The organism is [Clostridium] scindens (assembly GCF_019597925.1).
In the GTDB taxonomy this organism is placed as follows: Bacteria; Bacillota; Clostridia; order Lachnospirales; family Lachnospiraceae; genus Clostridium_AP.
Genome location: NZ_CP080442.1, coordinates 3234792 through 3290381 on the forward strand (window position 1 = coordinate 3234792; position 55590 = coordinate 3290381).

Here is a 55590-nt window from a genome sequence, read left to right on the forward strand (position 1 = left end):
CACAGTAATCTCTCCCTTCGTCTCACTATCTTGCAAGCGTCAATCCCCCGTCTACGGCAATAATCTGTCCATTCACATAACTGGATGCAGGGGAAAGCAAGAACATGATCACTGCTGCTTCCTCTTCCGGCCTTCCTGGTCTTCCCATCGGATTGATGCTAACCAGATGCTGCATGAATTCGCCTTCTACTGCACTGTGATTACGCGGCGTATGGATCGGTCCTCCCGGACACACGCAGTTCATACGATATTTGCCCCGAGAATTCATGTTAAGTTCGACTGCCTGATGCTTGGTGTATCCGCAGATGCCTGCTTTTGCCGTCGCATACCACGGATCTCCGCCGCCTGATTCAAATACGCCTGCTACTGCCGCAACATTACAGATCGCTGCACCGTCATCTGGATCAGTCGCTTCGAATGCGAGGCAGAGCCTGTGAATCATGCCAACCGCGATCGCTGTAACTTCCTCATAATTCCAATGACTATTCAGCATCTTGGGGCCTGCGACATTTGCAAGATACTGCGGCTTGCAGAATTCCAGAGTCTCTTTCATCGCTTGATCCACTGCTTCATCAGAAGAAAGGTCCGCCTGAATTGGCTTAATATTTTTTCCGGCTTCCTCCGCTCTTTCAATCGTCTCCTGTATACCTTCCGCAAACATGTCCCAAGCCGCTACCTTATATCCGCCTTTTGCCGCAAGGATTGCAGTCGCCGCTCCAATCCCGCTGGCTGCTCCTGTGACGATAATTCCCGTTCCTTCCGGTGCTGTCCACCCGCCAAAAATAATCTTAGGTTCCTGATAATTCTGTGCCATTTCCAAATCCTCCTGTCTTATTTTTTGTTACCTTAATGATAGCACTTTTTCTTACTGCCAATTTTAAACCGTCTAAAATGCACACATGTGCGTTTTGGAGCGACTTGATAATAGTCAAAATACTCAATTTATGATATTCTTATGGTTAAAAGGGAGAGGAGGCCATGCATGAACGCAAAAGAATTAAAAAAATATAGTCTTCTAGCAGAAGTAGCCTGTGATTATTATGAAAGAGGCTTAGATCAGAACTGCATTGCCGATCGGCTATGCCTCTCTCGTACCAGAGTATCCCGCTTGCTGAAGGAAGCGCAGGAAAAAGGGATCGTCAATGTAAAGGTAACCATCAACTATCCTTATGAACGACATTTTGAGTTGGAAGAACGCTTGAAAAACAGATTTTCATTAGATGATGTGCGGGTTTTGAATAACCGGAACCGGATCAAGGAGACGATCCCGAATGATGTTGGCAATCTCGCGGCCACATATATAACGGAGCATCTCAAGAAAGATATGGTCATCGGTACTTCCTGGGGCACGACTCTGGCTAACACCGTCGAACATCTGTCTGAGAGCGCGACTCCTCTACAGGTGGTACAGTTAATGGGATCTGTCCCTTGCAGTTCCCCTTCATATACGCCGCAGGGAGTAGTAGCCAATATGGCTTCTGCTTTAAAATGCCATGGAAGTTTTTTAAATATGCCGCTTTTTATAGAAGATGATTATGTTCGCGCTTCTATGCGTCAGGATAAAAACAATCAAAAAATATTGAATCAGGGAATGTTCGCCGACATGGTGCTTACCAGTATCAATGATCTGGAAAGCGTCAATAAGAAGAACTTCTGGCTGGGGTATATGACGCCTCAGATGTATCAGGAAATCTGCGACAAAGGTGCCGTTGGCGCTCTATTCGCAAGATTTTTTGACGAGGCTGGAAATGAAATCGACTGCACCTGGAATCATTGCTGCGTATCCATCTCCTTCAAGCATATCATCAATGTCCCCAATGTCGTCTGTATTGCCTCTGGAATCCAAAAAGCGAAGGCCGTATCAATCGCCATACAAAAGAAATATATCAATACATTAATCACGGACGGAACGACAGCGTCCGCTATCATGGGACTAATCTAAAAACTCCCATCCGGGTGACAAACTATTGCTTGTCTTCCCGGATGGGAATTTTTCATATAGGGCCAAAGCCCTTTCTTTATTCGTTTATACTCTTCTACAATATCTTGGACAGGAATTCCTGAAGCCTCGGATCCTTCGGGTTTCCAAAGAATTCTTCCGGGATTCCCTGCTCTTTGATCTGGCCTTCATCCATGAAGATCACTCTGGTAGCGACTTCTTTGGCAAATCCCATCTCATGCGTGACGACCACCATGGTCATCCCGTCTCTGGCAAGCTTCTTCATCAGTTCCAATACTTCCCCGACCATCTCCGGATCCAGCGCTGAGGTAGGCTCGTCAAAAAGCATTACATCCGGATCCATAGCCAATGAGCGGATAATGGCAATACGCTGCTTCTGGCCGCCTGAAAGTTGGGATGGATAAGCATTCGCCTTCTCCTCAAGCCCTACCAGCTCCAGTAGTTCCATTCCCCGCTTCTCAGCCTCTTCCCTGCTATTTCCTAAGAGTTTAATCGGAGCCAGGGTAATATTCTGAAGAATCGTCTTATGGGGAAACAGATTGAAATGCTGGAATACCATGCCCATCTTCTGACGGTGCTTGTTGATATCCACATTCTTATCCGTAATATCGGTTCCTTCAAAGTATACATGTCCTCTGGAAGGCGTCTCCAGCAGATTCAAGGAACGCAGGAAGGTGGATTTGCCAGAGCCTGAAGGCCCGACGATTACCACTACCTCCCCTTTCCTGATCTCCTCGGAAACTCCGTTAAGCGCATGCAGTTCCCCGAATATCTTATGAAGTTCTTCTACTTTGATCAATACATCTCCGTTATTAGTGGTCACTGCTCCTTAACCTCCTTTCCAGCATATTTACAAGTTTTGTAAATACAAGCACCATAGCAAGGTAGATCAGCGCAACCGCAATCAGAGGCATAAATGCGTCATATGTACGGCTTCTGATAATATCACCGCCCTTGGTAAGATCCTGCAGGGCAATGTATCCGGACACGGAAGTCTCCTTTAAGAGAACGATGAACTCATTTCCGAGAGCCGGCAGCACATTCTTGAATGCCTGGGGCATGATGATGTACATCATCGTCTGGACATAGTTAAATCCAAGGCTTCTTCCTGCCTCGAATTGCCCGTTATCCACGGACATGATCCCGGAACGGAAAATCTCTGCCACATACGCGCCGGAATTAAGGCCAAATGCCATCACTGCCACCAGAACCTTGCTGACATCAGAACTGCCGAATATAACAAAATAAATAATCAGCAGCTGTACGACTACAGGAGTTCCGCGGATAACCGTCAGGTACAGTTTGCAGATCGCATTCAAAATGCGAAGTTTTCCCGTCTTATCATAGGTAGAGCGTACGATTGCCACTAAAAATCCCAGCACGATACCGATGATAACCGCAAAGAATGTTACCTGAAGAGTGACTCCCAGGCCTTCTGCAATATATCTCCAGCGTTCGTCCGCTATAAAATTGTTATAAAACTTATCCTGTAATGTCGATAACATACCCTACATCCTTATCCTATGAATTATTCTGCCTTGTCAGCAGAAATGTATTTTGCAACAATCTCGTCGATCTTGCCGGATTCTTTCAGGCTGGCAAGCGCTTCGTTCATCTTCTTAAGCAGGTCGTCGTTGTCTTTTGCAACTGCGATCGCATACTCTTCTTCTGTAAATGCCTCATCCAGAATCTTAAGGCCATCGGCCTCTGCCACGAACTCTTTTGCAGGCTCTCCGTCGATCACGACTGCGTCGATCTTATCCTGCGTCAATGCCTGTACCGCTTCGAATCCTTTATTGTAACGCTCAACTTTTGCATCCTCGATGTCATCTGCATAGATGTCGCCTGTTGTTCCAAGCTGAACACCGATCTTCTTGCCTGTCAGATCATCTGGTCCTGCAATATCGCTGCCTTCTTTAACGATGATTACCTGTGTCGCGGTTGCGTATGTATCTGTAAAATCAACATTCTTCTTGCGGTCTTCTGTCACAGTCATTCCTGCTGCGCCAAAATCTGCCTTTCCGCTAGTAACAGCCGGGATAATAGAATCAAACGCCATATCCTCGATCTTTACTTCCATTCCCATCTCTTCCCCGATTGCTCTCGCGATATCCGCATCAATGCCGACTACATCGTCGCCTTCGTGGAACTCATATGGCGGGAACTCTGCATTTGTCGCCATAACAAGCGTGTCCTTGGAATCTTTCTTAGATTCTTTGGAATCCTTGGAATCATCCTTTGATCCGCATGCTGCCAAAGAGAACACGCATGCTGCAACTAATAATACGCTGACTAACTTTTTCAGTTTCATAACTTCTTTCCTCCAGTATATTTAATTTACTATTTGGCGCACTGCGCCTATGAATGCATAAAAATTCAAGCCTAGTACATATTCTATCATGTTTTTCACAAAAAACAAGTATCTTTCTTTATATTTTATGCAAGAAACGTCTGAACCAATGTGACTACTACGATGATGCCTCCCAGAATGATCCTGTAGTAGCCGAATATTTTAAAGTCATGCTTCTTGATATAGCCCATCAGGAACTTGATCGCTACGACAGACAAGCCAAAGGATACCAGGCATCCCAGTATCAGCAGGCCGAATTCTGCCCCTGTAAAATGAAATCCAAACTTCACCAGTTTCAGTAGACTGGCGCCAAACATGGCCGGAATTGCCAGGAAGAATGTAAATTCTGCCGCCACTTCCCTTGACACGCCGATAATCAGAGCGCCTACGATCGTCGCTCCTGATCTGGACGTACCTGGAATCAGCGCCAGCATCTGGAATACGCCAATCCAGATCAGCATAGAAACGGACAGTTCAGATATCCTCCTTACGGATGGCTTTCTTCCCGCATTACGGTTTTCTACTATTATAAACAGCACGCCATAGACGATCAGCATAACTGCCACTGGAAACGGCTTATAAAATAGTTCATCCAGAATGTCGTTAAACAGAATTCCCACGATGCCAGCCGGAACGGATGCGATCAGCACCTTGATCCACATCTGCCAGGTCAGCATCTTCTGCTTGCTGGTCTTTCTCGGCGAGAATGGATTCAGCTTGTGGAAATACAGAACCACAACCGCCATTATGGCCCCCAGCTGGATCACCACGTTAAACATCTCCATGAACGCATCGCTCATGCTTGGCTTAAGCACGTCTCCCACCAGGATCAGATGCCCGGTACTGCTGACTGGCAGCCATTCCGTAATTCCTTCAACGATTCCAAGAATGATTACTTTTAATACATCTAACATATCTCTCTCCTTTTCTTAATCCAGCACATATTCCTCTATGAATCTGGCAACCCCTTCCTCGTCATTGGATAGCGCCACATAGTCTGCTGCTTCTTTTACCTCTTCTGTTCCGTTTTCCATAGCTACTCCGGTTCCCACCTTCTGCATCATATACAGATCATTGGACCCATCCCCGAAAGCCAGGATATTTTCCCTTCTGATGCCAAGTCTTTTCCCCAGATCAATCAATGCATCGCCTTTATTCACGCCCTGCGCATTGACCTCGATATTCTTATCCAGGGCTCCTGTAACCACGATGCCTGGAATGCTTTTTAGTTCTTCTGCCGCCGCGTCCCGGTCTCCTAAGGATGCGAACAGTCCCTGCATCTTATCCACCGCACGGTTCTCTGCCTCGAACTTGGCACGTACATCCGGCACCGGCCTTCGGGTCGTCACAATATAGTTAGCCATAGGCGGAGACTCTATATAGCGCTCGACATTCTTAAGCGCCTCTTCCTGGGCATAGCCGATTCCATCATAGTATATCTCCCGAAGCGTATCATAATGTTCAAAGATTTCCAGAACCTTTCTGGCGATCGGCGCGGAAACCAGTTTTTCCTCTATGGTCCTGCCAGTCTGGGATTCTACCACTCTTGCTCCGTTGGCTGTAATGGCGTAGCGTATCCCCGGAAAATGGAGCAGTTCGCATGGTATGCCGCTCAGGGGCCTCCCGGTAGCCGGAAGAACTACGATTCCCTGGGCAATTGCTTTTCTTAGGATCTCCTTTGTATAAGGGGTAAATTCTTTTTCGGTAGTTAATAGCGTTCCATCCAGATCCAGCCCGATCATTCTGGCCTTAATCTTCATATGCCGTTAATTCCTTTCTGTCTTTTGAAAACCGCATTAATGTCTTGCTGACCTTATCCTTGCTCTGCTCATAAGCATTTTCCCCATGCTCCACCATCTTTTCCACCACCATCTTCTGGCTTGCCGGAGCAAATAATATGGTATCCTTGGCCGGCACCATGATTACCAGGTCATCTTTCAGCTTATCTACGCACACCTGCCAGATATGCTTAAAGCACAGCGCGCTGGCCTCATGATGGCCATCTGCTATAATGCCGAATCCCCCATACCAGGTATTTGCGATCACGAATTCCACATCCCGGATCAGATTCTCGCAGGAAGCGTGATAGAGTTCCTCGATATCGCAATCCGGAGGCAGCATATTATCCTTGAGGACTTCAAATACATCTTCTCCCCTCTTGATCACAAATATAACCGACAGGTCTTCCATAAATGCTACCACCGGCGTATCTTTTTCTGAGATGCGCTTCCCATTCAGCGCCTGGCTGTCGGTCAGCTCGCTTTTGACCCAGGGATAGATCTTTTCCTTGATGTTTTCATATTTATAATGCTCTTCTTCGTATTTTCTCATTGTCTTTTCCTCTCAATCATACATTCTATGTTCTATTCTAACAAAATTTGCTTTATAAAGCAATTTGTTGTATAATAGATAAGCACTCGCTAGAAAAGGAAAGGATGTGTATATGATAAGTACGAAAAAGAAACGTATATTACGGTCAGCCCTGGCGCTGGTTCTAACCGCCGTAACAATTGCTTCTGTGAATACTTCGGTATATTCGGCACCTTCCGCAGAAGAACTGGAAGATACTACCTCCGGCCTGCAGGGTGAATTGGATGATTTGAACAGTCAATTATCGTCCTTAAGCGCTGAACTGGACTCAGCCTCTTCAAAGATTGAAGATTTATCCGCTGATGTAGAAAAAGCCAAGCTTGACCTGGCGGCAGCCCAGCTTAATGAGGACGCACAGTATGATGCCATGAAGGACAGGATTAAGTTCATGTATGAAGGCGGCAGCGCCTCCTTGATTCAGATCTTATTCTCTTCTCAAAATATGGCGGATTTTCTTAACAAAGCAGAATATGTAACAACGATAAGCGAATATGACAGATCCATGCTGGACGAGTTGCGCGATGTGCGTATCAGCGTCGAAGAAAAGCAGTCGGATCTGGTGAGCAAGCAGCAAGAACTTGCTTCATTGCAGGAAAACCTGGAGGCAAAAAAGAATGAGCTGAATTCCAAGATCTCATCTACCTCCGGACAGCTGGATGATTATAAATCGCAGCTGGAACGCGCAAAGGCCGCCGAGGAAGCCAGCAAAGTGGCACAGAACAATGATATTTCCGGCTCCGTTACGCCTCCTGCCAATAATGGTAACAGTAACAACAGCAGCAATTCGAATTCCAACTCTGGTCAGATAAATGCTAACACCAGTGATGTCGCATTATTTGCTGCTCTTCTCGAGTGCGAATCCGGCAGTTACGACGGCATGCTTGCCGTTGCAACGGTTATTATGAACAGGGTTGCAAGCCCCAGCTATCCCAATTCGATACGCGAAGTCATCTATCAGCCAGGCCAGTTCGGCCCAACCTGGAATGGCAGTCTGAACAGAGTTCTGGCAAGAGGGCCTTCCTCAACAGCCTATTCTGTCGCCCAGGCGGCTTTAGGCGGCGCACGCCACTCTGCCGTCATCAATTGCTATTCTTTTAATGGAGCGGCATGGACTGATGTACCGGGAGTCGTGATCGGTGGAAATGTATTCTATTAGAAATATAATAGTCATATAATGCAGGATTATATCAAAGGGCATTACTATCGGGAAATAGTAATGCCCTTTTTGTCTATTGATAATCCATCACATCAATCCATTTCATCAGGAAATCTTTTTCCAGCTCATTGTCTTTCTCCAGCTGCGAAGCTGCTACGATCGGAAGCCACTGCTGCACGTACTGTCTGGCGGTGTCGCTCTTCTTGCAGAATAGGTTCAGATACAGGTCTGCCGCTTCCTGATCCTTAAGCGCGAACAGAAGATAGGTCATTGCCGCATCGGCGCTTGCATTTCCCTGGGTGGCATGCGCCCAGTCAACAACCGTCATCTTCCCGTTCTTTCCTACGATCACATTGCTGGGATTGAAATCTCCGTGACATAGCTTCGTATGCTTTGGCATGCTTTCTAACCGGGTCAGAAGTTCATATCTCTGAGTAGCATCCAGTTCTTTCAAGCCATTGATCTGCCTTGCAAGCTTATCCTTCAGCTTGTTCAGCAGCGGCGCCTTCTTCTCATGTACCTTCAACTGCAGATCCACGAAATCAGACATGTATTTCTCCAGGTTGTCATGGTCGATCTTCATCATCTCTTCCAGCGTCTTGCCATCCTTGTATTCGATGACCAGCGACCACTTCCCGTCGATCTGGGTCACTTCCTTCAGCTTTGGTATATCTAAGCCAGTCTCTTCTACCCTTACCGTATTCAAAGCCTCATTAAAGACTGCTGACTTCGGATGGAAGGTCTCAAATACTTTGACAATGCTATTATCGCATTTATAAACCTCTTTGTAAGGACGTTTTAATATCAGATTACCATTCTCCAGTTTCATAAGCCATACCTCCTTGTAGTATTTGCCGTTCATTTATTTGTTGGCTTAATTATACACCCGTAGAAATCATTTGAAAAGCATTTTTTGATATTTTTTTAACTTATATTTTTTACTTATTTTTATTGTTATTTTTTTAACTAACTTATCTATTTTTTATTTATTTAGAATAACTTCCTATGATCTCTTTTTTAATATCAGTTTCCATCTGCTAGTGAATTTTACGCTATATACAATTTGCTTCATTCTGCCGCACCGGTCACATCTTTCCGGGTAAACATACACCAGTACATCATTTTTATCCAAATCCAGACCCAAAGTATTATTTATACAGTTCCTGCAATATCCCAGATCCTGTATCTTACGCATTTTGCTCATTTTATCCCCTATCGCATAATATCTTTTTTAAAACTATATCCATGGTAATAATATCATATATAAAACGATATCTCAAGAAAAACATCGTATTATACATGATATTAATTGCCATACTATCGTTTACAATGGTTTATACAGGTGGTGAAAATATGTACGAGGACTTATTTTATCAAAGACTTATCGAATTACGTACAAAAAAGGGGGTATCTGCCCGGGATATGAGCCTTTCGATCGGACAGAATGCCGGATATATTAATGGATTGGAAAACCGTAAGGGTCTTCCCTCCATGGCTGTCTTTTTTTATATTTGTGATTTTCTGGAAGTTACCCCGAGCGAATTCTTTAATGTAGATATCGAGGAGCCGCAGAAGTTAAAAGAACTATATGAAGAAATCAAGTCATTTGATTCTGAACGTCTGGAACTTTTGGCGCGCTTAATCAAATATATGCGGTAGGCCTTCTGCTATAAACAGACAAAGAGCAAGAGCGCAGCGGTTCGCTGCGCTCTTGCTCTTTGTCTCTTATTTTCCGTAGTAGCATTTCAGGTAGATTTCCTTAATCTCTTTCATCAGAGGATATCTTGGGTTGGCGCCTGTACACTGATCGTTGAAGGCCTGCTCCACCATGTCATCCAATGTATCAAGGAAGTACTTCTCGTCTACGCCGTAGTCTTTGATCGTCTTCTTGATTCCAATCGTATCTTTTAATTCTTCCAGTTTCTTACAGAAGTTATCAAATACCTCCTGGTCATCCTTGCCCTGGCATCCTGCGAATCGTCCTAACTCTGCATATCTGGCCAGCGCATGTGGATACTGGTATTGGGAGAATGTTCCCATCTTGGTTGGAACTTCTGCCGCGTTGTATTTCATTACCTCTGTCAGGATTACTGCGTTTGCAACGCCGTGTGGCAGATGATGGAATGCGCCAAGCTTATGGGCCATAGAGTGGTTCAGTCCCAGGAATGCGTTGGCAAATGCCATACCAGCCATGCAGGAGGCATTGGCCATCTTCTCTCTTGCCTCAGGGTCATTGGCTCCATTTTCATATGCAGATGGCAGGTAGTCGAACACTGCCTTTACCGCCTTCATTGCAAGTCCGTCTGTATAGTCGGTTGCCATGATGGATACATATGCCTCGATGGCATGTGTCATGACGTCGATACCGGATGCGCTGGTCAGTCCTTTTGGCTGAGTCATCATGTTATCTACGTCTACGATTGCCATGTTTGGAAGCAGCTCGTAGTCAGCGATCGGCCATTTTACCCCTGTCTCTGCGTCTGTGATAATTGCAAATGGGGTAACTTCAGAACCTGTTCCTGAAGAGGTAGGGATTGCCACGAAGTATGCCTTCTCGCCCATCTTCGGGAAGGTATATACCCTCTTTCGGATATCCATGAAGTCCATAGCCATATCTTCGAAGTTTGCTTCCGGATGCTCATACATCAGCCACATAATCTTGGCAGCATCCATTGCGGAGCCTCCGCCAAGCGCTATGATGGTGTCTGGCTCGAAGGCCCTCATCTGGTCAGTACCCTTCTGGGCGCACTGTAATGTCGGGTCCGGAGCAACCTCATAGAAGCAGGTATGCTGGATTCCCATTTCATCCAGTTTTGCTTCGATTGGAGCAACATAGCCGTTCTTATATAAGAAGGAGTCAGTTACGATGAATGCTTTCTTCTTATTCATAACTGTTCCAAGTTCATCAAGCGCAACAGGCATACAGCCTTTCTTAAAGTATACCTTCTCAGGTGTTCTAAACCACAGCATGTTTTCTCTCCTCTCAGCAACCGTCTTAATATTAATCAAGTGTTTTACTCCTACGTTCTCTGATACGGAGTTTCCTCCCCAGGAACCGCAGCCAAGGGTAAGAGATGGAGCAAGCTTGAAGTTATACAGGTCGCCGATGCCGCCCTGGGAAGATGGCGTATTGATCAAGATACGGCAGGTCTTCATTGCTTCGGCATGCTTTGCGATCTTCTCTTTCTGGGCCGGATGTACATACAGGGAAGCCGTATGTCCGTATCCGCCGTCGGCAACCAGCTGCTCTGCTTTTGCAAGCGCCTCATCGAATGTCTTTGCCCTGTACATTCCGAGTACCGGAGACAACTTCTCATGCGCGAATTCTTCGGATATGTCAACAGATTCTACTTCTCCGATCAGGATCTTGGTATCTTCCGGAACGTTAACGCCGGCCATCTTCGCAATCTCATATGCGGATTTACCAGGAATCTTGTTGTTCAGAGCGCCATTGATGATGATGGTCTTGCGTACCTTATCTAATTCTTCGCCTTTCTTAAGGAAATAGCATCCGCGGTATGCAAATTCTTTCTTTACTTCATCGTAAATGCTGTCCAGGACGGTTACTGACTGCTCGGATGCGCAGATCATGCCGTTGTCAAATGTCTTGGAGTGGATGATGGAACTTACTGCCATCTTAATATCTGCCGTGTCATCGATGATGACCGGAGTATTTCCAGGTCCTACGCCAAGTGCCGGCTTTCCTGCGGAATAAGCTGACTTAACCATTCCAGGGCCGCCTGTGGCAAGCGTGATATCTGCATCTTTCATTACTGTATTTGTAAGTTCCAGGGATGGAACATCAATCCAGCCGATGATTCCTTCCGGAGCGCCTGCTTTTACAGCGGCGTCCAGGACGATCTTGGCTGCGGCAATCGTACAAGCCTTTGCAGCTGGGTGCGGGCTGATGATGATTGCGTTTCTTGTCTTCAGACAGATCAATGTCTTAAATATTGCGGTTGACGTAGGGTTGGTCGTAGGGATGACTGCTGCCACCAGTCCGATTGGCTCTGCAATCTTCTTGATTCCGTATGCGGCATCTTCTTCCAGCACGCCGCATGTCTTTGTGTTCTTGTAAGCATTGTAGATATACTCAGCTGCATAGTGGTTCTTGATCACCTTGTCTTCCACGATCCCGCGTCCGGTCTCTTCTACTGCCTGCTTTGCAAGCGGAATACGCATCTTGTTTGCTGCCATTGCTGCCTCGTAGAAGATCTTGTCTACCTGCTCCTGCGTGTATGTAGCAAATATCTTCTGAGCCTCCCTCATCGCCTTCATCTTGGCTTCGAGGGCCTCTACGCTGTCAATGATTTCTGGTACTACTTCCTTCTTCTTAGCCATCTTGATTATCCTCCCTGTGAATATGTATTCTTGAATATGTATTCTTTATTACAGGTCATAGTATACGAAATCGTTAATTATTTGTCAATAGGTAATTGATATTTTTTTAACGAATTTTTCAAGTTCACATATTTTTCCACCAAAAAAGCGGCCCTCATGGACCGCTCTTTCTATTGCTGTATTCTATTCTTTTATATGCTCCGTGTGCAGCAGCATGTGTGCCTTATGGGAATTTGGCTTCTCAAGATATTCATCATATATCCGTACGATGTCCCGATTCTCATGGGAGAACCGGACATTCGCGCCTGCATCCAGCATATACAGATTCTTTCCTCTGTCGTATGCCCTCTCTTCTCCATCGTGGATTGGCTGTCCGCCGCCGCCAACACAGCCTCCCGGACATGCCATGACTTCCACGAAGTCATAATGGACCTCTTCCCGCTCAATCCGCTTCAGCAATGCTCTGGTATTTGCCAGCCCGCTTACCACGGCGGTCTTCACCGTAATATCATCAATCGTGAAATCAGCCTCTACCACGCCGTTATTCTCCTGGAATCCAGGACTTCTGACAACCCGGAACGCGTCTACATCCGGATTCTCGCTCTTAAGCAGGTAGTATGTGGAACGAAGGGCCGCTTCCATTACGCCGCCCGTAGCGCCGAAGATCACCCCTGCGCCTGAGCCTTCCTGCATAGGCGCGTCGCTCTTAATATCTTCCAGCGTATCCGGACTTATATGGGCAGAGCGGATCATTTTGATCAATTCCCTGGTAGTGATCACCGCGTCAACGTCATGGCCCGCGTATTCGCCGTAGAACAGTTCCATCTCCCGCTCATCCTTCTTGGCTACGCAAGGCATGACAGAGACAGTATAGACCTGTTCCGGGGATACGCCTATCTTTTCTGCAAAATAGGTCTTCATAATGGCCCCAAACATCTGTTGAGGAGATTTTGCCGTTGACAGATACTTCACCATGTACGGGAACTGAGACTTGACGAAACGTACCCAGCCTGGACAGCAGGAGGTGAACATGGGACGATCCTTCAGTTCGCCTGCGGTAAACCGCTTCAAGAACTCTGTTGCCTCTTCCATGATCGTCAGATCCGCGGAAAATGCCGTATCGAATGCATAGTCTACTCCCATTCTCTTGAGCGCGTCCAGAATCTTTCCTACCGTTGCTTCTTCCGGATCAAGGTTGAGTTCCTCGCTCCAGGCAGTCCGCACCGCAGGCGCTACCTGCGCGATCACGATCTTATCCGGATTGGCGATGGCATTCCATACTTTCTCCGTATCGTCTCTTGCACGAAGCGCGCCTACCGGGCAATGGGTAATGCACTGGCCGCACAGAGAGCAGTCCGCCTCCTCGATGCATCTGTGGCCGCCTACGTTGATGGTCGTCCTTGAGCCCGTGCCTTCTACATCCCATACGCTAAGTCCCTGTATCTTATCACATACTTGTACGCAGCGCATGCATTTGATACATTTGGAAGAATCACGGATCAGAGGAAAGTTCTTATTCCATGGCTGTCTCTCAATCTCGGATTTATACGGATTATCAAATATATTTAAGTCGTTTGCAACCTTCTGCAGGCTGCAGTTGCCGCTTCTTGGGCAGGTCACGCATTCACAGTCATGCTGTGAAAGTATCATTTCTACCGTCGTTCTTCTGTGGCGGCGCACCTTCGGGCTGTTGGTATGGATCACCATGCCGTCTTTTGCTACATTGTTGCAGGATGTAATCAGACGATCTTTTCCTTCCAGTTCCACTACGCATACCCGGCAGGCCGCAATCTCATTGATACCTTTCAGATAGCACAGTTTTGGGATCGGTATTCCATTTGCCGCGGCAGCCTCCATAATGGTGGTGTTCTCTTCTACAGATATTGCTTTTCCATCAATTGTAAGATTTACCATAATGTCTCTCTGCCTCCCTTAAATATGCCATAGCCAAAATGGTCGCACCGCAGGCAGCGGAATGCTTCCTGCTTTGCTTCCTTCTCGGTCATGCAGTTCTCTACGCCCTCAAAGTCGCATACCCGCTCGCAGGCCTCACGTTCTGTAAGGTTAACCCTGCCGCACGGGGTACGATCCTCCAAATGGGCTTCAGGGATCTCAACATCGCAGGAAATCTCATGATGGTAGCCCAGATATTCATCGATGTTGGCTGCTACCACCTTTGCAGCCGCGATCGCCTTGATTACGGATGCCGGCCCGCTAGCGCAGTCTCCTCCGGCAAATACGCCAGGCATATTCTCGAAGGCTCCTGAACTCTTTGTGACAATCTTGCCCCGCTCTACCGGAATTCCCGATTCTTCGAAATGGCGGGTCTCGATATTCTGTCCGATCGCAACGATCAGCACGTCGCACGGGATATAGACATCCTCCTCGCCGGTAGGCTTGATGCTTGCCCTTCCGTCGCGGATCGCGCTGACCATCTGCGGCGTTACATAGATGCCTTTTACATGGCCTTCTTCATTTACGTCAATGGCTGCCGGCGCCTTTAGCGTCTGCAATTCAATGCCTTCTGCCACGGCACCGTCAATTTCCCCCGGAAGAGCCGTCATATCGGCAACTCTTCTACGATAGACGATGCTTACCTTCTTGGCCCCCAGCCTCTTTGCAGTACGGACTGCATCCATGGATACGTTGCCGCCTCCGATGACCGCAACTTCCTTGCCGGATAAGTCCATAATCTCATTCTTTCCTACATTCCTGAGGAACTGGACTGCTGACAGCACGCCATCGGCCTCTTCCCCTTCCAGCCCCAATTTCTTGTCCGTGCTGGCGCCGATGGTGATCAGTACCGCGTCATACTGCTTGCGCAGTTCCTGGATGGTGATGTCCTGTCCAATCTTAAGGCCGTATTTTACCTGGACGCCCGTCTTCAGGATGCTGTTTACGTCTTCCTCCAGCCGGTCTTTCGGAAGACGGTAGTTCGGTATGCCGTAGCGAAGCATTCCCCCCAGTTTTGGAAGCATCTCGTATACGGTTACCTGGTGCCCCATCAGCTGAAGATAATAGGCCGCGCTCAGTCCTCCCGGACCGCCCCCGAGTACGGCTACCTTCTTGCCTGTGCTTTTCGCGCATGCCGGCGGGTCCACTTCCCCTGCGAAATCCGCCGCCACTCTCTTCAGTCCCCGGATGTTGATGGAATCGTCCACCATGTTCCGCCTGCATCTTGCCTCGCATGGATGCTCGCATATAAAACCGCATGTGGTAGGGAATGGGTTGTCCTTGCGGATCAGCCGGATGGCATCCGCATACCGCCCTTCCCCGACCAGGGCCACATACCCTGGTATATCTACGTGCGCCGGACATAAGGATACGCATGGAACCGGCTGGTTATATGTACATGTGCAGCGTCCGTTCTTAATGTGCTCCACATAATCGTCCCGGTATCCGATCAGCCCTTTATACACCATATTGGCCGCCTCGTACCCTATGGCGTAGTCTGCCGACTCCATGATGGACAGGGCTGTCTGTTCCATGATATCCAGCGTCTCCATGGTTGCCTTACCATCAAGAACATCCTTGATGAAATGATTCAGCTGCCCCAGGCCGATTCGGCATGGCACGCATTTGCCGCATGTCTGCGCATGGCATAACTCCAAAAATGCCCGCGACAGGTCCACCGGACAGAGTCCCGGTGGACTCGACTCAATTCTTCGCTCTAAATCCTTATATAGTCCTTCCATGACTATCTTGGCTCTTTTCGGCGAAGCAATCTCTAACCTACTCATTATAACATTCCCTTCTTCATTAGTTATTCTGCTTTTGCAGTCAATTCTATATTATAGCACTCTGCTTTTTTCTTGTAAGCAGTTTTCCATAAGTAGATTATTTAACTTTCTGGTCATTATTTTAACGAAAATGAGGACAAAGGTTTCCCTCTGTCCTCATACATTTTTCTCTGCCTTACTCTTTTGACTGATACAGCCCCCACCAGTACAGAAGCGGTATAATATATCCAAAGATCGTGATAAATGTAAATGTGCCGTCAACGATAGTCATTATGGTGGATATAACCATCAGGCCTGTATAGATGCCTGCCGTGATCACGGCACCTTTAAAGTTCTTTCCGCCTCTTCCAAAGAAGCCCGCCAGGATACAGCAGATTGTGCTGATAAGGGACGTCGCGATATTCACAGGATTCATCGCTGCATCGATCAGGCTCTGATCAATCAGTCCGCTGACTTGTGACATGGTCGCATATCCAATGATGCTGAATACCAGTCCCAGTATCCCAAAGATAATCATCAATATAGATACCACTTTCAATAATTTGTTAGGTCTAAACATACTCTCTTCCTCCTTGATACTCTTTAGATTTGTCTTAGTGCTTCTATCGGGCTCATCCTTGCCGCCTTTCGCGCCGGATAGATTCCAAATAGAATTCCTACGCCGCAGGAGAATCCTGTGGTGAGAAGGATCGCTGGCAGCGACAGCCTCGCTGACAGGCCTCCTATCTTAAGCGCGGCCACTCCATAGGAGATTCCCGCTCCTATAAGAATGCCGATAATTCCTCCGATGCCGGACAGTATCGCCGACTCGCATAAGAACTGCACTACGATAGAAGATGTCTTTGCGCCCAGGGACTTGCGAATCCCTATCTCCCTGGTTCTTTCGGTTACGGACACCAGCATGATGTTCATAACGCCGATTCCGCCTACCAGAAGGGATATGCCGGCTACAAAGGCAATAAAAGCCGTCACGCCATCCAGGACAGCGCCCAGCGTGCTTGACATATCCAGTTCCGCCTGCTTGCTAAACAGGTTGTCGCCATCGTTCATATGTCTGGAATCCAGAACCTGGCAGGCCGCTTTTGCTACAGAATTGGAACTCTGGCCGGACTTTAGGTACAGGGTTGCCGCGGAGAAATTCTCCGGGGCCTCCCCCCATGCTTCCGAGACGGTATATGGCGTCTCTATATAGATGGGCATCTTCATGCCAAACATCTCCATTGCCTCATTATTCGCTGCAATCAGTTCATCGTCCATATCCCTGACGCCCATAACCTGGAACGTGACAATAGTGCTATCCACCGTCACATCCAGTTCCATGCCTACAACATCTATATTTCCAAACAAGGCGATGGCGCTGCCTTTATCAATAACGCATACCGGACTTGCATTCTGCATATCATCCTCGTCAAAATACGATCCTCTTACAACAGGGTCCTGGACTGGATCCTTGCCTGCATCCGGCGTAGTGAGCGTCAGATAAGCGTCAAAACTGCCCTTTCTGGTAGCGACGCTTCCCTGGCTGCTTGCACTGCCGACCACGCCGTCTACGCGGTCTGACAGCCGGTCTTTCATCGCCTGCATATCCTCCCAGGTTATCAGCTGGAGATTGTCCGTCTCCTCTTCATCCACCTTGACGGTTACGCTTTTCGGCTCATCCGTCTCCATGACATCCGCTTTTAATCCATTTCCAATAGAGATGATGGTTATGACGGACGAGATGCCGATTATGATTCCCAGCATGGTCAGGAACGAACGGCCCTTATTCTCCTTAAGGTTATACAGAGCCATCTTGATATATTCGCCAAACTGTCCCATCCTCTCACTCCTTATCAGCCGTTCCGGCCTTTACGCCTGCGCCGGAGGCCTTCATTCCTTCTTTTATGCTGCCGGAAGTATCAGATACGACTTCGGTGCCTTCCTTCACGCCTTTGACGATCTCCACCTTGCTGTTGGACGCTATGCCAAGTTCGACAAACTGTTTTTTAACAGTCCCATTCTGTATAATATATACGAAACCTCCATCAGTAGAAGTGTTCACCACCTCGTTTGGCAGGCATACCACATTCTTTTTCTCAGCCACGGTTATGGCAACCTTGCCGCTGACGCCGATTACGATATCATCATCTGCATTATCGATGCGTATCTTCGCGCCGATCGTGGGATTTCCCTTTTCATTGGGCAGCGCGATCTTATCCACGGATTCCAAGGTCCCCATATAGGAAGCCTTTCCAATCTTGATGGTCGCCTTGCTGCCGACTGCCAGATTATCAAAATCATTGGCCGGAACTTCCAGAATTACATTCACACTCTTGTTATCCACAAGTGTAAATAACTCCATTCCCTGAGCCGCTTCATTTCCTTCCAGCGCCTTCACGTCGGATATGATTCCGTCAAATTCCGCCTTCAGCCCCTCGCGTCCCTTTGCAAGCAGTTCCTCAGTCGTCAGCTGGGCAAGTTCCGCCAGATTCTCCGTCGTCCTCAAGTTATTCAGCTGCGCGCCTGTAAGGCTGGTATCCGTAGGCACGCCGCGACTGTTTTCCATCTCTGCCAGGCTGGCTTTCAAAGAGTCCAGCTCCGCCTGTGCCTGGATCAGCGCCTCGCTCATGCCCCCGTCATCCGTAGCGCCAATGCTGTTATACTGCTGCTCTAATGCCCGATACTTGGTTGACAGGTCTGCAATCTCATTGGTTAGCGTGTTGGCCCAATTCAGCTTATCTGAGTATCCAGGGCTATTACTGTCCATTCCATCCAGTTCCCGCTGCAGATTCTCAAGTTCCGCCTTTTTCGCATCCTGGGCATCCAGATTCTTCTGCATCTCTTCCTTCAATTGGGCCGCCTTCTGGGCATTGGACGCTGCAGCGCTTCCCGCATTCTGTGCCGCTTGGGTAAGGCTGTCTATATCTGCCTGCTTCTGCTGAATCTGGTTCTTGAGATTCTGGATTCCCGCCTCCACCTGTGCCTGGGTCTGCGCCTGAGTCTGCGCTGCCCTGCCACTCTGCTCGATCGCATCCTGGCTGCTGTACTTCGCGGACAGCGTATTCAGTTCCGACTGCTGGTTATCCCGTTCCAGGTTCGTTGTATCAAAACTTACCAGCAGGTCCCCTGCTTTCACTACCTGGCCCACCTTCACATTACACTGGGCAATCGGGGCATTAACCGGGCAGTAGAATACCTTCTCCTTATCGCTGCCTACCGTTCCTGTAGTGTTATATACCTGTCTGACGTCTTCTCTTTCAGCCTTTACCGTCTCCATCTGGCCGCCTTTGTCGGCCTTTTGTCCCGATGCCATGGCTCCGGCGACTCCGATGACTGCCACAACGCCGATCACCGGTATAATGGCCCATGGCGGGAGCTTCTTCTTCTTTCCTGATGGCGCTGCAATTGCCTCCAGCTCATCCAGGGAATCGAAGTCTCCCATATCATCCAGGCCTGCTTTGGCCTGCATCTGTAATTCTTCATCTTCCTTCTTGCTCTTCTTAAACATCCGCTTCTTCCCCCTTGCCTGTCTTAACCTTGCCTGTCACGTCCCTGCCCTCCAAATTCCTGCCGGCATCGTCATCGCTTTTATACTCCTCGTTCATATAGTCTTCCACGATCTTCCCGTCCTCCAGTCTTACAACCCTTCTGGACTGGGCAGCGATGTCCGGATCATGGGTAATGACGATCACCGTCTTGCCTGCTTTATGCAGTCCTTTCAATATCTGGATAATCTCGGCAGTTGAATGAGAGTCCAGGTTGCCGGTAGGTTCATCTGCCAGGATCACCGGAGGCCTGGCCGCAATTGCCCTGGCTACCGCAACTCTTTGCTGCTGGCCTCCGGACATCTGGGATGGCCTGTGCTTCATTCTCTTTTCCAGTCCCACCATGCAGAGTGCCTTTTTGGATACCAGTCTTCTCGTCTTCCTGTCTATTCCTCTGTATATCAACGGAAGTTCCACATTACCGATTGCATCCAGATTCTGTATCAGGTTGAATCCCTGGAAGATGAATCCGATCGTCCGGTTCCGGATCTCTGAGAGTTCATTGTCCGTCATTGACAGGACATCTTCCCCATCCAGGTAATATTTCCCTGCTGTCGGAACGTCAAGGCAGCCCAGCATATTCATCAGGGTAGATTTGCCAGAGCCCGAGTGGCCGATGATCGCCACAAACTCGCCCTCGCAGATGGTAAGGCTTACGCCGTCAAGCGCGCGGACTTCATCCTCCCCCGGATTGTAAATCTTATACATATCCTTAATCCGAATCAATTCTTTCATATTTTTCCTCATCTACGCTTCTACTGTTCTAATGTATTAATACAATTAATTATACACAAAATAGAAATAATTTCAATAATAAAAAAGATATTTAATAAAAAAACGCACCCTGATTTCTCAGGATGCGTGATATTTTAAATCTGCGATTATACAAGTTCCAGAAGAACTTCCATTGCTGCATCGCCCTTACGCTGGCCAATCTTTACGATTCTTGTGTAGCCACCTTTACGGCTCTCATACTTTGGAGCAATCTCATCAAAGAGTTTTGCAACAAGGTCAACTTCCTTGGTGTTTTTCTTTCTTCCAGCTGGTGTTGTCGGAACGTCTTTTACCGGGTAAAGAACCTTCAGCATCTGACGACGTGCATGAAGCCTGCTTGGCAGATCCTTCTTGATCGTCTTGTCAACTTCATCGTATACGGTAACTCTCTTGCCGTCTACAACTTCTTTGACTCTCTTGCCGTCTTTGTCCTTACGGGCAACTTTTGCCTTTACGGTAACTTCTTCGAAGTTATCCTTCTCTTTTACAGCTGATGCAATAAGGCCTTCTGCAATCTTGCGTACTTCTTTTGCCTTTGCCTCTGTGGTAACGATTCTGCCATTGTTGATCAGCGCTGTTACCTGGTTTCTAAGTAATGCTTTTCTCTGGCTTGAAGTTCTGCCGAGTTTTCTATATCCTGCCATTTTCTAATCCTCCATTAATTAACACTTGGTTATGCTTCATCGGGCTTACTAGCCAAATGCTCCGCCGCGCTCTTTGGGCTTACCGGCGGAAATTGTCTGTTTAGGTGTATCCTATTCTTCGCCATGACTCAGGCTTAAGCCTAACTCATCTAATTTTGCAAGTACTTCTTCCAAAGACTTGCGTCCCAGGTTACGTACCTTCATCATATCTTCCGGAGTCCTGTTTGTCAGTTCCTCTACGGTATTGATTCCTGCTCTCTTCAGGCAGTTGTAAGAACGAACCGATAACTCTAATTCGTCGATGCTCATCTCAAGCACTTTTTCTTTCTCGTCATCTTCCTTTTCAATCATGACTTCGGCGGCCTGGGCCACTTCAGACAGATCGATGAAAAGTTTCAGATGCTCGCTCAATACCTTCGCAGCAAGGCTGACTGCCTCGTCCGGAAGAAGCGTGCCGTTGGTATATACGTCTAGCGTCAGTTTGTCAAAGTCTGTAATCTGTCCAACACGCGTGTTCTCTACCGTCAGGTTAACACGTTCCACTGGGGTGTAGATAGAATCAATCGGAATTACGGCGATTGGTAATTCGTCGTTTTTATTCTTGTCAGCGCTAACATATCCCCTGCCTCTTGTAATGGTAAGTTCCATGTAAAGCTTGCTGTCTGCCCCGCCATTCAATGTTGCGATAACTGTCTCAGGATTCATGATTTCGATATCCTGGTCAACCTGGATATCGGCTGCGGTAACTACGCCTTCTCCTTCGAACTCGATGTAGGCTGTCTTTGGCTCATCTGTTTCAGATGTGTTCTTGATAGCCAGTGACTTCAAGTTCATGATAATCTCAGTAACATCTTCCTTAACACCCGGAATCGAACTGAACTCATGAAGAACGCCGTCAATCTTCACCTGGCTGATTGCTGCGCCCGGCAGTGAAGATAGCATGATTCTTCTAAGAGAGTTTCCTAACGTTGTACCGTAACCCCTCTCAAGAGGTTCTACAACAAATCTTCCATACTTTTTATCTTCTGAAATCTCAGTTATTTCAATATTGGGTTTATTAAAATCAAACACTAAGTCCACCTCCTGTGGTGTTACGGGTTATTATTTAGAATATAATTCGACGATTAACATCTCATCTACAGGAACATCAATCGCTTCACGCTTTGGAAGTTCTTTTACTGTTCCCTTAAGGTTCTCGAGATCCGCCTCAAGCCAATCCGGAACCAGACGTCCGCCTGTAACCTCTACGATTTCTTTATATCTTGGAGAACTTTTGTGTTTTTCTTTGATTTCGATAACATCGCCTGCCTTAATCAGGTATGAAGGGATGTTGATCTGCTTGCCATTTACAAGAATATGCTTGTGGTCAACGATCTGTCTTGCCTCGCGTCTTGTTCTTGCAAGCCCTAAACGAAATACTACGTTATCCAGTCTGGACTCAAGCAGAACCATCAGGTTCTCGCCTGTCATTCCGCTCATGTGGGAAGCTTTCTTGAAGTAGTTTCTGAAAGGCTTCTCTAATACGCCATAGATGAATTTTGCTTTCTGCTTCTCGCGGAGCTGAAGTCCATACTCGCTCATCTTTCTATTGGATCTCTTTAACTGTCTGTTAGATTTTTTGTCAATTCCCAAGTATACAGGATCCATTCCAAGGGATCTGCATCTTTTGAGAACCGGAACTCTATTTACTGCCATGTTTTTGCTTTCCTCCTATTTCAATTCGGATAAATACAATCCGTCAACGTTGTTACAATCAGATCATTAGACTCTTCTGCGCTTCGGCGGACGGCAGCCATTGTGTGGTACCGGAGTAACGTCCTTGATGCTTGTTACGTCGATTCCGCATGCCTGAAGGGCACGGATTGCTGCTTCTCTACCTGAACCTGGTCCTTTAACCATAACGTCAACTGATTTCAAACCATGTACTAATGCTGCCTTGGCTGCTGTCTCAGCTGCCATCTGTGCTGCATAAGGGGTAGATTTCCTTGAACCTCTAAATCCCAGACCGCCTGCACTTGCCCATGAAAGAGCATTTCCCTGTGCATCTGTTAATGTAACGATCGTGTTATTAAAAGATGACTGGATGTGTGCTTGTCCGCGTTCAACGTTTTTCTTGACACGTTTTTTTGTCACTTTCTTTGTAACTTTCTTTGCCATAATAAAACTAACCTACTCTTTCCTTTTTATTGTTTATTTCTTCTTGTTTGCTACTGTTCTCTTAGGACCTTTTCTTGTTCTTGCATTCGTCTTAGTCTTCTGACCACGAACCGGAAGTCCTTTTCTGTGACGGATTCCTCTATAGCATCCGATTTCCTGTAATCTCTTGATGTTCAGAGCGATCTCTCTTCTAAGATCACCTTCTACCGTCTGGGTCTCATCAATTACTGCGCTGATTTTCTTTACATCTTCATCTGTAAGATCTCTGCAGCGAATGTCAGGATTAACTCCTGCCTCTGTCAAAATACGGGTTGCGCTTGTTCTGCCAATTCCATAAATATAAGTTAATCCGATTTCAACACGTTTGTCTCTTGGTAAGTCTACACCTGCAATACGAGCCATGTGATTTTCCTCCACTTTCTGTTTTCTTGGTTGTTGCGCTCAGACGCGCCGCGTAAGATTCGCGCACGTCTTAAAAGTTTACATATCGTCTTTAATAGGGGCTTGCGCTTTGCTCGCCCAGGTACGTTTCGGTATCCGTACCCTTTCCGGCCACCGTATATCCATAGATACCCGGTAATGACGGGCCGGCATTATAAGCAATATACGAGGAGTCTCACCGGCTAAAGGTGTTTCCTTGTATATTTCAAATAGTCTACACGCTTCCTGGCGTGTCTACTATCAGCCGCCTAAATAATGTTCGCACAAACTTAGCCCTGACGCTGTTTATGCTTTGGATTTTCGCAGATTATGCGAACGCTTCCTTTTCTCTTAATTACTTTGCATTTTTCGCAAATTGGTTTTACTGATGATCTAACCTTCACGTCAAATCCTCCTTTCATCCATTGCTCTGCCTTAAAGTTCCACGCTTTCCAGTCATTAAAAGTGCAACAAAAGTAAAAGCACCCAGAAACGCGCTTATACATTATAGCACTCTTGATCAAGCAAAGTCAATAGATATTTTCCATTATTTATCTCTCCAGATAATCCTTCCCTTTGAAAGGTCATATGGGGATAATTCCAATGTAACTTTATCTCCCGGCAATATCTTGATGAAGTTCATACGCAGCTTGCCGCTGATATGGGCCAGCACCTGATGGCCATTCTCCAATTCCACCTGGAACATCGCGTTTGGCAATTTTTCTACTACAGTTCCTTCGATTTCAATTACGTCAGCTTTTGACATATCTTAAATCCTCCTATCTCTCTTCTTCCTTACTAAATTCTTTAAGTATCCGTTTAATTGCTACATCATCACAAGCGGCGACATCCTGTTTCCTGCATATAGCCTGGACATGCTTTTTCTTCTTCTTTTTCAGATGTCCCAAGGTTCTAATTCTGCCATCCGCTAAATATACATATGTCTCATCGACGTCTATTATAACGTAAACCTTTCCTGCGTCATGACCCGCTTTTGATTTTGCCAGCATTCCTATTTCGTATCTGTCCATCCTGCGTCCTCTTAAATCACTTTGATAAGGTCAAAAGTTTGGGTTCGTTATCTGTGATCAATACCGTATTTTCATAATGAGCCGACAGGGAATGGTCTCTTGTCACGACCGTCCAGTCATCATCCAGCCAGTCGACTTCCCAGGTTCCTGCATTAATCATGGGCTCTATGGCAAGCGTCATTCCGCTTTTGAGCTTCACGCCCTTCCTGTTCATCTCATAGTTCGGTATCTCCGGGGCCTCGTGAAGGGCCGTGCCGATTCCGTGCCCGCACAAGTCGCGGACGACTCCGTAACCCTTTTCACTGGCGTATCTGCCAATTGCTGCCGAAATATCAAATAGATAATTGCCTTCTTTGGCATATTTTATACCTTCAAAGAAACTTTCCCTTGTCACTTTAATCAAGTCTTCTGCTTCTTTGCTGATCTCTCCGATGCCGTAAGTCCTTGCGGCATCGGAATGATAGCCCTTATAGATCACGCCTGCATCCAGGCTGACCACATCGCCGTCCTGAAGGATGCGGTGCCTGTCAGGAATTCCATGGACCACCTCGTCATTCACTGACACGCAGATGGAAGCTGGATATCCATTATAATCAAGGAAAGATGGGATGCACCCATAACTCCTTATGACTTCCTCTCCCAGCTGATCTATATCCATGGTACTCATTCCCGGATGCAGGGCCTTTGCTAGTTCATCATGAACAATCTCTAATATACGTCCGGCTTCTGTCATTAATTCAATTTCTCTGGCCGATTTTATAGTGATTGGCATGTTCCTACGCTCCTAATATCTCTACAATTGCCTGGAATACATCATCAATGTCTACCGTACCATCAACGGTCTTAAGGATTCCGGCTTTTGTATAGTAGTCGATCAGTGGCTGTGTCTGCTCATGGTACACATTCAGACGCTTCGTTACCGTCTCCGGCTTGTCATCATCACGCAGAATCAATTCTTTGCCGCATACATCGCAGATACCCTCCGCCTTTGTGGGGGCATACTCGAGATGGTATGTAGCGCCGCATCCTACGCACGCACGGCGTCCTGACATACGGCGTACGATATTTTCATCCGGCACGTCGACATCAATCGCATAATCCATCTTTTCTCCCAGGTCTGTAAGCGCCTTATCGAGTGCCTCCGCCTGCGGTATCGTCCTCGGGAACCCGTCCAGCACGTATCCGTTCTTGCAGTCCTCCTGCTTTACGCGGTCCACGACAAGATCTACCACCAGCTCGTCGGGTACCAGAAGTCCCTGGTCCATGTACGTCTTGGCTTTTTTGCCCAATTCCGTTCCATTCTTAATATTCGCTCTGAAGATGTCGCCTGTTGAAATATGAGGAATACCATACTTTGCGGCAATTTTCTTTGCCTGAGTTCCTTTGCCCGCTCCTGGCGCGCCTAACATGATTATTTTCATATACGTTCCTCCTTATAGCATTTTAACCCGCGAAAAAAATCCCGCGAGTCAAAATGTTAGTTATTTAAAAATCCCTTGTAGTTACGTACAAGCATCTGTGATTCAATTTGCTTCAGAGTCTCCAATACTACACTGACAATAATGATGAGGGAAGTGCCGCCAAATGATACCTTGGCTCCCAGCCATCCATTAAAGAGAATTGGGACAACCTGTACAAGTACAAGTCCGCATGCTCCGATAAAGATAATGTAGTTCAGAATCTTTGTCAGATATTCAACCGTTGGCTTGCCCGGACGTATTCCAGGGATGAATCCGCCGCTCTTCTTCATATTATTCGCGATCTCCAGCGGATTGAATGTAATTGAAGTATAAAAATATGCGAAGAATACTGTCAGCACGATATACAGGAGCAAGCCCCATGTATACTTAAGCTGTTCCGGATTGCACCAGTTGCTCTGGTTTAATCCGCGCAGAATCTCGCTGCCGATTCCCGATCCGTTGCCTTTCCCCATAAAGGAAGCAATCACTACCGGGAACTGCATCAATGATGATGCGAAGATAATCGGAATTACGCCTGCCGTATTGACTTTCAGCGGAATGTTCGTTGACTGTCCGCCGTAGGTTCTTCTTCCGACTACTTTCTGGGAATACTGCACTGCGATCCTTCGCTCACCGCTCTGGAGAATAACAACGAATACGACGAGTGCTACGATAATCGCCAATATGATCACAACTGCAAGTGCTGCTGATGCGATCGGCTTGCCCTTTACAAACTGTTCGAACAATGAAGTCATATCGCTTGGTATTCGTGATATGATATTGATTACCAGCACGATGGAAATACCATTTCCAACGCCTTTTTCCGTGATTCTCTCGCCAATCCACATCAGGAATGCGGAGCCGGCCGTAAGTGTCAGAACTACAATTGCCGCGTTCACAAAATTATATTCTACCAGAAGTCCCTGGCGGCCAAACCCTACTGCCATCGCAAGGGATTCGATCAATGCCAGCGCGACTGTTAGATAACGCGTGATCGCAACAATCTTTTTCCGTCCATCTTCCCCTTCCTTTTGCATCTCTTCCAGTTTTGGAATCGCAATCGTAAGAAGCTGCATAATGATGGATGAAGTAATGTATGGCGTGATACTCAGAGCAAATATTGACATCTGCTCAAAAGAGCCACCGGTGAAAGCGTTAAACAAGTTAAACGCCTCACCAGTGTTCTGTGCAAAAAATTGCTGAATATAATTGGAGTCTACCCCCGGTGTTGGCAACTGTGATCCAATTCTTATTACGATTAACATCAAAAACGTATATCCGATCTTCTTGCGAATATCTTTGATATGAAATGCCTTTCGGAATGTCTCTAACATTAGATCACCTCTGCTTTTCCACCTAAAGCCTCAATTTTAGCTGCAGCGCCTGCGCTGAATGCATTTGCCTGTACGGTAAGCTTCTTTGTCAGTTCGCCGTTTCCAAGGATCTTGACTCCATCCTTTGGATTCTTGACGATGCCCTGCTCGATCAGCGTATCTACAGAAACAACTGCGTCATTATCAAATACTTCCAGAGCGCTCACATTAATACCAATGATTTCTTTAGAGTTTCTGCAAGTGAACCCTCTCTTTGGTATTCTTCTATACAATGGCATCTGGCCACCTTCAAAACCAGGTCTTGTTGCTCCTGAACGAGCCTTCTGGCCTTTATGTCCCTTACCGGCTGTCTTGCCATTTCCAGAACCGTGTCCACGTCCTCTTCTGAAGTTATCATTGTGCTTTGCTCCGTCAGCAGGTCTTAAGTTTGATAAATCCATTGTGACACCTCCTTATCTGAATTTTTATTACTATGCTTCTTCTACTTTTACCAGGTGAGATACCTGTTTAATCATACCTCTTGTTGCTGCATTGTCTGGCAGTTCAACTGTCTTGTTTACTTTTCTCAAGCCTAAAGCTTCTACAGTCTTCTTATGCTTTGGTACAGCACCAATTGTAGATTTCACTAATGTAACCTTTAAATTTGCCATCTTAATCTACCTCCTTAGCCTAAGATCTCTTCAACAGATTTACCGCGAAGCTTAGCCACTTCTTCCGGAGTCTTAACCTGGCGTAAGCCATCGATTGTAGCCAGAACTACATTCTGCTTATTGTTGGAGCCAAGAGATTTTGTACGGATATTCTTGATTCCTGCCATCTCGATTACGGCACGCGCCGGACCGCCGGCGATTACTCCAGTACCTTCCGGAGCCTTCTTAAGCAGTACGGAAGCGCCTCCGAATTTGCCGATAAAATCATGTGTAATACTTTCATTATCATCCAATGCTACAGTGATAAGGTTTTTCGCTGCGTCTTCTTTTCCCTTGCGGATTGCTTCCGGGATTTCCGTCGCTTTTCCCAAGCCTGCACCAACATGGCCATTACCATCGCCAACAACTACTAAAGCTGTGAATCTCATATTACGGCCACCTTTAACAACTTTGGTTACACGCTTAATTGATACCACTTTTTCATTTAGCTCTAACTGACTAGCATCAATACGTTCTTGTTTCATGTGTGCTCCTCCTTCTAGAAATTCAATCCAGCTTCTCTTGCTGCGTCTGCTAATGCCTGAATCTTGCCCTGGTATATAAAGCCGCCTCTATCAAAGACTACATCCTTAATACCCTTTTCAATTGCCTTTTCGGCAATTACTTTTCCTAAATATGCTGCTGCATCAACGTTGTTAGTTTTTTCCAATTCTGCCTTCACATCTTTCTGAAGAGTGGAAGCGGAAACCAGAGTATTTCCAACTGTATCGTCAATAATTTGAGCATACATATGATTATTGCTTCTAAACACAGCTAAACGTGGGCACTCAGGCGTGCCACTTAAACGGTTACGTATTCTTCTGTGCTTCTTTACGCGAACTTCACTTCTTGATTTTTTGCTAACCATTTTCACACTCTCCTTACTTATTTCTTACCAGTCTTACCAACTTTACGTCTAATAACTTCATCAGCATATTTAATACCTTTGCCCTTGTATGGCTCAGGTCTTCTCTTATCTCTGATTTCAGCTGCGTATTGGCCTACTTTTTCTTTATCGATACCCTTAACGATAATTTTGTTCTGTCCTTCCATTACCGTCTCAACGCCTTCTGGGTCAATCATCTCTACTGGGTGAGAGTATCCAAGACTTAATGTCAACTTGTTTCCTGATTTTGCTGCTCTATATCCAACACCGTTTACTTCCAGAACCTTCTGGTATCCGTCTGTAACGCCAACAACCATGTTGTTGATCAGTGTTCTTGTAAGACCATGAAGAGATTTCATCTTCTTTAAGTCGTTCGGTCTTGTTACAACAATTTCGTCGCCTTCCTGCTTGATTTCCATCTCTACCGGAAGTTCTTTTTCAAGTGTTCCCTTTGGACCTTTTACAGTCACTTTGTTATTCTCTGCAATCTCAACAGTTACTCCTGCTGGAACTGCGATTGGCAGTCTTCCTATACGTGACATACCTTTTCCTCCTTAACTTAAATTCTCGGAAGAGCGGCTTTGTGTGGCTCTTCTGTTTTCAGTTACTTCTTTGTTTGTTTTGATTATTTTTTTATACAGCTACATGTTCCGTGCGCCTAGGCTTAGGAAACTGTTGGAAGTTCTTCTCGCTAAGCTCGATAATACCTCGCTAAGCTCCAAGAACGGTCTTCTCACTAAGTTCATCCCGCGCTTCGCTTGGGATTCTCTAAGTGTTCAGTACCTACCATACGTAGCAGAGTACTTCTCCGCCTACGCCCAGTTTTCTTGCTTCTTTGTCTGTGATTACGCCATGGTTTGTTGAGATGATTGCTGTTCCAAGTCCGCCGAATACCTTCGGTACGTCAGCGCTTCCAGCGTAAACACGAAGTCCTGGCTTAGAGATTCTCTTAAGTCCCGTGATTACCTTCTCGTTCTTATCTGCGCCGTATTTCAGCGTAATACGGATGGTCTTGAATATTCCATCTTCGATGATGTCATATTTCTCAATATATCCTTCATCCAGTAAGATGCTAGCGATAGCAAGCTTCATCTTAGATGATGGTACATCTACTGTATCATGTTTAGCAGTATTTGCATTACGGATTCTTGTAAGCATATCTGCGATTGGATCACTCATAGTCATTTGTCCTATACCTCCTTCATTATGAAGTTCTCTTCACTAACGCTCAGAGAACGGCCTGCTCACTAAGTTCGGCTCCGCCTCTCTAAGTGTTCAGTGCCTACCAACTAGCCTTTTTAACGCCTGGAATCTGTCCTTTATATGCCAGTTCGCGGAAGCAAACACGGCAGATGCCATATTTTCTCAAATATGCATGTGGACGTCCACAGATTCTGCAACGATTGTATTCTCTTGTAGAGAATTTCTGCTTGCGCTGCTGTTTTAATTTCATCGCTGTCTTAGCCATAATTTACCTCCTTATTTTGTAAATGGCATGTTGAACTGTGCTAGCAATTCACGCGCCTCTTCGTCTGTTTTTGCAGTCGTGACAAAGATTACATCCATTCCTCTTACCTTGTCAACCTTATCATACTCGATCTCCGGGAAGATAAGCTGCTCTTTGATGCCGAGGGCATAATTTCCTCTTCCGTCAAATGCGTTAGGGTTAACGCCTCTGAAGTCACGTACACGAGGCAGGGCGAGGTTGATCAGACGATCAACGAACTCATACATCTTCTCTCCACGTAATGTAACCTTGCATCCGATTGGCATACCTTCTCTTAACTTGAAGTTAGCAACGGACTTCTTTGCCTTGCAAATAACTGCCTTCTGACCTGTAATCTTCTCAAGATCAGCAACTGCTGAATCTAAAAGCTTAGCATTATCTTTTGCTTCGCCAACTCCCATGTTGATAACAACCTTTTCGAGTTTTGGCACTTCCATAATATTTTTATAACCGAACTTTTTAGTCAATGCGTCAACGATTTCGTTCTGGTATTGTTCTTTCAGTCTACTCAAAGCACTGGACCTCCTTCCTCAAATTAATCAATTACTTCGCCTGTTGATTTTGCGTAACGAACCTTCTTGTCACCATCCATCTTGATGCCCACTCTGGTTGCTTTTCCCTTGTGAACATACATTACGTTGGAAATATCGATAGGTCCTTCTTGATGAATGATGCCGCCATTTTGATTGGAAGCACTTGGTTTCGTGTGCTTTGTCAGCATGTTGACTCCTTCAACAACAACCTTACCATCTTTCTGGTCAATGGCAATAACCTTGCCTTCTTTGTCTTTATCTTTTCCAGCGATCACCTTTACAGTGTCGCCCTTTTTGATTTTTAACATAGACATCTTTCGCGCACCTCCTTATAGTACTTCCGGAGCCAGGGACACAATTCTCATGAACTGCTTGTCACGGAGCTCTCTCGCTACTGGCCCGAAGATACGGGTTCCTCTTGGTGTCTTATCATCTTTTATAATTACAGCAGCATTTTCGTCAAAACGGATGTATGAGCCATCTTTACGACGAGTACTCTTTACAGTACGAACAACTACAGCTTTTACTACGTCACCCTTTTTAACAACGCCGCCTGGTGTTGCATCTTTAACGGTCGCAACGATTACATCGCCGATACTTGCATATCTTCTTGTTGAACCACCAAGTACGCGGATACACAGTAATTCTTTCGCACCTGTGTTGTCTGCTACTTTCAGTCTGCTTTCTTGCTGTATCATGCAGGTTTCCCTCCTTATACTATTTCACTTTTTCCATAACTTCAACAAGTCTCCATCTCTTATCCTTAGATAATGGTCTTGTTTCCATTACTTTTACTTTGTCGCCAATGTTGCATTCATTTGCTTCATCATGAGCTTTCAGTTTGTAAGTTCTCTTTACAATCTTCTTGTAAAGCGGATGTTTTACATGATCTTCAACTGCAACAACTATGGTCTTATCCATTTTATTACTGATAACCTTGCCCACACGGGTTTTTCTAAGATTTCTTTCCACAGTCTATACTCCTTTCATTGTGAATGAAGTTCTTTTTGCCAAGCCTGACAGAACCTCGCTAATCACTATTGTCCTGCCTTTTCAGTAATTATCGTCTGAATTCTGGCAATGTTTTTTCTGACTTCCTTGATTCTGCTTGTATTGTCTAACTGGTTCGTTGCATTCTGGAATCTCAGGTTGAAAAGTTCCTTTTTAGCAGCTACTAATTCTTCATTCAATTCTGCAGCTGATTTTGTTCTTAAATCTTCTACAAATTCATTAATTTTCACTGTTATCACCGCCTTCTAAGTCTGCGCGAGAAACTATTTTACATTTACATGGCAGCTTATGAGTTGCCAGACGAAGCGCCTCTTTTGCAACTTCTTCTGATACGCCTGCGATTTCAAACATAACGCGTCCCGGCTTAACAACCGCTACCCAGTATTCTAAGGTTCCTTTACCAGAACCCATACGTGTCTCAGCTGGTTTCGTAGTTACAGGTTTATCTGGGAATATCTTGATCCATACTTTACCGCCACGCTTGATATAACGAGTCATAGCGACACGGGCAGCCTCGATCTGGTTGGAACGGATCCAGCATGGCTCCATTGCAACGATACCATATTCACCATTTGTAATCTTGTTTCCACGAAGCGCCTTGCCCTTCATGGAACCACGGAATTGTTTACGACGTTTTACTCTTTTTGGCATTAACATTATTTATCGCTCCCTTCCTTTGCTGCTTTTTCCGGAAGAACTTCGCCTTTGTAAATCCAAACCTTAACACCAACTTTTCCATAAGTTGTGTCAGCCTCAGCGAATCCGTAGTCAATGTCTGCTCTCAGTGTCTGAAGCGGGATGGTTCCCTCGCTGTAGAACTCTGTACGGGCCATATCGGCTCCGCCAAGACGTCCTGATACAGATGTCTTAACACCAAGCGCTCCAGATTTCATTGTTCTGGACATGCAGGATTTCATTGCACGTCTGAAAGAGATACGGTTCTCAAGCTGTAATGCGATATTTTCCGCTACCAGCTGAGCATCTTTATCCGGTCTCTTGACTTCTTTGATGTCAACAACAAGCTTCTTATCTGTAAACTGAGCTAACTCGCCTTTTACTTTCTCAATCTCTGCTCCGCCCTTGCCGATTACTACGCCAGGCTTTGCTGTATAGATAATGATCTTAACGCGGTCGGATGCTCTTTCGATCTCAATCCTTGAAACACCGGCGCTGTATAATCTCTTCTTAAGATACGTTCTGATTTCATGGTCTTCTACTAAGTAGTCTGCGAAGTCTTTTTCAGCATACCATTTAGAGTCCCAGTCTTTGATAATACCGACTCTCAAGCCATGAGGATTAACTTTTTGTCCCATGATTGCCCTCCTTATCTTTCATCAAGCACAAGTGTAATGTGGCTCATTCTCTTCTCGATTCTGTAAGCCCTTCCCTGTGCTCTAGGTCTGATTCTCTTCATTGTTGGTCCTTTGTTTGCATAAGCCTCTGCAATATAAAGATTTTCAGCATTCATACCGTTGTTATTCTCAGCATTTGCAATTGCTGACTCTAATAATTTCTTTATTAAACTAGAAGCATATCTTGGATTATAAGTTAAAATACCAAGTGCTGTCGTTACATCCTTACCTCTGATGGCATCTAATACGAAACATGCTTTCTGAACAGAAACTCTTGCGTAAGACAACTTAGCAGAAGGTCTTGTATCTTTGTTAGCATTTCTTTCTCTCTTGATTTGGGATCTATGTCCTTTAGCCATGGATGAACCCTCCTTTCACAATGTAATTATCTAACTTTTGATTTCTTTTCGTCTTTTCCATGTCCTCTATATGTCCTTGTAGCAACAAACTCGCCGAGCTTGTGTCCTACCATATCCTCTGTTACATATACAGGTACGTGTTTTCTTCCGTCATGAACTGCAATTGTATGTCCAACCATGCTTGGGAAGATTGTAGAACGGCGGGACCAAGTCTTGATGACAGACTTATCTCCGGATGCGTTCATTGCATCAACCTTCTTAAGCAGGCTTGCGTCTGCGAATGGTCCTTTTTTAATTGAACGTGCCATAGGTTCTAACCTCCTTGTAAACTGTATTATTTGATCGCTTTACCATCTCTTCTTCTTACAATCATCTTGTTAGAAGCTTTGTTTTTCTTTCTTGTCTTAAGACCAAGTGCTGGCTTGCCCCAAGGCGTGCATGGACCCGGACGTCCGATTCCAGTCTTGCCTTCGCCACCACCATGCGGATGGTCATTCGGGTTCATAACAGAACCACGAACTGTCGGTCTGATACCCATGTGGCGCTTACGTCCTGCTTTACCAATGTTGATCAGGTTGTGATCTCCGTTTCCTACAACTCCAACGGATGCTCTGCACTGGATCGGAACCATTCTCATCTCTCCTGATGGAAGTCTTAAAGTGGCATACTTGCCTTCTTTCGCCATCAGCTGAGCGCTGTTTCCTGCGGAACGAACCAGCTGTCCGCCCTTTCCAGGATAAAGTTCGATATTGTGAATCTGAGTACCTACCGGGATCTCAGAAAGCGGAAGGCAGTTGCCAACCTTTACTTCGGCCTCTGGTCCATTCATAACCTTCATGCCGTCTGTCAGTCCCTGTGGCGCGATGATATATGCTTTTTCACCGTCTTCGTAGCAGATCAGAGCGATATTGGCTGATCTGTTCGGATCGTACTCGATACCGATTACAGTTGCCGCAATTCCGTCTTTCCTTCTCTTGAAGTCGATAATTCTATATTTCTTCTTAGCTCCGCCTCCGCGGTGTCTAACTGTGATTTTACCTTGATTGTTACGTCCTGCCTGTCTGGTCTTTGGAGCCAGTAAAGACTTCTCTGGCGTTGTCTTGGTGATCTCTGAGAAATCAGAGCCAGTCATCTGTCTTCTGGAAGGCGTATATGGGCGATAAGTTTTAATTCCCATGATAGTTCTCCTTTCGATTGTTTATTGTCACGGTTTCTATCCGTATGATTACACGAGTTTTATTCTCAGCGCTCAGTTCCTATAACCCCTCGAAAATCTCGATATCTGCGCTGTCCTCTGTTAACTGAACAACTGCTTTCTTAGACTTTGCCGTCTTTCCGAACTGCATTGTTCCGCGGACTCTCTTCTTCTTGCCAGCGTAGTTCATTGTGTTAACGCTTTTTACCTTTGTGCCGTTAAACATCTTCTCAACCGCTTCTTTTACCTGAGATTTGGTTGCTTCCGGGTGAACCAGAAATGTGTATTTCTTTTCTCCCATAAGTTCCATACTCTTCTCAGTTACAACTGGCTTAAGGATTACATCATAATATTGAACGTTAGCCATTATGCGTACACCTCCTCAATATTGGCAACAGCAGCTTTCGTTGCGATTACTGTGTTGTACTTCAAGATGTCGTACACATTGATCGTATTAGATCTTGCAGTCTTAATGTCTGCAATGTTTCTTGCGGAAACTTCTGCATTTGTATTTCCATCTTCTAATACTACTAATGCTTTGGATACATCTAAATTCTTCAGGATATTTGCAAAATTCTTCGTCTTGATCTCATCAAGCTTGATCTCATCAACAACGATGAACTTCTTCTCTTCTACCTTTGCTGTGAGAGCGGATTTAAGAGCTGCTCTCTTCTCTTTCTTATTCATCTTGAATGAATAGTCTCTCGGTACTGGAGCAAATACTACTCCACCGCCTGTCCACTGCGGAGCCCTTGTAGAACCTTGTCTTGCGTGACCTGTTCCTTTCTGTCTCCATGGTTTTCTGCCGCCGCCGGAAACTTCAGAACGTGTCTTCGCTTTCTGTGTTCCCTGACGTTTATTTGCAAGCTGGTTTACAACTGCCATGTGTAAAAGGTGCTCATTGATCTCAACACCAAATACCGCATCGCTTAAATCCATCGTACCAACTTCTTTGCCTTCGATATTATAAACAGATACGTTAGCCATCTTACGTGTCCTCCTTCCTTCGCCTAGCCTAGTTAGCCTTTACTGCTTCTTTAATAGTTACTAAAGATTTCTTCGGTCCCGGTACAGAGCCCTTCACTAAAATCAGGTTGTTCTCTGCGTCTACACGGACGATCTCAAGATTCTGAATCGTAATCTTCTTGCTTCCCATGTGTCCCGGCATCTTCTTTCCTTTGAATACCTTGCTCGGATCAGAAGCCGCTCCATTGGAACCTGCATGACGATGGAACTTAGAACCATGTGTCATTGGACCTCTGTGCTGGCCGTGCCTCTTGATCGCGCCCTGGAATCCCTTACCTTTGGAGATTGCCGTAGCATCGATCTTGTCGCCTGCCTCGAAGATATCTGCCTTGATTTCCTGTGCAAGTTCATATTCTCCTGCATTCTCAAACTTGAATTCTCTTACGAATCTCTTTCCTGAAACGCCGGCTTTTGCAAAATGTCCCTGCTCAGCCTTTGTCACGCCATGGCGATGAGCGATCTCTTTCTTGCCGCTCTTATCCTTGTTTACAATCTTGTCTTTCTTGTCAACGAATCCAACCTGAACTGCATCGTAGCCATCGTTTTCAACAGTCTTGACCTGAGTTACAACACACGGGCCAGCCTGAAGCACTGTTACAGGCGTCAATGTTCCGTCTTCGCTGAAGATCTGAGTCATTCCGACTTTTGTCGCTAAAATAGCTTTCTTCATTATAATTACCTCCTGTGATTTACAGCGGAACGCTTGTGCAAGCGCTCATCCTAAATTTTAGGAATTACTGTGTTTGTTTGTTGATGTTCGATTTACTAGGCTCGAAAACACCTCGCCAAGTTCCCTCGAACTAAGTTCGCACTAGATTCGTAAATTACCTCATCAAGTGCTCTACTTATTTTTCATTTTGATATCAATGTAAACGCCAGCCGGCATCTCTAATCTAGATAATGCATCCACAGTCTTCTGTGTTGGCGTGATGATATCAATGAGTCTCTTATGAGTCCTCTGCTCGAACTGCTCTCTGGAATCTTTGTATTTGTGAACCGCTCTTAAGATTGTTACTACTTCCTTCTTAGTTGGAAGTGGTACCGGTCCGCTCACCTGTGATCCATTCTTTTTTACAGTTTCGATGATTTTCTTTGCGGATGCATCAACCAGCTGATGATCATACGCTTTCAAAGTGATTCTCATTACTTGACTTGCCATAAAAAAAGTCGCCTCCTTTTCGTACTTTTAACTTCAGTACGACAAGCGGTGACTGTACACTCTCCCGTGTGTGTCGTGAGAAACTCACACGTTGTTACCACATCTCAGTGGCTGTTATAGTTTCGTACAGTGACTTGTCGCCAGTTTCCTAACTTGACATTCGCTCCACGGAAAACCTACTATATATAAGTAGCAACCTCGCGCTTCTACGCTATCAATGTCACAGCCCTCTTAGTATATCTGATGGAAAAGCATTTTGCAAGCCTTTTCGGGGAAATATTGTATTTTTTTCCATACAATATCAGTCTTTCCTTTACATTTTTCCCTTCGGCCCATGACTTCCTATTATATAGAAAAGAAAATTTTTTGTCAATCACCATCCAAAGAACGCCGTATTTGCGTTATTTAATTAACATTTATAGGTTCTCTACCCAGTTTTTGTTAGGCATTTTCGATAAATCCGATTGACTTTTTCTATAGAAATTGGTAAAATTAGAAAAAGAACAGATAGTATTAAATTTAACGAAATATATTCATATCGGGGTGCTTATATTTCAATATTATATAGTTGATTATCTGTTCCTATTTTTTTGATACATTTAAACAATCTGGAGGGATGAACTATGAACGTTATTATGATTTTACGTATCGTGCTGGGACTCTTTACATTAGTATCTTTAGGATTCTTTGTAAAAGACCTGCTTGCTCACAAAGAAGATTTTACAAAAGAAAAAGCCGTACCTTTAGCAATCATCGGTTGTATTACCAACCTGCTTGATACATGGGGAATCGGTAGTTACGCAACCACACAGGCCGGGTTCAAATTTACAAAGTCAAGCCCGGACGAGACAATTCCTGGAACACTGAATGTTGGAGATACATTCCCTGTATCATTGGAAGCATTACTGTTCTTCAGTTTCGTTGAGATCGATGCTCTTACCTTAGTATTAATGCTTGCAGGCGCTGTTGTTGGTGCTCTTGTTGGCGCTGGTATCGTTTGTAAATGGAATGTTAAGTATGTTCGTATCGGTCTTGGTGTTGGTCTTATGATTCTTGCAATCGTAATGGCTTGCAGAAATGCAGGTGTAGGACCTTTCGGTATGGCTGGTACAGCATTAGGCTTAACAGGAATCAAATTAGTAATTGGTGTTGTTGTTAACTTCTTCTTAGGCGCTCTTATGATGATCGGTGTTGGTCTGTATGCACCTTGCCTCGCATTAGTTAGTGCACTGGGAATGGAAGTTGGAACTGCTTTCCCAATCATGATGGGATCTTGTGCATTCCTTATGAACGCTGCTTGCTTCAAGTTTATCAAAGAAGGCAAGTACGACAGAAAGGCCGCTTTCTACTTGGCAGTATTCGGATGCATCGGCGTATTTATCGCTTACAAGGTTGCATGTATGTTCTCACTGAAGACATTGACTTACATCATCTGTGTAGTAATGGTTTACACATCTATCATGTTCTTCAGAGATGCTAAAAAAGCAGCATAGTTAGTAATCACATAGTTTATATAGAGATAGCCAAGGATGGTTCCTCGCGAGGAGCCATCCTTTTTTATTCCTTCCATCTGCATATTTAAAATTGCCTCAAAACACATCCCTTTTTTAGTAATTAGTCGGTATTTTGAATAAAAATGAAAATGGACTATTGACACTAGATTTCAAAAGTGATATATTTAAACCAACTTAAATGTACGACAACCAACGGCGGTTTCCCATTGGGAGGAAACTGCTTATTTTTTAAAACTGCCGCACATTAAGTTGTAACCGTTTTGGTTGTTATTGCAGTTACGCTATTGCCGATCATTCCCCCCAAGAACGGTCCTGCAATGGTGAACTCCAATTTATATATACATCCTCTTTATGAGGAGCATTCCCCAGCTTTTGTATATAAGACAAAACTGCAATGCAACGAGGAAAACCTCTCAATGACATACCAAAAAGAAAGGGCACGACATACCTATATGTCGTGCCTTTTCTTTGCTTTCAATTCGTCAAGGAATTAACATGATGTATAACTATACACCAGATGCTACTTTTTCTCGTTCTTGCGCATCTTAAGTTTCAGAAGCGCAGTCGCTTTTTTACAGTCCAGCTCGACCATATTGTTTTCCCCAACCACATTGGTCTCTGTTCCGTCCGCGCTCTTATTGATATCCACGATTCCATCCAGATAATCATTTACAACTACGAACTGAGCTACTGTACCGCTGAAATTAAGGCCCGTCACCGCGATGCCTCTCGTTCCCAGCTGCTCGCATGTATTCGTATAATCCACGTCGCTGTTTCCCCATCCGTCCGAAGAGATGATTACGCCATCTGCACGCATCGCCTCGGCCCAAACAGCCGTCCTGGTTCCTACAAGCATCTTATCCTCATTATCGTCCGGTGTTCCTACGATGATAATTCCCATCAGATCCAGATCTGTATCCGAAGAGACTACATCCAGCAGAGGATCTCTGAAGTGATGCAATGATGTTTCTTTTGTTGATGGTCCTATACCCATATTAACACCTCCTACTGCATAGAGCGGATAATACCGTCTCTGTACTCATTTGGAGTTACAAGAATCGGCATATTGCCCATATCGATAATTGAACGTCCGCCTTCTACGCCAGACGGCTCTTTGGAAAACAGATGCGTATCATACATTGCTCCCTGCCCTGCCACCTGCTTTACGATCAGGACGCGTTTCTTTCCTGGCCTTACTATATCATGGTACTCATGGCGCTCTGTACACTTCTCGCCTTTGAACTTCTTCATCTTATCACGGTATGTCTGGATAAACTTATCGCACGCCCTATGCGCGGCAGTCGGGCCAGGCCTTTCCTGTCCCATTCCGGCGGCAAGCGTCACATCAAAGGAAATTATGTAATCATTATCCCCCGGCGTACCTGCACGGTTCAAGTACAACTGGTCTTTCAGATTCCCCTCAGAAGACCCGAATTCATGGCACTGCTTTCCGTTTACGTCCACACCGGTAAGCATAACATATACGCCGGTAACGGTATGGGTAATGCCTTCTCCCAATTTTCCAAGTACTTTGGTAGAAATCGGTATGATATCCATAATCGTATTCGTCCAACGGTCATGATCTCCTGACTTAATAATCTGAATATCAATCTTTTCAATGTGCTCTTCCTGAGCCACCAGCTGATCAAGCATTTCTTTACTGACTGTCATATGGCCATCAACAGTGATGTCATTATGTTCGCCCCACTCTACATCATTCATATGGAACGCTTTAATCACAAGACGTCTCAGGTCTTTTACTTCTTCAGCCAACTTAAGTCACCTCCGATATTTAAAAACTACTTTCATGGCCTTATTACAATATGGCGGATTCTTTTCCGATATATTGTCATATCTCTTTTCAAAAAAGGGCAGATGACAATCCATCTGCCCCTTATTTAATGAAATTAAATCTTAGCTACATACTCGAATGGCAGTGGAACAATCTTTCCAGGTGTCTGGATTTCAACTAACTGCTCCAGAGTTGCCTTTACGATCTGTGTCTGCTGTTCAACATTGTGCGGTCCACCTGCATTAGCACCCATAGGTACCAATGGAGCAACTGCACGAGGAGTACCAGTCTGACGAACAACTGGTGGAAGAGCTGCAATAATAATAGTAGGAATTCCAGCTTCTTCAATCGCTCTCTGCACCAATACTGCAGAGCGGTGGCAGGTTCCTCAGCCAGCGGTGAGAACTACTGCGTCAACGTCCTCTTCTTTGAACATCTGTGCGATAGCCGGACCAGTTTCGCCTTTGAACTTCTCCTGGTTTCCGCCACCACCCATGAATCCTGCATGTACCGGAGCACAAGCTCTGATAAATCCTTCAGCAGCTAATTCATGAATTCTATCAATTGGGAACATACAGTTGATGTCTTTATTAACATCACTGTTATCATATCCACCGTGGGATACCATCAGTTCGCTAGATGGTGTTGTGTTCTCTATTTTTCTCCATGTAAAGTCACCAGCAAGATTGAATCTTTCCTGATCCTTCTTATGAACACCGGCAGCTGTTGCAAGAGCGATAGACATGTCTTTCAACTCTTTTGTTACAGGAGTCCATACTGATGGTGGAGTAATAGGAACGAATATTTCAGATTGTAAACCTTTAACAACCGTTAAACTCATTTTTAGACCTCCTTATTATCATCCAAACGTATGCGCATCTCATCTTGTTTGCGCCGTTCTTTTTCTATGTTGCTGACGTATTTGTCATTTATCTCCGGTCCCAGCTGTTCCGGAAAACTCATGTTCCATCCGAATTCCTGCCCCACTATCGGCTCAGTATCACAGATAAACATTCGTCTCGGTGCTTTGAAGAACCCCAAGCGTCCCTTCAAGTCTACGCTGATACTACAGTCATCAACGTCAACGACAACGCCTTCCATGTAAATGACTCTATCGCCATAATTCAAACGTTCATTATTCATTCGCGGGCACCCGGCTTAGCTGTATTTTAATCTACGTTTTTCGCTCATTGGAAGAGCCTGCTCATTTTCAACAAGATCAACCTTTGTTCCGTATGCGCTCTCAATTAACTCTACGTTTGTAGACTTAACGTTTGGATTCCACTTCTTCTCAGCAGCCTTAACGTCTTCGCCTGCCATTGCAGTCTTAAGCATAGCAAGTGCACGAACAGCATCTTCTGGGCAAAGCGTATTGTTACCAAGAATCTCGTTCTCGATACCAGCTTCAGACTTGTTGTTGTCTACCATGTATGTCATATACTTGTTACCAACAACCAGCGCGCCCTGAACTGCACAGTAAGACATGCCAACAACCGGGATTCCTCTCATACCGATCTGCTCGATATGGCTTGCGAAATCGATGTGGTTGTTTCCGAAACCTTCTGTTGTAACGAAAGCTCCATCAGCATCCATCATTTCTACAGTATGGCCTACACGACGGGATACATAGAATTTCTCAGCATTGATCTGAGGAGATCCTACAAATACAACACCGCAAAGGTCAACTTCCGGATCATGCAATGCTTCCAGAACCAATGGCTCTCTCCAGTAATGTCTGGACATTTCCTTAGATGCAGGTCCGATACATGTTAATGCATGGATACATCCATCAAGAACTTCCAATGGAGATACGCAAACCGGTACGTTTCCTAAGTCTACGTTAGCTCTTGCGCCAAGAACGCCAACAGGCTCTACAGGAAGGATGAAGTTGTCATGCATAGCTCCCTGTCCCATGATTTCCTTAACGATAACGACTTTCTTCTTGCCTGGACGGCGAACCTGCTTCAGTTCTTCCGTATCAGCAACAAGGCTCTCATCAAGTTTCTTCATAACTTCGCGGATTTCCTGTGTGATTACATCAAATGCTGTATGAGCAGCCATAGGTCCACGACGTTCCATGTTTGTCTTTTCCTGGATTACGATGTTACCCTTGATAAAGATCTCGCCTTTATCTGGGCAGCTTGGACGATTCCACATAATGTTCTCGTCAAGGTATCCTTCTGAAGAACCGAACTCACCGATCTGAACTCCGCCTTCATCAACACCTGTCAGCATCATAACAACGCCGTCAAGTACTCTTGTAACACCTGTTCCGAGTTCGTCATCGCCTTCTTTTGTAGCGATTGGCTGAACGTCCATAACAGTCTCAGAATATGTGTGGTATAAATCAGGAGTGATGATTTCCAGTTTGAAATCTTTTACAAGTTCCTGGTTGTCAATAACTTCTGACTCAATGCCTTCACGAATGTAAAGAGTCGTTCCTTCGATCTTGGTCTCTGGTCCTCTCTTAACTTCTGTGATCGTGAAGTGCTTTCTTGTTAAGCTTCTTACAACTTTTTCTTCTCCAGCTGCTTCTGGTGCTGCTGCTCCTGCAACAACCGCCTCTGCTCCTGCTGGCAATGGTGCAACTGCTGCTCCGCCGCCAAGTGCTCCAACTGGGATCTCAAGGTCGATGTCCTTTCCTTCTCCAATATGGATCTTAAGTGTTCCGCCTGCTGCAGGTCCTGCTACAGGTGCTGCAACCGGTGCCGGTGCTGCTGGTGCTTCCTCTACTACCTCTTCTGCTGCTGGAGCAGTCGGCGCTTTTGCACCTTCAACTACATCTGCAGTTAATGGGCAAAGAGAATCACATGTTTTTGTAAGTTTTGCTCCCAAAACTTCTTCGATGGTCAATGCACCATCCAGGTTCAATAATCCTGAATCTACCAAGTCATCAAAGATCGCTGGATCTTCAAGATTAGCAGCTTCGATTGTAATGCCTGCTTCGGCTCTACAACATAATACCGCAGGATCATGAGCATGTTCTTTAGCTGTTTCAGCTGTGATTGACATATTGTTTTCCCTCCTTGTTTGGTTTGCATAAATTATATATACAGTCACACATGGCGCGGAGAATACCTCTCGCCTTCCCCAGGCAAAAGAATCGGGGGTCCCTTGCCCTTGCCATCTGCAACAGTAATACCAATAAGTAACTTAGACCCTATTTGCCGTTTGGCAGCTGGTCAACTTCTTTGGATACTGTCAGTCTTCTGTATAACGGATGACCGATGGTTCTCATCACATGGTCTGTCTGATGGAATGTCTTCAGTTTTAACTTCGGTGCAGATCCCATAACTGTGTTGGAACAGTCTGAGCAGTTACCAATGATGATATACTCTGCGCCGTCTTTCTTGAACTGCAGACATTTCTGTGCCTGTCCAGGACAGTTTCCTGGGTTCTCGCACTTAAGCGCTGCGCCCGGCTTAGGCTCAACCGCCTGTTTACATCTTGCCACAGAAACGACCTTTCCATTCATCTTTTCGCAAAGTTCGCGCATACGGTCCTCGCTTCCGCCGCACGCACAGACAAGCAATCCTACCGGTGCTCCGTGAAGATCCGGGAACTCAACCGTTACGATGATTCCGCCTGTCGTCTTCGTAGTAGGCGCGTCTAATGTGGTGGACTTTCCAGTAAATGCTCCACCCATGATAATCTCGCCATATGTACCATCGATTCCGCCTGCCTTCTCGATCATGTCTGCAACGCAGGTTCCAACCGGAACATCCATGAATACATGCGGCTCGTTTCCACCGTTAATCTTTCCAATAACCGTCATGTTCTTGCTGAAGCAAGGTTTCTTAAGTTCGATCGCTTCTGCGATACGAAGCAGGGTCTCGCAGTTGATTACGACTGCATCTGCTGCTGACGGCAACTGTGTAGGATCAAGCAGTTTTCCGAGACATTCTCTTACTACCGCTCTTTCCTCTCCCATCGGGTAAATATCCGGAAGAAGATGGATCGTGATATTGTCTTCGTCCTTGATCGCCTCTCTGAGAAGTTCGATTGCTTTCTCGTTCTTCTTCTTAATAGCAATAATTCCTTTTGCTGCATTGGATATCTCCATGCAGTATTTCAATCCGCGGATTGTAATATCTGTCTTTTCTTCAATCTGCTGGATATTGTGGCGAAGTCCAGGTTCGCATTCTGCAGCATTTACCAGGATATATCCGCCGTGAAGGTCCGTTCCAATCTTCACGCCAGTTGGGAATCCTGCGCCGCCCATACCTACGATTCCGGCTTCCTTAACCATCTCAAGCTTGCTGCCTTCCTTAATAGGTACAAACTCATCTTTCTGCTCTTCATCCGGCTTGATGACGATTCGGTCTTCCAAGACCTCTTCCACCACGCCGTAGACGCTGGAAAAGATGTTAGCGCCAAGTCCTGTAGGAGTTGCAATCAAGGTACCTTTTTCTACCTTATCCCCAACCTTTACGATTGCCTCACAGGGTGCACCAACATGCTGACGTAATAAAATCTGTACATTTCCCATGACATCCTTCTCCTTTTTTCTTTTTTAATATAAGTAAAAAACGAAACCATGACAGCCCGTTTACTTATTCCCCAATATATAAATTCTATCTATAAATATTTCAGTTACATATTCGCCAATTTTTTAACGTTAAATAATTGCTCTTTTGGCGGAGGCATGTGGGAATCGAACCCACCCAGGACGCTCTTAACGCCCCACACTAGTTTTGAAGACTAGGAGGCACACCAGTCACCCATCTACCCCCATGACTTACGTCTCATGCGAATTAACAATAACACACTTTTTCGGAGATTTCAACCGTTTTTATTTATTTTTATAGTACCAAAAAACCATTGACTTTTCAAGGCTTATCGTACATAATAATTGTAGTGAACTGAACGTAATACTAGAATGCGGTCTAATTGTTAATTTTGTATCGTTTCTGGGCGGTTCATTGGGAGTTTTTCGAAAAAGGCACTGCGAGAACTTGGGGGTTTTCAATGTGTTTTTATAAAAACTTATAGAAAGAGTCTATGAGTAAATTCAAGGAGGTAACGATTATGGAGTTAAAAGCAAATGTTAACTTCGAACGGTTTGAAGCAGCATTACAGGTAGTAGACGCTCACACCGTTGGAGAATTCTGCCGTGTAGTAATCGGCGGATTCCCGGAGCCAGAAGGCAGCACAATGATTGAAAAGAAAAAATGGATGGAGAAGAACTATGACCAGGTACGTACAGCATTGATGTTCGAGCCAAGAGGACATCATGATATGTTTGGGGCATTCCTGTGCAAGCCAGTCAATCCAGAAGCAGACTTTGGTGTAATGTTCATGGATACAGGCGGATACCTGAACATGTGCGGACACTGCACGATCGGCGCTGTAACAGTTGCAATCGAGGCAGGTCTTGTTGAATCTAAGGAAGGCGTAAACCAGGTTGTACTGGAAGCACCGGCCGGACTCATCCGTACAGAAGCAGTTGTAAAAGACGGCAAAGTTGAGCACGTTACATTGACTAACGTACCAGCATTCGTTTACAAAGAGAACCTCTCCGTTACGATCGACGGCCAGGAGATCCCATTTACCATCTCCTTCGGAGGAAGCTTCTTCGCATTAGTTGATACTACAAAGATCGGTATCACAGAGATTAGCCCGAAGACAGTTCCGGACATCACCAAGTTAGGAATGAAGCTGTTAGACGTTATCAACAAAGAGATTCCGGTTAAGCATCCTCTTCTTGACATTGATACGGTTGACTTAGTTGAGTTCTACGGACCAACACCGAATCCGGACAAGGCAACTATGAGAAACGTAGTAATCTTCGGAGATGCTATGGCTGACCGTTCTCCATGCGGAACTGGTACTAGCGCTAAGCTTGCTACTCTTCATCACTGGGGAGAGATCGGCGTAGGCGAGGAATTCATCTATGAGAGTTTCATCGGAACCAGATTCAAGGGCGTAATCAAAGAGACAACGAAAGTTGCTGACTACGACGCAGTTATTCCTATGATCACAGGCAGCTGCTACCTGACCGGTGTTGCTACATACTTGATCGATCCTACGGATCCATTGAAATATGGCTTCCAGGTAGGCTAGTATTCTATCCTAGTAGAATAGCAATACATGAAAAATGAAGCGGATTAGTCATAATCCGCTTCTATTTAAATTAAGGCGGGAAAGGAATGAGTGCCGATGCCACGTAAACGCCAATCCACCAAAAGCCGCATTGTCAAAGCGGCATGGAATCTGTTCTATAAGAACGGATACGACCACACCACAGTAGAAGACATTATCGCAGCGTCCAAGACATCAAAGGGCACCTTCTATCATTACTTCAAGGGCAAAGAAGCTCTTTTGAATTCTTTATCTTATCTGTTTGATGAGAAGTACGAAGAACTAGCCGCAGTCATTGACCCAAATCTGTCATCTTATGACAAGCTTCTGTTTTTGAATCATGAACTGTTCTATATGATTGAAACCAGCGTAGATATCAGGCTGCTCGCATTTCTCTATTCATCCCAGCTGATCACGAAGGACAAGAAGTCTCTATCCGACAGCAAGCGCTTTTATTTCAAGTGGGTGACGGAGATTCTTTCGGAAGGCCTTGAGCGGGGAGAATTCAAGAATACCAGTTCTGCCGAGGAACTGATGAACATCTATGCCATGTATGAACGGGCCATGCTATACGACTGGTCGCTCTTTAAGGGCAAATATTCTTTATCGGAATACAGCGACAAGCTGCTTCCTCATGTACTGGATACCTTTGTTGAAGGAGTATAGAAATGGATTTGTCTCTAAAAAATGAGGGACGGGATCTTCTGACTTTGGATATGCCTGCCATATCCCAGCCAGAGACTCCGTCCCTTTTTGCTTGTTCGCCCGCGCTTATCGCCTGCGCCTATCCATCCATACCTCGCCTAAACCATGCATTCGTGCATTTCTTCTTCCTGGATACCGACAGACTGCATTACCTCGGCAATCCGCTCCTTATCCGAGAGATCCGCGCACCAGGAAAGGCCGCAGCCAGCCGAAATGGCTCTTGGAACCGGGATAATCCTTCCCGGCGCATTCTGTTCCTTGCATGCCTTCTCCATTGCCATGGCATCTGCCGTGGTATGGAATGTCACTACCAGTTTTAATTCTTTTTTTCTCATTGTTATTCAATCACCACTTCAAAGTATCCGTCTTTTTCCCCGGATGTAGCCTTTTTCCCATGGTCCTTTGCATACTTTTCCACATTCATTTTCTGATGCGGTTCAGTTACCAATATTTTTACAGGCTCAGACGCCCCTTTCAAGGCTTCCGCTGTAAGCATTAAAGGCTCCGGGCAAGAAAGGCCTCTTGCGTCTACTTCTTTCATAATTATTACCTACCTTTCTAGAATACTATGTATAAGTCAATATATCAACACTATTTTGCTTCTTTTCGCTTATTCGTGAACGCGATCACAAAGCACAATACGATGCAGATGATGCATGCGATCTTGCCGTTCATTGGCACCGCTCCGGCAACCACTTCCTGCGTCTCAGGATTTAAAGCGGTTCCGCTGGCCGCAAGCCCCAGGTTATGGCACAGTGCCGCGCCTACAAACATACCGGCAACCGTAACTGCCGAATCAGAAGAGCCTTGTCCTGCAAGGATCAGCTGGCGCAGAGGGCAGCCGCCTGCCAGAACAGCAGCAAATCCCACCGCATACATTCCAAGAATATTCCAAATATGCTCTGAGTGCGCTATAACACCCGGGGTATCAAATCCCAATACAAAGCGTCCTGTTGCCACATTAAATATCAGCATGACAACAAATAATCCGGCAATCACACTGAACAGGTCAAAGTTCTTCATCAAGATAATATCACGAATGCTGCCCGCAAAGCACATCCTGGATTTCTGCGCGAATGCTCCAAACACCAGGCCGCCTATCAATGCTGCTATAATCGGTGCATGGACGCTTCCTGGCCCTGCCGTGCTGGATTTCAGAAGCGTGGTGCATAATGCCAGAATCAGAATGCCGACTACGATCACGGATATGACTGCTCCGCTCTCTTTGTTGGTCACATAAGCACGCCCAAGACTAAATCCTTTCTTAAGCGCAAATACCCCCGTCGCGACTCCAAGCACGAATCCGATCAATGCCACCCAGGCATTCAGATCGCCCGCTGACATGCGGATTACCATACGCAAAGGACAGCCCAGGAATACCAAGGCGCCTATCATTATGATCATCCCCAGCACGAATCTGGTCATTGGGGAAGACCCCGCCGTTGATCGATATTCCTTAGTCGCTACTGATATCAGAAATGCCCCCAGAACCAGGCCTATAATTTCCGGCCTGGCATACTGTACGGCCTCTGCCTGATGCATTCCCAGCGCGCCCGCCGTGTCTCTGATAAAGCAGGCGATACAAAATGCCATGTTTGCCGGATTTCCTAAAAACGCAAGACATGCCGCTACAAGTCCGCATACTACGCCGGCCAATGCCAGCTTCTTCTTCGAGTCTGATAAATTCATGTTAATCCCTCCTGTACTTTTCTCTCATTCCTGCATAGATCCTTTAATCTTCTGCAAGTTCCTGGATCGCCCTAATGGCGGTATCCACTTCTTCATCCGTATTATAATGTGAAAAACTGAATCTTACAGCCCCCTGCTCCACAGTTCCAAGCGCCTCGTGCATAAGCGGTGCACAATGGCCGCCTGGCCTTGTAGAAATTCCATATTCCATAAGAAGTTCATCACTGACTTCTGAAGAATCATAATCTCCGATATTAAGCGTTACGATCGCACAGCGATTCATATCATCAAAATCCCCATATATCTTGACGCCAGGAATGTCCTTGACCCCCTCATAGAATCTCTTCATCAGTTCCTGCTCCCTGGCGCGGATGTTATCCATGCCTTCATCTTCAATATATTTTAATGCTGCATTCAGCCCTGCAATGCCATGTCCATTTAATGTCCCTGCCTCCAAAGCGGTAGGCATCTGCTCCGGATGGGTCTTGCTGTATGTCATGATGCCGCTCCCTCCGCTCTTTAACGGGCGCACTGCCAGTCCTTCCCTCACATACATTCCTCCCGTCCCTTGAGGGCCCAGAAGTCCTTTGTGCCCTGTGAAGCACAGCACGTCAATATGCATGTCCTGTACATTGATAGGAAACACGCCGGCCGTCTGGGATGCATCTACCACGAACAAAAGGCCATGCTTATGGGCAATCTCGCCCACTCTGCCTATATGGACATAATTCCCCGTCAGATTGGATCCATTCGTACATACGATCATCTTAGTATCAGGCGCAATCGCATCTTCAATATCCGTCAGATTAACCGTCCCCCTCTCATCCGCTCTCACGATCGTAAGCCTGACGCCTCTGCGCTCCATTTCATAGAGCGGCCTCAGTACTGAATTATGCTCCATCATTGTTGTAATTACATGATCCCCAGGCTCCAGTAGGCCTTTAATGGCAATATTAAGACTTTCCGTCGAATTATTCGTAAACACGATCTGCCTCGGATTCTCCCCGCCAAAAAGCCGGCAAAGCCTGTCCCTGGTATCATAAATGATTCTTGATGCGCTAAGCGATGCCTCATTGGCTCCCCGTCCTGCATTTCCCATAGAACTCATTGCCTGTACGACTGCATCTATCACTTCTTGCGGCTTATGCATCGTCGTAGCCGCGTTATCCAAATATATCATAATCTTCCGTCCTTTCAAAAAAACTACTCATCCTCATAATTTAGTATAGACTGGATCCACCATCCAGTCTAATTGTTATCATACATATCAAATACCGGATATAGAAAATATCTATAACCGGTATCTCTCGCCTTTCTATACCTCATATACTTCTTTCACAATTTTTATGAACCTTTCCGCCGACCGGGACAGTTGATAATTCCTGTTGTACACCACATTAATATCTCGTCCCTCATCCGCTCCCGGAATCGGGAATATGAGCATCTGCCCGGCTTTCGCCTCGTCTGTCGCGGCAAGCCTGGACAAAATAGAGACTCCCATCCCCTGTCTTACGGACTTCTTGATGGTCTCCTGATTCTCTATACTTGCTATAATTTCCAGATCCGCCATGTTGACTCCTGCCGACCGAAGCTGTTTTTCGGCTTCTTTTCTGGTACCGGAGCCTTCTTCCCGCATGATTACATGTTCTCTTTCCAGCCAGGAGATGTCATTCGGACATTCCTCCTGGATCCGGCGGTACTTTTCCATATTCGGAGCAATAATCACCAGTTCATCCTTATAAAAAGGAATATACTTGCAGTGCTTTTTCTCCAGCACGGTCCCCGTAAATCCCACATCCGCCATACAGTCTACAATCTGAGTCACTACCTGGGCACTGTCCGTCTCCTTGATCTTGAACTGCTCCTCCGGGTACTTTTCATTGAAACGCATCAGCACCTTGGGAAGCAGGTACTGTGCCGGGATCGTAGATGCCGCTATTGTAATGCAATGCTTGCCGCTGTCCTTCCTCATTCCAAAATGCTCTTCAATCTTCCCCTGCAGATCTACCATCTGCTTGGCATATTTATATAGATCCTTCCCATTGTCCGACAGGCTTACTTCCTTGGTATTCCTGACAAACAGCCTGACATTCAGTTCCTTCTCAAGGGAAGAGATATGCGCGCTGATCGTAGGCTGGGTCAGATATAGTTCCCTTGCCGCCTTTGAAAAGCTGCCTCCCTCTGCCACCTGTACAAAGGCCTCTAACTGTTTCAGATTCATTAGTATGCTACCCTTTCACTTTCCGCTCCCGTTTTCTTAGTTACTTTGATGCTGTCCATATATTCGATGATCGGCTTGGCGCTTTTCCTGCTGGTATCAAACATATCACGCACCTGCGCGATCGTAATAACGGGATCCTCTTTTAAATGCTCCTGTATGAGTTCTTTTGCCCGCTCCATGTATTCCGTCAGGGTATACATATCCTCCGTCACCTTTACAATCTTCTGTTCCTCCAGAAGGATATTGAGGATATCATCTGCCGTCTCTTTCGCGGTCCCTTTAAAATCAATCTCCGAATAGCGGACGAAATCATATTTTGCATTGGAGACTGTATCCAGGAGAATTCCTGACACTTTCTCATAGAGCGCGTCTTTCTTCACCTGGAATTGCGGCGTGCACAAGAACTCGTCCACTCTCTTCAGGCATCCTTCCTCTATCAGCATCTCCACAATCTTGTCAAATACATTCGGCTTGATCTTCTGGAAATAGGTCATCTGGACTTCCGCCTTCTTCATGCCATACCTGTAAGGATATTTCTCTTCATATTCTCTTAACGCCTGATCAAGAGTCTGCTTCGCAGCCCTTATGGAATCGGCATGCCACACATAAGTATCCTTCCGCATGGCAAATGCCTGCACCAGCCCTTGGCTTAAGAGCTCGCTTACGTCTTCTTGCACTTCGTCTATGGACAGCGCGGTAAGCTTAGCCAGTTCTGCCAATGTAATCAGCGTATCCGCGTGCTCCCTTACATGAAGCTCGATAACATCTGCGGACGAGCCAGATTCCTTGCGCTTTAGTTCTTCTATGACATCCTCTTGGAAACGCTTCTTAACCCCTGGGTTTGGCTCCAGGATGACACCTCCTCCAATGGTCTCCATGGGAGAATAAAAGCGGACCACGAATTTGTCTCCCCGCCTTACCGCGATCTCTTCTTCCAGCCTGAGCTGCACATAGCCGCTCTCCCCAGGCCCGATCTCCTCCTTGTCAAGAAGCACTGCCCGGCATAATATCTCGCTGGTTCCGGTAAAGAAATGAAGGCGGGTGTGATTGGTCAGCACACGCATGGAAGAATCCAGCACATTCAGCCTGACATCCAGAAGATCTGTATTCTTCATACTGTTTGGAGGCGCCAGCACGCACCCTCTCTTGATCTCACGCTTCTTCACATTTGACAGGTTGATGGCAACCCGCTGTCCTGCATAGCACTCTTTCCTGTCCTGGCCATGCACCTGGATGCTTCTTATCTTGCATTCCTTCCCAATCGGATACATTTCCAGCAGATCATCCTTGGTAATGGTTCCCGACACCAGTGTTCCCGTAATGATCGTCCCAAAGCCGGACAATGTAAACGCCCGGTCAATCGGAAGTCTTGGTATGGTGCCAGTATCTTTGGTCATCATCTCATCGCTTGTCATTTGGCTGATGGTATCGATCAGGACTTCCAGGCCTTCCCCGGTGGCAGCCGATACTTTTACTACCGGCGCATGTTCCAGAAAGGTTCCTTCCAATTCTTCCTTGACTTCTTCTTCTACCAATTCCATCCATTCCTCATCCACCAGGTCGCATTTGTTCAGGACGATGATACTCTTCTCAATTCCCAGCAGATTCAGGATATCCATATGCTCCCTGGTCTGGGGCATGATGCCTTCGTCCGCGGCAATGACCAGCAGAACCATATCCATTCCTACCACGCCTGCCACCATATTATTGATGAATCTCTCATGCCCCGGAACATCTATGATGCCGGCCCGGTCTCCGCTTGGCAGGTCAAAGTAGGTAAATCCCAGGTCAATGGTGATTCCCCTTCTCTGTTCCTCTTCCCACCGGTCCGTATTCCTTCCGGTCAGCGCTTTGATCAAAGTTGTCTTTCCATGGTCGATATGGCCGGCCGTACCAATAATAATATTCTTCATAACAACACTCCTAACGTCCTGCAATCAGGCTGGTCTCCTCCATTACTTCCAGTTCCTTAAGCTGCTCTGCGATCAGCTTAAAATACCGGCGATCAATGGTCCGCATATCCAGAAGAATGGTATCATTCACCGTTCTTGGAATCACCGGCACCGGAAGATGGCGCATGCGCTCTTCCAGTTCGGCTACGCTGATCTTTTCTGGCCGGATGGTCACTGCCATGCTTTCTATCCGCTCCAGCGGGAGAGAGCCCCCACCGATCTGGGACTGGCATGGACATGTCTCTATCCTTGCAGGCACCTTGGCCCGCTTAAGCATCCCTGCCAGGCTTCTCGCCTTCTTCGCCACCTCTTCCAAAGGTTCCGTGATCATGCGCAGAACCGGGATATTCTGTATCGCCTTCTCTTCTGAAAGGTATTCCTGAAGGACTAATTCCAGGGTTGCAGCCGTGAACTTATCAATCCGCAGCGCCCGGGTCAGCTGGTTCTTCTTCATCATATCAATGTACTTTTTCTTTCCGATGATGATTCCTGCCTGGGGACCGCCAAGCAGCTTGTCCCCGCTGAAGCACACCACGTCCGCTCCTTTGGCAACCGACTCCTGCACGGTAGGCTCATGGGTGATGCCATACTTGCCAAGATCCACCAGCACGCCGCTTCCAAGATCCTCTATCACCGGAAGATCATGCTCCTTAGCCAGAGGAATCAGTTCATCAATCCCCACCGTATCCGTGAATCCCACAATTCGGTAGTTGCTGGTATGAACCTTTAAAAGGGCCTTGGTCTCTTCGGTGATGGCTTCCTTGTAATCATCAAAGTGCGTCTTGTTGGTGGTTCCAACCTCCACCAGCGTAGCCCCGCTTTGCTCCATGACATCCGGAATCCTGAATTTCCCGCCAATTTCCACAAGTTCTCCCCGGGAAACGATGACTTCTCCCCCTTTTGCCAGAGAACTTAGGATCAGCATGACGCTTGCCGCATTGTTGTTCACCGCCATGGCCGCCTCCGCGCCGGTGATCTTGCACAGAAGTTTCTCAAAATGGGAGTACCTCTCTCCCCTTCTGCCCTCTTCCAGATTGTATTCCAGATTCGAGTATCCGGTGGCAATAGCTGCCACCCGCTTCATATGCTCCGGGCTGATCGGCGCGCGTCCAAGATTGGTATGAAGAATCGTCCCGGTCCCATTGATCACCATGCGCATGTTCGGCGTATGCATGGCGGATACCGTCATCTCCACCCGCTCCGTAAGATGATCGATCCTGTGTCTTGCCTGTGCTTCCTCATCGCATTCGCCGATATATCTGCGAAGCTTGTCCATCTCTACGTGGATGGCCTCCATCACCGTCTCGCGGCTATAGTGCTCAATCATTGCCTGGATGGCCTCATCTTCCAGCAGCACGTCAACTTTAGGGATGCTGCGGTACAACATGTTCTTGTTCATCGTTCATATTTCCTTCCATCATCGTAACATTTTTATTCTCTAAACCTGGGGTGGCGTTTAAAACAGGCGGATCAGCTTATCGCTCTTTTGAGATACTTTTCCGATTACGGAAACCTCCGTATCCATTCCCGCCTTGGCAAAGTCTCGCATCATATCCTGGACGCTGGCAGATGGAACACTGATCAGCAGCCCTCCTGAGGTCTGCGGATCATAGAGCAGATCCAGATAGTGCTCCTCTACAGAGCCAGTCTCTACCTTTCCAATGGAATACCCTTTGTTTTTATAGGTCCCGGCAGGTACCAGCCCCATCTTCGCATAGTCTATCGCATCTGCAAAATATGCCACGTCCCTCACCTGTATCTCGAAGGTCACATCGCTGGCCGAAGCCATCTCCACGCAGTGTCCCAGCAGTCCAAATCCTGTAATATCCGTACAGGCGGACACATCATACTTTTCCACTACCTGCTTCGCCTTCTTATTCAGGGATGCCATAACCCTCTCGGCCTCTTCTATCGCCGATTTAGATGCCATCTCTGCCTTAATGGCAGTATTGACTACCCCGCTCCCAATCTGCTTGGTTAGCAGCAGGGCATCTCCAGGCCTGCACCCAAAATTCTTGAATATCTTATCCGGATGTACGAACCCGGACACGCATAGCCCATATTTTGGCTCGTCATCCTGCACGGAATGTCCGCCCACAAGGACCGCTCCGGCTTCTTTTACCTTATCCGCGCCCCCTGCCAGGATATCTCCCAGTATGGACGGATCCAGGCAATTGGGAAAGCCCACGATATTGAGGGCCACCGCCGGCTCGCCGCCCATAGCCCAGACATCGCTGAGCGAGTTGGCTGCCGCGATCTGTCCGAACATATAGGGATCATCTACGATCGGAGTAAAGAAGTCCACCGTCTGGATCATGGCAATCTCATCCGTAATCTTATAGATAGCCGCGTCATCGGAGGTTTCAATCCCCACGATCAAATTATCATCATGGAATTTTGGCAGCTTGCCCAGAACCTGGGCAAGGGTCTCGGGACCAATCTTAGCTGCTCATCCCGATGTCTTGCTAAGTGTAGTCAGTCTGACATCTGATTTCATCTTTTTTCATCCTCCTTGCGTCGTTTTCATCTTTTTACAGCAAAGAAGGCCAGCCACCTGCTATCACAGGAGCCCGGCCCTCCTCACAATTCGCCTTCTTGCATCTATCTGCTATGGCTTGATAATCTTGTCTGCGCCTGCCAACGTCTCGACAATACTGT

69 protein-coding genes and 1 tRNA gene (2 of these 70 running past the window's edge) are annotated in these 55590 nt (G+C 46.1%); 6 read left to right on the forward strand and 64 right to left on the reverse strand.

Translation table 11 applies throughout. The features are described 5' to 3' along the window. On the reverse strand, positions 1-36 hold the beginning of the coding sequence (locus K0036_RS15430; RefSeq protein WP_252998667.1) for a nuclear transport factor 2 family protein. It extends 669 nt beyond the left edge of the window; the window shows 36 of its 705 coding nt (coding positions 1-36); its start codon is at positions 34-36; the stop codon falls past the left edge of the window. After that, complete coding sequence (locus tag K0036_RS15435; protein WP_025642268.1) at positions 26-814, reverse strand: SDR family NAD(P)-dependent oxidoreductase; 789 nt, start codon at positions 812-814, stop codon at positions 26-28. Before K0036_RS15435 ends, K0036_RS15430 begins: the two co-directional genes overlap by 11 nt. Before the next feature lie 168 nt (positions 815-982). Here K0036_RS15435 and K0036_RS15440 point away from each other — a divergent pair, with 168 nt between their 5' ends. Continuing rightward, a complete protein-coding gene (locus K0036_RS15440) occupies positions 983-1942 on the forward strand; it encodes a sugar-binding transcriptional regulator (protein WP_220430131.1) in 960 nt (319 codons plus the stop codon). 94 nt (positions 1943-2036) lie between these two features. On the opposite strand, the gene K0036_RS15445 is transcribed toward K0036_RS15440, so the two are convergent. From K0036_RS15445 to K0036_RS15470, 6 genes are all read right to left on the reverse strand, one after another. Further along, a complete protein-coding gene (locus K0036_RS15445) occupies positions 2037-2783 on the reverse strand; it encodes an amino acid ABC transporter ATP-binding protein (RefSeq protein WP_310593062.1) in 747 nt (248 codons plus the stop codon). Beyond that, on the reverse strand, positions 2773-3465 hold the full coding sequence (locus K0036_RS15450) for an amino acid ABC transporter permease (protein WP_173694452.1): 693 nt from the start codon (positions 3463-3465) through the stop codon (positions 2773-2775). The genes K0036_RS15445 and K0036_RS15450 overlap by 11 nt, the downstream gene beginning before the upstream one ends. Before the next feature lie 23 nt (positions 3466-3488). Further along, positions 3489-4271: a basic amino acid ABC transporter substrate-binding protein gene (locus K0036_RS15455; protein WP_173694453.1), complete on the reverse strand. Its 783-nt coding sequence runs from the start codon at positions 4269-4271 to the stop codon at positions 3489-3491. Between the two features lie 125 nt (positions 4272-4396). Then, positions 4397-5224 (reverse strand): undecaprenyl-diphosphate phosphatase, encoded by an 828-nt coding sequence (locus K0036_RS15460; protein ID WP_173694454.1) that lies wholly within the window; start codon positions 5222-5224, stop codon positions 4397-4399. A 15-nt stretch (positions 5225-5239) separates the two neighbouring features. Beyond that, on the reverse strand, positions 5240-6070 hold the full coding sequence (locus tag K0036_RS15465; RefSeq protein ID WP_220430132.1) for a Cof-type HAD-IIB family hydrolase: 831 nt from the start codon (positions 6068-6070) through the stop codon (positions 5240-5242). Beyond that, positions 6060-6641 carry a hypothetical protein gene (locus tag K0036_RS15470; protein WP_220430133.1) on the reverse strand — a complete coding sequence of 194 codons (582 nt, stop codon included), beginning with the start codon at positions 6639-6641 and terminating at the stop codon, positions 6060-6062. Before K0036_RS15470 ends, K0036_RS15465 begins: the two co-directional genes overlap by 11 nt. A gap of 112 nt (positions 6642-6753) precedes the next feature. On the opposite strand from K0036_RS15470, the gene K0036_RS15475 reads away from it, so the two are divergent. Next, positions 6754-7836 carry a cell wall hydrolase gene (locus K0036_RS15475; RefSeq protein WP_173694457.1) on the forward strand — a complete coding sequence of 361 codons (1083 nt, stop codon included), beginning with the start codon at positions 6754-6756 and terminating at the stop codon, positions 7834-7836. 73 nt (positions 7837-7909) lie between these two features. Here K0036_RS15475 and K0036_RS15480 read toward each other — a convergent pair whose 3' ends face one another. Beyond that, complete coding sequence (locus K0036_RS15480) at positions 7910-8665, reverse strand: aminoglycoside phosphotransferase family protein (protein WP_330627161.1); 756 nt, start codon at positions 8663-8665, stop codon at positions 7910-7912. A 524-nt stretch (positions 8666-9189) separates the two neighbouring features. On the opposite strand from K0036_RS15480, the gene K0036_RS15485 reads away from it, so the two are divergent. After that, a complete protein-coding gene (locus K0036_RS15485; protein WP_173694459.1) occupies positions 9190-9495 on the forward strand; it encodes a helix-turn-helix domain-containing protein in 306 nt (101 codons plus the stop codon). Between the two features lie 66 nt (positions 9496-9561). On the opposite strand, the gene adhE is transcribed toward K0036_RS15485, so the two are convergent. The 39 genes from adhE to rpsJ all read right to left on the reverse strand — a co-directional run bounded on the left by adhE (position 9562) and on the right by rpsJ (position 36978). Beyond that, positions 9562-12177, reverse strand: coding sequence for a bifunctional acetaldehyde-CoA/alcohol dehydrogenase (gene adhE / locus K0036_RS15490; RefSeq protein WP_220430135.1), 2616 nt, complete (start codon positions 12175-12177; stop codon positions 9562-9564). Between the two features lie 183 nt (positions 12178-12360). Then, positions 12361-14091 carry a [FeFe] hydrogenase, group A gene (locus K0036_RS15495; RefSeq protein ID WP_220430136.1) on the reverse strand — a complete coding sequence of 577 codons (1731 nt, stop codon included), beginning with the start codon at positions 14089-14091 and terminating at the stop codon, positions 12361-12363. Next, positions 14085-15917, reverse strand: coding sequence for an NAD(P)-binding protein (locus tag K0036_RS15500; RefSeq protein WP_220430137.1), 1833 nt, complete (start codon positions 15915-15917; stop codon positions 14085-14087). Before K0036_RS15500 ends, K0036_RS15495 begins: the two co-directional genes overlap by 7 nt. A gap of 175 nt (positions 15918-16092) precedes the next feature. After that, complete coding sequence (locus K0036_RS15505) at positions 16093-16476, reverse strand: hypothetical protein (RefSeq protein ID WP_220430138.1); 384 nt, start codon at positions 16474-16476, stop codon at positions 16093-16095. 23 nt (positions 16477-16499) lie between these two features. Then, positions 16500-17735 carry an ABC transporter permease gene (locus K0036_RS15510; protein ID WP_220430139.1) on the reverse strand — a complete coding sequence of 412 codons (1236 nt, stop codon included), beginning with the start codon at positions 17733-17735 and terminating at the stop codon, positions 16500-16502. A 4-nt stretch (positions 17736-17739) separates the two neighbouring features. Next, a complete protein-coding gene (locus tag K0036_RS15515) occupies positions 17740-19404 on the reverse strand; it encodes an HlyD family efflux transporter periplasmic adaptor subunit (protein WP_220430140.1) in 1665 nt (554 codons plus the stop codon). Then, entirely contained in the window at positions 19397-20176 is a 780-nt protein-coding gene (locus tag K0036_RS15520) for an ABC transporter ATP-binding protein (protein ID WP_025642253.1), read from the reverse strand. Before K0036_RS15520 ends, K0036_RS15515 begins: the two co-directional genes overlap by 8 nt. Before the next feature lie 146 nt (positions 20177-20322). After that, complete coding sequence (locus K0036_RS15525; RefSeq protein ID WP_025642252.1) at positions 20323-20859, reverse strand: bL17 family ribosomal protein; 537 nt, start codon at positions 20857-20859, stop codon at positions 20323-20325. A gap of 111 nt (positions 20860-20970) precedes the next feature. After that, a complete protein-coding gene (locus tag K0036_RS15530; RefSeq protein ID WP_025642246.1) occupies positions 20971-21930 on the reverse strand; it encodes a DNA-directed RNA polymerase subunit alpha in 960 nt (319 codons plus the stop codon). 30 nt (positions 21931-21960) lie between these two features. Next, the gene (gene rpsD, locus K0036_RS15535) at positions 21961-22554 is read right to left on the reverse strand and encodes a 30S ribosomal protein S4 (protein WP_009248179.1); all 594 of its coding nucleotides are present in this window, start codon (positions 22552-22554) and stop codon (positions 21961-21963) included. A 66-nt stretch (positions 22555-22620) separates the two neighbouring features. After that, positions 22621-23016, reverse strand: coding sequence for a 30S ribosomal protein S11 (gene rpsK / locus K0036_RS15540; protein ID WP_004607272.1), 396 nt, complete (start codon positions 23014-23016; stop codon positions 22621-22623). Between the two features lie 33 nt (positions 23017-23049). Continuing rightward, entirely contained in the window at positions 23050-23418 is a 369-nt protein-coding gene (rpsM, locus tag K0036_RS15545) for a 30S ribosomal protein S13 (RefSeq protein WP_025642243.1), read from the reverse strand. A 308-nt stretch (positions 23419-23726) separates the two neighbouring features. Then, positions 23727-23840 (reverse strand): 50S ribosomal protein L36, encoded by a 114-nt coding sequence (rpmJ, locus tag K0036_RS15550; protein WP_005339020.1) that lies wholly within the window; start codon positions 23838-23840, stop codon positions 23727-23729. A 143-nt stretch (positions 23841-23983) separates the two neighbouring features. Next, on the reverse strand, positions 23984-24202 hold the full coding sequence (gene infA, locus K0036_RS15555) for a translation initiation factor IF-1 (protein WP_004607275.1): 219 nt from the start codon (positions 24200-24202) through the stop codon (positions 23984-23986). Between the two features lie 13 nt (positions 24203-24215). Then, on the reverse strand, positions 24216-24467 hold the full coding sequence (locus K0036_RS15560; RefSeq protein WP_004607276.1) for a KOW domain-containing RNA-binding protein: 252 nt from the start codon (positions 24465-24467) through the stop codon (positions 24216-24218). Positions 24468-24483: 16 nt separating this feature from the next. Continuing rightward, positions 24484-25239 (reverse strand): type I methionyl aminopeptidase, encoded by a 756-nt coding sequence (map, locus tag K0036_RS15565; RefSeq protein ID WP_025642239.1) that lies wholly within the window; start codon positions 25237-25239, stop codon positions 24484-24486. 4 nt (positions 25240-25243) lie between these two features. After that, positions 25244-25888 (reverse strand): adenylate kinase, encoded by a 645-nt coding sequence (locus tag K0036_RS15570; RefSeq protein WP_025642237.1) that lies wholly within the window; start codon positions 25886-25888, stop codon positions 25244-25246. Between the two features lie 56 nt (positions 25889-25944). Further along, complete coding sequence (gene secY / locus K0036_RS15575; RefSeq protein ID WP_025642236.1) at positions 25945-27261, reverse strand: preprotein translocase subunit SecY; 1317 nt, start codon at positions 27259-27261, stop codon at positions 25945-25947. Then, complete coding sequence (gene rplO, locus K0036_RS15580; RefSeq protein WP_004607280.1) at positions 27261-27701, reverse strand: 50S ribosomal protein L15; 441 nt, start codon at positions 27699-27701, stop codon at positions 27261-27263. Before rplO ends, secY begins: the two co-directional genes overlap by 1 nt. Before the next feature lie 30 nt (positions 27702-27731). After that, positions 27732-27911 carry a 50S ribosomal protein L30 gene (rpmD, locus tag K0036_RS15585; protein WP_004607281.1) on the reverse strand — a complete coding sequence of 60 codons (180 nt, stop codon included), beginning with the start codon at positions 27909-27911 and terminating at the stop codon, positions 27732-27734. A gap of 14 nt (positions 27912-27925) precedes the next feature. Then, complete coding sequence (rpsE, locus tag K0036_RS15590; protein WP_004607282.1) at positions 27926-28435, reverse strand: 30S ribosomal protein S5; 510 nt, start codon at positions 28433-28435, stop codon at positions 27926-27928. Between the two features lie 14 nt (positions 28436-28449). Further along, positions 28450-28818: a 50S ribosomal protein L18 gene (gene rplR / locus K0036_RS15595; protein ID WP_009248180.1), complete on the reverse strand. Its 369-nt coding sequence runs from the start codon at positions 28816-28818 to the stop codon at positions 28450-28452. Positions 28819-28835: 17 nt separating this feature from the next. Beyond that, on the reverse strand, positions 28836-29378 hold the full coding sequence (gene rplF / locus K0036_RS15600) for a 50S ribosomal protein L6 (protein WP_025642234.1): 543 nt from the start codon (positions 29376-29378) through the stop codon (positions 28836-28838). Positions 29379-29619: 241 nt separating this feature from the next. Further along, entirely contained in the window at positions 29620-30021 is a 402-nt protein-coding gene (rpsH, locus tag K0036_RS15605) for a 30S ribosomal protein S8 (protein ID WP_004607285.1), read from the reverse strand. Between the two features lie 97 nt (positions 30022-30118). Next, a complete protein-coding gene (locus K0036_RS15610; protein WP_004607286.1) occupies positions 30119-30304 on the reverse strand; it encodes a type Z 30S ribosomal protein S14 in 186 nt (61 codons plus the stop codon). 11 nt (positions 30305-30315) lie between these two features. After that, the gene (rplE, locus tag K0036_RS15615; RefSeq protein WP_004607287.1) at positions 30316-30855 is read right to left on the reverse strand and encodes a 50S ribosomal protein L5; all 540 of its coding nucleotides are present in this window, start codon (positions 30853-30855) and stop codon (positions 30316-30318) included. Between the two features lie 23 nt (positions 30856-30878). Next, positions 30879-31190 (reverse strand): 50S ribosomal protein L24, encoded by a 312-nt coding sequence (gene rplX, locus K0036_RS15620; RefSeq protein WP_025642230.1) that lies wholly within the window; start codon positions 31188-31190, stop codon positions 30879-30881. Between the two features lie 15 nt (positions 31191-31205). Beyond that, positions 31206-31574 (reverse strand): 50S ribosomal protein L14, encoded by a 369-nt coding sequence (rplN, locus tag K0036_RS15625; protein WP_004607289.1) that lies wholly within the window; start codon positions 31572-31574, stop codon positions 31206-31208. Positions 31575-31593: 19 nt separating this feature from the next. Next, the gene (rpsQ, locus tag K0036_RS15630) at positions 31594-31848 is read right to left on the reverse strand and encodes a 30S ribosomal protein S17 (RefSeq protein WP_004607290.1); all 255 of its coding nucleotides are present in this window, start codon (positions 31846-31848) and stop codon (positions 31594-31596) included. A gap of 65 nt (positions 31849-31913) precedes the next feature. Next, the gene (gene rpmC, locus K0036_RS15635) at positions 31914-32117 is read right to left on the reverse strand and encodes a 50S ribosomal protein L29 (RefSeq protein WP_004607291.1); all 204 of its coding nucleotides are present in this window, start codon (positions 32115-32117) and stop codon (positions 31914-31916) included. Next, a complete protein-coding gene (gene rplP / locus K0036_RS15640) occupies positions 32107-32544 on the reverse strand; it encodes a 50S ribosomal protein L16 (RefSeq protein ID WP_004607292.1) in 438 nt (145 codons plus the stop codon). Before rplP ends, rpmC begins: the two co-directional genes overlap by 11 nt. Beyond that, positions 32544-33200: a 30S ribosomal protein S3 gene (gene rpsC, locus K0036_RS15645; RefSeq protein ID WP_025642227.1), complete on the reverse strand. Its 657-nt coding sequence runs from the start codon at positions 33198-33200 to the stop codon at positions 32544-32546. The genes rplP and rpsC overlap by 1 nt, the downstream gene beginning before the upstream one ends. 11 nt (positions 33201-33211) lie before the next feature. Continuing rightward, positions 33212-33598, reverse strand: coding sequence for a 50S ribosomal protein L22 (gene rplV / locus K0036_RS15650; RefSeq protein WP_004607294.1), 387 nt, complete (start codon positions 33596-33598; stop codon positions 33212-33214). Positions 33599-33624: 26 nt separating this feature from the next. Continuing rightward, positions 33625-33906 carry a 30S ribosomal protein S19 gene (rpsS, locus tag K0036_RS15655; protein WP_004607295.1) on the reverse strand — a complete coding sequence of 94 codons (282 nt, stop codon included), beginning with the start codon at positions 33904-33906 and terminating at the stop codon, positions 33625-33627. 26 nt (positions 33907-33932) lie between these two features. Continuing rightward, positions 33933-34775, reverse strand: coding sequence for a 50S ribosomal protein L2 (gene rplB / locus K0036_RS15660; RefSeq protein WP_009248182.1), 843 nt, complete (start codon positions 34773-34775; stop codon positions 33933-33935). Positions 34776-34854: 79 nt separating this feature from the next. Beyond that, the gene (gene rplW, locus K0036_RS15665; protein WP_004607297.1) at positions 34855-35160 is read right to left on the reverse strand and encodes a 50S ribosomal protein L23; all 306 of its coding nucleotides are present in this window, start codon (positions 35158-35160) and stop codon (positions 34855-34857) included. Continuing rightward, entirely contained in the window at positions 35160-35780 is a 621-nt protein-coding gene (rplD, locus tag K0036_RS15670) for a 50S ribosomal protein L4 (protein ID WP_004607298.1), read from the reverse strand. Before rplD ends, rplW begins: the two co-directional genes overlap by 1 nt. A 28-nt stretch (positions 35781-35808) precedes the next feature. After that, the gene (gene rplC / locus K0036_RS15675; RefSeq protein WP_025642220.1) at positions 35809-36489 is read right to left on the reverse strand and encodes a 50S ribosomal protein L3; all 681 of its coding nucleotides are present in this window, start codon (positions 36487-36489) and stop codon (positions 35809-35811) included. A gap of 171 nt (positions 36490-36660) precedes the next feature. Further along, positions 36661-36978, reverse strand: a complete 318-nt coding sequence (gene rpsJ, locus K0036_RS15680) for a 30S ribosomal protein S10 (protein WP_004607300.1) — start codon at positions 36976-36978, stop codon at positions 36661-36663. A gap of 623 nt (positions 36979-37601) precedes the next feature. Here rpsJ and K0036_RS15685 point away from each other — a divergent pair. Then, the gene (locus K0036_RS15685) at positions 37602-38471 is read left to right on the forward strand and encodes a sulfite exporter TauE/SafE family protein (protein WP_025642214.1); all 870 of its coding nucleotides are present in this window, start codon (positions 37602-37604) and stop codon (positions 38469-38471) included. Between the two features lie 541 nt (positions 38472-39012). Here K0036_RS15685 and K0036_RS15690 read toward each other — a convergent pair. The 7 genes from K0036_RS15690 to K0036_RS15720 form a co-directional block, all read right to left on the reverse strand. Further along, positions 39013-39486: a glycine/sarcosine/betaine reductase component B subunit gene (locus K0036_RS15690; protein ID WP_025642213.1), complete on the reverse strand. Its 474-nt coding sequence runs from the start codon at positions 39484-39486 to the stop codon at positions 39013-39015. 11 nt (positions 39487-39497) lie between these two features. Then, a complete protein-coding gene (gene prdD / locus K0036_RS15695; RefSeq protein WP_220430141.1) occupies positions 39498-40265 on the reverse strand; it encodes a proline reductase cluster protein PrdD in 768 nt (255 codons plus the stop codon). A gap of 134 nt (positions 40266-40399) precedes the next feature. After that, complete coding sequence (gene prdB, locus K0036_RS15700; protein ID WP_081702157.1) at positions 40400-41125, reverse strand: D-proline reductase (dithiol) protein PrdB; 726 nt, start codon at positions 41123-41125, stop codon at positions 40400-40402. Between the two features lie 2 nt (positions 41126-41127). Continuing rightward, the gene (locus K0036_RS15705; RefSeq protein WP_081702156.1) at positions 41128-41427 is read right to left on the reverse strand and encodes a CBO2463/CBO2479 domain-containing protein; all 300 of its coding nucleotides are present in this window, start codon (positions 41425-41427) and stop codon (positions 41128-41130) included. Positions 41428-41442: 15 nt separating this feature from the next. Then, positions 41443-43296 carry a D-proline reductase (dithiol) proprotein PrdA gene (prdA, locus tag K0036_RS15710; protein ID WP_025642207.1) on the reverse strand — a complete coding sequence of 618 codons (1854 nt, stop codon included), beginning with the start codon at positions 43294-43296 and terminating at the stop codon, positions 41443-41445. Positions 43297-43444: 148 nt separating this feature from the next. After that, a complete protein-coding gene (gene prdC / locus K0036_RS15715; RefSeq protein WP_025642205.1) occupies positions 43445-44773 on the reverse strand; it encodes a proline reductase-associated electron transfer protein PrdC in 1329 nt (442 codons plus the stop codon). A gap of 146 nt (positions 44774-44919) precedes the next feature. Next, positions 44920-45017 (reverse strand) — tRNA-Sec (locus K0036_RS15720). 295 nt (positions 45018-45312) lie between these two features. Here K0036_RS15720 and K0036_RS15725 point away from each other — a divergent pair. Together K0036_RS15725 and K0036_RS15730 are read left to right on the forward strand one after the other, a co-directional pair. Beyond that, positions 45313-46347, forward strand: a complete 1035-nt coding sequence (locus tag K0036_RS15725; protein ID WP_025642203.1) for a proline racemase family protein — start codon at positions 45313-45315, stop codon at positions 46345-46347. Positions 46348-46443: 96 nt separating this feature from the next. Further along, positions 46444-47031, forward strand: a complete 588-nt coding sequence (locus tag K0036_RS15730) for a TetR/AcrR family transcriptional regulator (RefSeq protein ID WP_029467355.1) — start codon at positions 46444-46446, stop codon at positions 47029-47031. 137 nt (positions 47032-47168) lie between these two features. On the opposite strand, the gene K0036_RS15735 is transcribed toward K0036_RS15730, so the two are convergent. The 9 genes from K0036_RS15735 to yedF form a co-directional block, all read right to left on the reverse strand. Continuing rightward, positions 47169-47405 carry a DUF3343 domain-containing protein gene (locus K0036_RS15735; RefSeq protein ID WP_025642175.1) on the reverse strand — a complete coding sequence of 79 codons (237 nt, stop codon included), beginning with the start codon at positions 47403-47405 and terminating at the stop codon, positions 47169-47171. Positions 47406-47407: 2 nt separating this feature from the next. Further along, positions 47408-47611, reverse strand: a complete 204-nt coding sequence (locus K0036_RS15740) for a sulfurtransferase TusA family protein (RefSeq protein WP_004607314.1) — start codon at positions 47609-47611, stop codon at positions 47408-47410. 50 nt (positions 47612-47661) lie between these two features. Beyond that, entirely contained in the window at positions 47662-48759 is a 1098-nt protein-coding gene (gene yedE, locus K0036_RS15745; RefSeq protein ID WP_025642173.1) for a YedE family putative selenium transporter, read from the reverse strand. 43 nt (positions 48760-48802) lie between these two features. After that, complete coding sequence (locus tag K0036_RS15750; RefSeq protein WP_220430142.1) at positions 48803-49939, reverse strand: aminotransferase class V-fold PLP-dependent enzyme; 1137 nt, start codon at positions 49937-49939, stop codon at positions 48803-48805. 135 nt (positions 49940-50074) lie between these two features. After that, the gene (locus K0036_RS15755; RefSeq protein ID WP_025642170.1) at positions 50075-50980 is read right to left on the reverse strand and encodes a selenium metabolism-associated LysR family transcriptional regulator; all 906 of its coding nucleotides are present in this window, start codon (positions 50978-50980) and stop codon (positions 50075-50077) included. Further along, positions 50980-52893 carry a selenocysteine-specific translation elongation factor gene (gene selB, locus K0036_RS15760; RefSeq protein WP_220430143.1) on the reverse strand — a complete coding sequence of 638 codons (1914 nt, stop codon included), beginning with the start codon at positions 52891-52893 and terminating at the stop codon, positions 50980-50982. Before selB ends, K0036_RS15755 begins: the two co-directional genes overlap by 1 nt. Positions 52894-52903: 10 nt before the next feature. Continuing rightward, a complete protein-coding gene (selA, locus tag K0036_RS15765; RefSeq protein WP_173694468.1) occupies positions 52904-54331 on the reverse strand; it encodes an L-seryl-tRNA(Sec) selenium transferase in 1428 nt (475 codons plus the stop codon). Positions 54332-54388: 57 nt separating this feature from the next. Next, entirely contained in the window at positions 54389-55429 is a 1041-nt protein-coding gene (gene selD / locus K0036_RS15770) for a selenide, water dikinase SelD (protein WP_081724514.1), read from the reverse strand. Positions 55430-55540: 111 nt separating this feature from the next. Next, a protein-coding gene (yedF, locus tag K0036_RS15775; protein WP_220430144.1) for a sulfurtransferase-like selenium metabolism protein YedF crosses the window boundary here: on the reverse strand, positions 55541-55590 show its end. Its footprint extends 556 nt past the window's final position; only the last 50 of its 606 coding nucleotides appear in the window; its start codon lies beyond the right edge, outside the window; it ends in the stop codon at positions 55541-55543.

Bases quoted from the DNA above. Each gene is read 5' to 3' on its own strand.
- K0036_RS15435 (WP_025642268.1), bottom strand. From the start codon at position 814: ATGGCACAGAATTATCAGGAACCTAAGATTATTTTTGGCGGGTGGACA.
- K0036_RS15440 (WP_220430131.1), top strand. From the start codon at position 983: ATGAACGCAAAAGAATTAAAAAAATATAGTCTTCTAGCAGAAGTAGCC.
- K0036_RS15450 (WP_173694452.1), bottom strand. From the start codon at position 3,465: ATGTTATCGACATTACAGGATAAGTTTTATAACAATTTTATAGCGGAC.
- K0036_RS15455 (WP_173694453.1), bottom strand. From the start codon at position 4,271: ATGAAACTGAAAAAGTTAGTCAGCGTATTATTAGTTGCAGCATGCGTG.
- K0036_RS15460 (WP_173694454.1), bottom strand. From the start codon at position 5,224: ATGTTAGATGTATTAAAAGTAATCATTCTTGGAATCGTTGAAGGAATT.
- K0036_RS15465 (WP_220430132.1), bottom strand. From the start codon at position 6,070: ATGAAGATTAAGGCCAGAATGATCGGGCTGGATCTGGATGGAACGCTA.
- K0036_RS15470 (WP_220430133.1), bottom strand. From the start codon at position 6,641: ATGAGAAAATACGAAGAAGAGCATTATAAATATGAAAACATCAAGGAA.
- K0036_RS15475 (WP_173694457.1), top strand. From the start codon at position 6,754: ATGATAAGTACGAAAAAGAAACGTATATTACGGTCAGCCCTGGCGCTG.
- K0036_RS15480 (WP_330627161.1), bottom strand. From the start codon at position 8,665: ATGAAACTGGAGAATGGTAATCTGATATTAAAACGTCCTTACAAAGAG.
- K0036_RS15485 (WP_173694459.1), top strand. From the start codon at position 9,190: ATGTACGAGGACTTATTTTATCAAAGACTTATCGAATTACGTACAAAA.
- adhE (WP_220430135.1), bottom strand. From the start codon at position 12,177: ATGGCTAAGAAGAAGGAAGTAGTACCAGAAATCATTGACAGCGTAGAG.
- K0036_RS15495 (WP_220430136.1), bottom strand. From the start codon at position 14,091: ATGGTAAATCTTACAATTGATGGAAAAGCAATATCTGTAGAAGAGAAC.
- K0036_RS15500 (WP_220430137.1), bottom strand. From the start codon at position 15,917: ATGAGTAGGTTAGAGATTGCTTCGCCGAAAAGAGCCAAGATAGTCATG.
- K0036_RS15505 (WP_220430138.1), bottom strand. From the start codon at position 16,476: ATGTTTAGACCTAACAAATTATTGAAAGTGGTATCTATATTGATGATT.
- K0036_RS15510 (WP_220430139.1), bottom strand. From the start codon at position 17,735: ATGGGACAGTTTGGCGAATATATCAAGATGGCTCTGTATAACCTTAAG.
- K0036_RS15515 (WP_220430140.1), bottom strand. From the start codon at position 19,404: ATGTTTAAGAAGAGCAAGAAGGAAGATGAAGAATTACAGATGCAGGCC.
- K0036_RS15520 (WP_025642253.1), bottom strand. From the start codon at position 20,176: ATGAAAGAATTGATTCGGATTAAGGATATGTATAAGATTTACAATCCG.
- K0036_RS15525 (WP_025642252.1), bottom strand. From the start codon at position 20,859: ATGGCAGGATATAGAAAACTCGGCAGAACTTCAAGCCAGAGAAAAGCA.
- rpsD (WP_009248179.1), bottom strand. From the start codon at position 22,554: ATGGCAGTAAATAGAGTTCCGGTTCTCAAAAGATGCAGATCCCTTGGA.
- rpsK (WP_004607272.1), bottom strand. From the start codon at position 23,016: ATGGCAAAGAAAGTTACAAAGAAAGTGACAAAAAAACGTGTCAAGAAA.
- rpsM (WP_025642243.1), bottom strand. From the start codon at position 23,418: ATGGCTCGTATTGCAGGTGTAGACTTACCAAGAGACAAACGTGTTGAA.
- infA (WP_004607275.1), bottom strand. From the start codon at position 24,202: ATGTCAAAAGCTGACGTAATTGAAATCGAAGGAACTGTAGTAGAAAAA.
- K0036_RS15560 (WP_004607276.1), bottom strand. From the start codon at position 24,467: ATGGACAGATACGAAATAGGAATGCTGGCAAAATCAAAAGCGGGTCAT.
- map (WP_025642239.1), bottom strand. From the start codon at position 25,239: ATGCCAATCACTATAAAATCGGCCAGAGAAATTGAATTAATGACAGAA.
- K0036_RS15570 (WP_025642237.1), bottom strand. From the start codon at position 25,888: ATGAAAATAATCATGTTAGGCGCGCCAGGAGCGGGCAAAGGAACTCAG.
- secY (WP_025642236.1), bottom strand. From the start codon at position 27,261: ATGTTAGAGACATTCCGAAAGGCATTTCATATCAAAGATATTCGCAAG.
- rplO (WP_004607280.1), bottom strand. From the start codon at position 27,701: ATGGATTTATCAAACTTAAGACCTGCTGACGGAGCAAAGCACAATGAT.
- rpmD (WP_004607281.1), bottom strand. From the start codon at position 27,911: ATGGCAAATTTAAAGGTTACATTAGTGAAATCTACAATTGGTGCTGTA.
- rpsE (WP_004607282.1), bottom strand. From the start codon at position 28,435: ATGAAACAAGAACGTATTGATGCTAGTCAGTTAGAGCTAAATGAAAAA.
- rplR (WP_009248180.1), bottom strand. From the start codon at position 28,818: ATGGTTAGCAAAAAATCAAGAAGTGAAGTTCGCGTAAAGAAGCACAGA.
- rplF (WP_025642234.1), bottom strand. From the start codon at position 29,378: ATGTCACGTATAGGAAGACTGCCAATCGCAGTTCCAGCAGGAGTAACT.
- rpsH (WP_004607285.1), bottom strand. From the start codon at position 30,021: ATGACTATGAGTGATCCAATCGCAGATATGCTTACAAGAATCCGTAAT.
- K0036_RS15610 (WP_004607286.1), bottom strand. From the start codon at position 30,304: ATGGCTAAGACAGCGATGAAATTAAAACAGCAGCGCAAGCAGAAATTC.
- rplX (WP_025642230.1), bottom strand. From the start codon at position 31,190: ATGTCTATGTTAAAAATCAAAAAGGGCGACACTGTAAAGGTGATCGCT.
- rplN (WP_004607289.1), bottom strand. From the start codon at position 31,574: ATGATACAGCAAGAAAGCAGACTGAAAGTAGCAGACAACACAGGTGCG.
- rplP (WP_004607292.1), bottom strand. From the start codon at position 32,544: ATGTTAATGCCAAAAAGAGTAAAACGTCGTAAACAATTCCGTGGTTCC.
- rpsC (WP_025642227.1), bottom strand. From the start codon at position 33,200: ATGGGACAAAAAGTTAATCCTCATGGCTTGAGAGTCGGTATTATCAAA.
- rplV (WP_004607294.1), bottom strand. From the start codon at position 33,598: ATGGCTAAAGGACATAGATCCCAAATCAAGAGAGAAAGAAATGCTAAC.
- rpsS (WP_004607295.1), bottom strand. From the start codon at position 33,906: ATGGCACGTTCAATTAAAAAAGGACCATTCGCAGACGCAAGCCTGCTT.
- rplB (WP_009248182.1), bottom strand. From the start codon at position 34,775: ATGGGAATTAAAACTTATCGCCCATATACGCCTTCCAGAAGACAGATG.
- rplW (WP_004607297.1), bottom strand. From the start codon at position 35,160: ATGGCTAACGTTCAATATTATGATGTAATCCTTAAGCCAGTTGTAACT.
- rplD (WP_004607298.1), bottom strand. From the start codon at position 35,780: ATGGCTAACGTATCTGTTTATAATATCGAAGGCAAAGAAGTTGGTACG.
- rplC (WP_025642220.1), bottom strand. From the start codon at position 36,489: ATGAAGAAAGCTATTTTAGCGACAAAAGTCGGAATGACTCAGATCTTC.
- rpsJ (WP_004607300.1), bottom strand. From the start codon at position 36,978: ATGGCAAGTCAAGTAATGAGAATCACTTTGAAAGCGTATGATCATCAG.
- K0036_RS15685 (WP_025642214.1), top strand. From the start codon at position 37,602: ATGAACGTTATTATGATTTTACGTATCGTGCTGGGACTCTTTACATTA.
- K0036_RS15690 (WP_025642213.1), bottom strand. From the start codon at position 39,486: ATGGGTATAGGACCATCAACAAAAGAAACATCATTGCATCACTTCAGA.
- K0036_RS15705 (WP_081702156.1), bottom strand. From the start codon at position 41,427: ATGAATAATGAACGTTTGAATTATGGCGATAGAGTCATTTACATGGAA.
- prdA (WP_025642207.1), bottom strand. From the start codon at position 43,296: ATGTCAATCACAGCTGAAACAGCTAAAGAACATGCTCATGATCCTGCG.
- prdC (WP_025642205.1), bottom strand. From the start codon at position 44,773: ATGGGAAATGTACAGATTTTATTACGTCAGCATGTTGGTGCACCCTGT.
- K0036_RS15725 (WP_025642203.1), top strand. From the start codon at position 45,313: ATGGAGTTAAAAGCAAATGTTAACTTCGAACGGTTTGAAGCAGCATTA.
- K0036_RS15730 (WP_029467355.1), top strand. From the start codon at position 46,444: ATGCCACGTAAACGCCAATCCACCAAAAGCCGCATTGTCAAAGCGGCA.
- K0036_RS15735 (WP_025642175.1), bottom strand. From the start codon at position 47,405: ATGAGAAAAAAAGAATTAAAACTGGTAGTGACATTCCATACCACGGCA.
- K0036_RS15740 (WP_004607314.1), bottom strand. From the start codon at position 47,611: ATGAAAGAAGTAGACGCAAGAGGCCTTTCTTGCCCGGAGCCTTTAATG.
- yedE (WP_025642173.1), bottom strand. From the start codon at position 48,759: ATGAATTTATCAGACTCGAAGAAGAAGCTGGCATTGGCCGGCGTAGTA.
- K0036_RS15750 (WP_220430142.1), bottom strand. From the start codon at position 49,939: ATGATATATTTGGATAACGCGGCTACGACGATGCATAAGCCGCAAGAA.
- K0036_RS15755 (WP_025642170.1), bottom strand. From the start codon at position 50,980: ATGAATCTGAAACAGTTAGAGGCCTTTGTACAGGTGGCAGAGGGAGGC.
- selB (WP_220430143.1), bottom strand. From the start codon at position 52,893: ATGAAGAATATTATTATTGGTACGGCCGGCCATATCGACCATGGAAAG.
- selA (WP_173694468.1), bottom strand. From the start codon at position 54,331: ATGAACAAGAACATGTTGTACCGCAGCATCCCTAAAGTTGACGTGCTG.